This is a genomic window from Methanobrevibacter sp. UBA412 (assembly GCA_002495685.1).
Taxonomy (GTDB): domain Archaea; phylum Methanobacteriota; class Methanobacteria; order Methanobacteriales; family Methanobacteriaceae; genus Methanobrevibacter_A; species Methanobrevibacter_A acididurans.
Genome location: DAGJ01000002.1, coordinates 70,113 through 113,759, shown reverse-complemented (window position 1 = coordinate 113,759; position 43,647 = coordinate 70,113). Strand labels below are relative to the sequence as shown.

The following is a 43,647-nucleotide window of genomic DNA, read 5'->3' as shown; positions in this document are numbered from 1 at the left end:
AAAAATAGGGTTTCTACAAAGCCCTTTTTATTTAAAATATCCTTTTTTTAATTTCTTTAAGATTTTCAAAATATTTTTATTTTAAATAGTAAAATCTATTTTACTTAAAAATTTAAATAACTATTTCTTAGTTATTTAATCATGTTTTAAGTTTTTATTTGGAAAATAAGACTATTTAATGCATATATTAAATTTTATTTTTTTTAGTTTTTCTATAATTGTTTGCTATTAATAGAATATATTTATATAATAGTAATGTCATATTATCTATCATTATAAGGAGTGGAAAAAATTTTCCACAAATTACAAAAATAATTTTTATCTTAATTTGGCATGAAGGAGGTGAAAATCGTGAAAAGTGAAAACTCTAAAGTAGACAAATGGATTCCTATATGTGTTGTGCTTATATTTAGTATGGTGTGTGCTGTGGCAATGGGATCTGCTTTTGCTGCGGATGCTCCTAATACCACTAATGGGGATTTAGGGGACTCAAACACTGTTTTATCTACTAGTACTCAAATTAGCGATGTAGGGAATACATCAAGTACTGTAAATGATAATCTTAGTGATAACTCTAATTCTCAAAGTGGAAATGTCTTAGCTACAGATAATACAAATAATGCTTATTCTAATGAAGTATTATCTAGTATAGGTGATGATTAATCCAATAATGTTTATGTTGATGGATCCAATACCCAAGATGGTAATGGTACCTCAGATAATCCATATAATAATATTAATGATGCAATTAAAAATGCTCAATCTGGTTCTACTATAATAATTTCTAGTGGAAATTATGTTCTTAATGGAAAAACTACCATTGATAAAGATTTAACTTTAACAGCAGCACCTGATGCTACTGTAACTATTAGTCAAAGTAATGGTGGATATTTCAGTATTAGTGAAGATATTAGTTTAACCCTTGAAAATCTTCAATTTACTAATTTTAATGGAAGAGATAAAGGTGGATTAGCATGGAACAATGGATTACTTAATATAATTAATTGTACTTTTACTAACATTAATGCAGGTAATTATGGTGGAGTAATATATAATAGTAAAACTGGTGTATTAACTATATCTGGTTCTACATTCACCAATAATAAAGCTAATAATGGTGGTGTAATTTACAATTTAGGTAGTTTAACTATTACTGATTCTACATTTGATAGTAACAATGGAAACAATGGTGGTGTGATCAATAATCAAAAAGATGCAGATGCAACTATCACTGGTTCAACTTTTAAAAATACTATTAATGGTGGAGCAATCAATAATAATGGTGTATTAAGTATCATTGATTCAACTTTTACTAATAATAATGGAGAAGCAGTTTACAACACTGGTAAAGCAACTATTGAAAGTTCAACTTTTACTAATAATAAAGTAAACAGTAATGGTGGAGCAATCTATAATAATAATGAGTTAACCATTACAGATTCAACTTTTACAGGTAACACTGCAAATAATGGTGGTGCAATTTATAATGCTGGTAGTTTAACTATTACAGGTTCTGAATTTAATACCAACACTGCTAAAGTTGGTGGAGGAGCTATATACTCTATTAATCCTGTAACTATTGATTCTACTACATTCTACAAAAACAGTGTAACTAATACTAATAAACAAGCACAAGGTGGAGCAATCTATCTTTCAAATGCTAAAGGTATGAGTAGTATTACAAATTCAAAATTTAAATATAATAGTGCTTATTCCTATGGTGGTGCTATAAGAGCTTACAATTCAGACTTAACCATTTCAGATTCTGATTTCTTCGGAAACACTTTATCTAATGCTAATAATATTGGAGCAAGTGATGGTCTTTCTCGTGGTGGAGCTATAAATAGTGCAGATGCAACTTTACTTATATATAACAGTAATTTTGAAAATAATATGGCTGGTGATGCAGGAGCTGCTATACGTACTAATGGTACTGTAGTTGTTGATAACTGTAATTTTACTAACAATGGATTATACGAAACCTCTACTGGTATGGGTAGTGCAATATTCTGTAATAATGGTGACAGTGTCACTATAAGTAACAGTAATTTTGACAATACCAAATACACTAATGGGTTTGTATATGCAATTGGTACAGAACAATTATACATATCAAATTCTAACTTCAAATCAAGTAAAAAAATTCTTAACCAAGCAGTATATGCTGATAATGTTATAAATTCCAAGTTTAATAATGTAATCATTAATGGAATGTTCAAAAATGGACTTGAAATTATTGGAGGATCAGCTAATATTGATAATGTAGATATTGATGTTACTAAAGGTAATGCTATTTACTTAGCTAATGTTAAAGATTCAAGTATTACAAACAGTAACCTTAAAGCTTCTAATTATGGAATATACATTTACTCTAATGATGAAAGTAGTAAAACTATATCTACTAGTTCTAACATTAAAGTTGATAATTGTAATATAAGTGCTACTTACTCTGCTGTTAGATTAGAAGCAAAAGGTAATGATAAAATAAGTGATGTAACCTTATCTAATTTAAAACTTGCATCTACTGGTGACAGTGGAATATATGCAATTGCAGATAATAGTGGAAACATTAACAATTTAAATATTGAAAATGTGGAAATTAATAAAGTACCTTACTATGCAATATACTTAAAGAATGTAAATGACTTCAATATACTTAACTCTATTATAACAAATAATGGTAAATTAGTTTCATCTAATGCTATTTACCTTGCAAATTGTAAAGATGGAAACATTAAATATAATAATATTAGTAATAATAAAGGTACTGGTATTAACTCATTTGGTTCTAATAATGTTAACATAATTGGTAATACAATTACTAATAATGGATATTATGGAATTGAATTAGATGGTTCCAACAATATTACTATTAATAATAATAGAATTTACAATAATGTAAAAGGTGGATTATTCGTTAACGGTGGATCTGATAATAATGCAGATTCTAACTGGTGGGGTAATAATTCAGTAACTGATAGTGATGTTACTGGTATAACTATAAACAATTATCTTACTGTTGAAGTTGTTAATGAATCTGGTGTATTTACTGTTGTATTTAGTTTAGGAAATGATACTGTAACTCCTGATTTCTCCCTTGACTTTGGTATGAATGCTACAGATAATGAATCTGGTAATAGTACTCAAGGAAATGTTTCTAATGGTATGCCTAAAGCAAGTTTACCTTTCGGTAATATTTACTTTATGTTAGATTCTTATGTTTCTAGTTTAATTGTAAATGAAGCTGAAGAAGTACCTGATCCTGATGAACCTGAAACTCCTACTGGACCTACAATTCCTACTGAACCTGGTGAAAGTGAGGGTGATAAGGATGATTCTACAACTCCTAGTGAACCTACAACTCCTACTGAACCTGAAACTCCTGTTACTCCTACTGAACCTGTAGTTCCTGAAACTCCAGTTACACCTGATGTACCTGTAGATGATGGTTCTGATAATGTTATTGGTGATGATAATACTAATACTCCTGTAGATGATGATAGTGTTCCTATTATAGAAACACCAGCTTCAGATGCAAGTGATGATACTACTACTGATGTGGATGATAATACACCTACTGATGATAGTGATGTTGTTATTGATTCTGGAGTAAGTGATACTGTTAATAATGATGGTGTTACTGATTCTACTGTAAATACCGATAGTACCAATAATGTTTTAGATAGTAATGGATTTGATAGTAATGGTTATGATGCAAATGGATTCAATGCTGCTGGATATAATGCAGCAGGTTATGATGCAAATGGTTTAGATCGTAATGGTTTAACTGTTGCTCAAAATGCTGCTAACGCTGCTACTGCTAATGCTCAAACAAATAATGTTGCATCTAGTAATGCAGAATCTTCTAGTGCAAATTCTGAATCTACTAGCAACACTCCAAATACATCTAATGTTCAAGCAACCACTACTTCTACTTCTGTTATGAGAAGAAGAAGATATGAGGAAGAATATGAAACAAATAAAAATGGAGATTTAGAAGATATTAATGATGATGATGAAAGTTAAGGATTTTTTGTCCTTAATTTTTGTTTAAATTATTTTCTTCTTTTTCTTTTTCTTTTTTTTAAAATATTTTTAATACTTTTTTCAATATTTTTATTAAAATAAATTATAACAATAGTTAAGTTTATATAATAGTTTGCTCTTATACTAACTATAATTAAGTTAAAAAAATTAAAATCATAAACTTAAATACATAAAAAATAAAAAAATAAACAAAAGTAAAAGAAAAAAAATTAAAATTAATAAAAAAATGGGGATAATGATACTTATGGAAACAAAAAAACCAAACCAAGGAAAAAAAATAGAAGAAGGAAAACACAATGGATCAAAATTTGCACATCTAACTAGAGCACACCCTTGTTTTAATGAAAAAATACATGATAAAGTAGGAAGAGCACATGTACCAATAGCACCAAAATGTAATATAGCATGTAACTTCTGTACAAGATCACTCAACACAGAAGAAAACAGACCCGGAGTAGCATCATGTGTAATGAAACCTGATGAAGCATTAGAACATGTAAAAGAAGTTACAAAAGAAGGACCAATAGCAGTTGTAGGAGTAGCAGGTCCAGGAGATGCACTAGCAAACGATGAAACATTCGAATTCTTTGAAAAAATAGGAAAAGAAAAACCGGACCTAATCAAATGTATGAGTACAAATGGATTACTACTACCAAAATATGCAGATAGAATAGCAGAATTAGGAGTAAACTCAGTAACAGTAACAGTTAATGCAGTTGATCCGGAAATAGGAAAAGATATTTACTCCTTTGTAGTATATGAAGGACAAGTATACAAAGGAAAAGAAGCAGCAGAAATATTACTCAAAAACCAATTAGAAGGTATAGAAAAAGTCACCAATGATGGAGTAGTTGTTAAAGTAAACACAGTACTAATACCTGGATTAAACGATGAACACATAGTAGACATAGCAAAAGAAGTTAAAGCACGAGGAGCATCTATAATGAATATCTTACCTTTAATTCCATTAAACAAAATGAAAGATTATGAAAGACCTGGATGCGAAATGATGGAAAAAGTAAGAGATGAAGTAGAAGAAATAATGCCAGTATTCCGTGCATGTACTCAATGTCGTGCTGATGCCTATGGAATTCCTGGAAAACATGGCTCAGATAGATACCTTGGAAGAACACCACAAAGTCATTACTAAATAATTAAAATTTTTTTTTAATCTTTTTTTAAAATACTTAATTTACAATAATTTTTTTTTAACTTAAACTGTGATTAATATGAAAACATTAGAATGGGAAAATAATAAATTAAAACTTATAGATCAAACTAAATTACCTGATGAATTAACTTATGTTTATTGTAATACTTACCAAGATGTTATACAAGCAATAAAAAACATGACAGTTAGAGGAGCACCAGCTATTGGTGTTGCAGCAGCATTTGGTATGGTACTTGCAGATAAAGAAGGTGTTGATCTTAATCTTGCTGCAAAAGAAATTAAAGCTTCAAGACCAACTGCAATTAACTTATTTTGGGCAGTAAATCGTGTTCTTAAATCAGATAATCCTTTAACAGAAGCAATACAAATGTATGATGAAGATATAGAAACCAATTTAAGTATTGGGAAATATGGTTCAGAAATCATTGATGAGGGAGATACAATTTTAACTCATTGTAATGCTGGAGCATTAGCATGTGTAGATTATGGGACCGCTTTAGGAGTTATTAGATCTGCTCATAATCAAGGTAAAAAAATAGATGTTATATGTGATGAAACACGTCCACGAGGTCAAGGAGCAAGATTAAGTGTATGGGAAATGCAAGAAGAAAACATTCCAGTTAAATTAATTCCTGATGTGGCATCTGGTTACTTAATGAGTCAAAAAATGATTGATAAAGTTGTTATAGGTGCAGACCGTATAGCTAATGGTGGAGTTATAAATAAAATTGGTTCTCTTATGGTTGCTCTTGCAGCTAAACGTTTCAATGTTCCATTTTATGTTGCAGCTCCTTTAAGTACCTTTGATAAAGAATCAAATATTTTTGATACTACTATAGAAGAACGTGATGGTGATGAAGTACGTTACTATGGTAAATGTAGAATATGTCCGAAAGGAACAGAAGTAATTAATCCTGCTTTTGATATTATTCCATCAGATTTAATTACAGGAATTATAACTGAAGAAGGAATAATTAAACCATTATAAACCTTTTTTTTATTCTTTTTCAGTTATTTTAGCATCAATACCAACATGCCACATTCCAGGACTACTACTTTTCACTTTCCGATTTTCTAATATTTCAACATTTTTATTTTGTTTATGTGCTGCTTTTTGTATACGTTCTATTCCTTGTCCAAAATTGTCACTAAATTCATAATAATTTATTATTCCTTCATTTTCAACATGTTTTATTGCTAAATCTAAGAATTGATATGCTAATCCAGGTAAATTCATTATTATACGATCAAATTTTTGGTTTGTTAAATTATTTTCGGATACTTCAATAATGTCTCCACATATAGGGTTTATACTTCCTTTTAATTTGTTTAACTTAATATTTTCTTTTAAATATTTTATAGCATATTCATTTATATCTACAGCTGTTATTTGGCATTTTTTATTATGAGCTATAACTATGGGGAATGGTCCAATTCCACAGAACATGTCTAATATTTTTTCATCTTCTTTCACGTTATCGGATACTCTTTTACGTTCTGTTGCTAGTCTTGGTGAAAAGTATACATTAGTAACATCTAATTTTAATCTAGTACCATGTTCTTTATGTATGGTTATAGGATTATTTTCTCCGGCAATAAGTTCTAATTGTCTTGTTCGGGTTACTCCTTCTATTGGACTTTTTTTCATATATACACTTGTTCTTTTTGTGAAGTTTAATGTTGCTTCTCCAATGGTTTTTTTATATTTTTCCAATTCTTTGGGTATTTCTAGTATTACAATGTTTCCTATAGTGTCGAAACTTTTTTTTAGTTCTTCAATTTCTGTTGGGTTTAGTTTTCCTTTTAATGCTTCAGTTATACTTTTAGGGTAATGTTTTGTAGCTACTAATTCGGTTTCATAATTGCTGATGTTTAATTCTGGTAGTTGTAAAGTGTTTTTTATTTCTTCTATTAATGTTGGGGTGGCTATTTCTTTTATAGGTATGTAACCGTAATCTTTATCTGTTTTGATTTTATAGTTCATATTCATTAATTCTTTTTCTGCAATAATTTTACGCACATCATTTAGATGATGTAACTCTACTTTTAAACTTTTCATCATATCACTTAATAATTTAATTACAAGCATTAATTAAACAAGGTATTATATTAAAAAACATAGATTTAAACATTCATTCTAATGTTTATTTGTATTTGAATTTCTATTAGAAAATTACTATAAAAATAAATCTAATAATATAAATCCATTATATAAATATTAAATATAAACAATACTTATATTATTAATAGTAAGTTAATTTAACTAATTTTATTTTCATAATAATTACTTAAAAAAAATCATAAAAAAATAATAATAATTGGGAGAATAAGAAATAATGTTTTATTTAATAGGATTAGGATTATTCAATGTAGAAGACATCAGTCTTAAAGGATTAAATGCACTGAAAAAAGTAGATAAAATATATGCAGAATTTTTCACCAGTAAATTAATAGGTTCCAATCTTAAAGATATTGAAAAAATCATAGGTAAAAAAATAATAATACTTAACCGTAACCAAGTAGAAGAAGAAAACATTTTCTTAAAAGAAGCTGAAACATTAAATGTAGCATTAATAACAGGAGGAGATCCTTTAATTGCAACAACCCACTCTGACTTCTTAGTAGAAGTTCATAAAAAGAAAATACCTTATACTGTGATACATGGATCTTCAATTCTTTCAAGTGCTCCAGGAATTAGTGGTCTTCAAGCATATAAATTCGGAAAAGTAACAACAATCCCATTCCCTGATGAAAACTTCTTCCCTAAATCACCATACAAAGCAATTGAAAATAATCTTAAAATGGATTTCCACACCTTAGTATTATTAGATATTCAAGCACACAAAGATAGATACATGACAGTTAATCAAGGATTAGAATATTTAATGGAAATTTATAATGAGCAAGGTGAGGGCTTAATAAATCCTGATACTTTAGCTATTGGTATAGCACGTGTAGGATCTGAAGATAATATAGTTAAAGCTGATTATATTAAAAACTTAATAGATTATGATTTTGGTGGACCTTTACATTGTATTGTTATCCCTTCAAAATTACATATAGTAGAAGCAGAATATCTTGTTGAAATAGCAGATGCACCATCTGAAGTCTTAGATAATGTTTAAGAAAAAGTAAGTTTTTTTTTAAAAAAAATTAAAAAAGAAAGAACAATATTATTTTTTTTTAAATAATTTATTTTAACAGTGGTTAGTTCCTAATAATTTTTTATAGTTATAATCAAAAAATTTCTTTTAAAAAAATTTTCTAATTATTACTCATTTCATTAATAAGTAAAGTTAAAATATATTTTTCTTTTAAAATTTATATTATTCTTTCTTTTTTTGTAATGAAATTTAGTAAACAGTTTGCTTAATCCTATAGATTACTCAATGGTTTTATTTCATTAAATCATCAAATGGATTTTAATCCATGATTAATATTACTCTTGTTATTATTTATATATTTTATTATTATTATCCTAAAAATTTAGAAAATTTTTGCTGTATACAATTTTTCTCTTTTAAAATAGTATGTTAAGAATAAGGATAATTTTTTTTTAAGCTTAATAAATTATCAATTTAAATTTTTAGATAATCTTTTAATAGTTAAAGGACGGGTAAAAAGTTTTTGTTCTTATTGTTTGAGGTAATTTAAGTTCATCTTTTGTGATCCCTTAATATTTTTTTATCTAAAAATTTATTTTTTTGATAATTTTGTTTTTTTAGGGTTTAATAAATGTTTTTTTCCATTTTTTATATTATTTGGAGATTATAAAATGGTTGTTTTATTTTTATTAACCCAAGACATGAAGTTTAATTCACATCGTTTTTTATTATTAATCTTATCATTTATAAAATTTTTGCTTTATACTTATAATGTAATTTTTAAAAAAATAATTTTTGTTCAATAGATAAATTTTTAAAATTAGAAAATTATCACATTATCTTAAAAAAATCCATAATAAGGTAAGAAAAAATAATTTAAAAGAAGGCAGGGTATAACTATTTTTATTTTTTATAACTATTTTAGGAGTAATTAAACTTTTTAATTTATTTTTGTTATTATTTTTATATTTAGGTAATTGTTTATAGGATTTATTATGTAAATAAATTAATTTAATAATTATACCCGTGATTTAATAAAATATTGGTTTCCATTCTAATTTTGGAGATTATAAAATGGTTGTTTTTTAAAATTTACCAATAGACATGAAGTTTAATTTACATCGTTTTTATTATTTAAAAAAACTCATATATAAACCTTCCCACTTAAACAAACCAAACATCCAATACACTTTTATAAAAAAAACAACTAATACTTTATCACTAGCAAAAAAATTTTAAAATATTTTTTTTGTAAAAATAAATACTATATAAAAATAAATAGGATTTAAGATATTAATGAAAACCGAAAATTTAATTATATTAGTATTAGCGATTATAATATTAATAGTAGGTGTAGGTGCTGCTGCAATGATGTTCAGTGGATCAATAGACCAAAATGTCACAGCTACTAATAATACCACTAATATTACTAATGCTACAAATAATACAACCACCGCAGATAGTGGTTCTAGTGGATCAAGTTCTAGTGGATCTAGTTCTGGTTCTAGCTCATCTGGAACTACTCACCATTCTAGTTCTGATTCTAGTGGAACAAGTTCATCTGGAGGTTCTAGTTCTGGTGGATCCAGTTCTGGAGGTTCATCTTCAGGTTCAGGTTCTAGTTCTGGTGGATCCAGTTCTGGAGGTTCATCTTCAGGTTCAGGTTCTAACCCTGGTGAAAGCGTTCCTCCTGATGAAGAAGGATAAAACATAAAAAATTTTTTTTTAAACATAAATAAAAGGAGATAAATTAAATATTTTTCATATATCTCCTTTTTTATAAATCTTTTTTTAAATACCAATTATCTAAATATATAAAAAACTCTTTTTTTAAATAAAATATTTTATTAAATAAAAAAATAATAAATATAAAATAATTAAAAATAGGTATCATACTCTCTCTTTTTTTTAATTTAATATAAAAAAAATAACATATTATGGGGTTGTGTTTAAGGTAATGAAAACAAATAATAGATTAAATGCTTTAATTTTAAGTGTTGGAGGAACAAGTGAACCTCTAATAACTTGTATAAAAGAATTAAAACCTGATTGTGTATACTTCCTACATTCTAAAGGTACACTAAAAATTGCTAAAGAAGTTCTTAAAAAAACAAAATTTAATGGAGAAGTATTATATAAAGAAATTGTTAATCCCGAAAGTTTAGAAGAATCTTATTTTAAAGCACATCATGCTATAAAAGAATTAAAACATAATAATTTTGAAGTAGTTATGGATTTTACTGGAGGAACTAAACCTATGGTTTCAGGTTTAGTCTTAGCAGCAGTAGGAGAAAACATTGAATATTCTTATGTAGGAACTTTTTCTGAAAATGGACGAGATAAAAATGGTTTAGGAATAGTTAAAAATGGTTTTGAAAAAATTAAAAAACAAAAAAATCCCCTAGATTTATATGCAGTAAATGAATTTGAAAGAGGTAAAGAATTTTTTAATAATTATCAATTTCAAGCTGCAAGAAGAAATTTAAAAACCGCAGAATCTAAACTCACAGAACCTTTTTTAAAGAAACTATCCAGTTTATATATTAAAATTATTGATATTTATGATTCCTGGGATAAATTCAATATAAAATTAACTTGTGATAATTCACAAATAAACCTTGATAAATGTTTGAAGGATTTATTAAACTTAATCTATGAGGATAAAGCAGTTGTTACTAGTTTTGAAAAGGATCATAATGGATTTTTAAGTCAGTTGAAAAACAATCAAATGTTTTTAGAACGTAAAATTTCCCAAAAAAACAATCTTAATAATGATAATATTTATTTTTATCTTCCAGATTTATTGAATAATGCTTATCGTCGTATTAAGGAAGGTAAATATGATGATGCAGTTGCAAGATTATATCGTGTTATGGAGTTAGTTGCTCAATTAAAACTTAACAAATTAGGTATTGTTGATAATGATTCAATTAGAAATTTTAAATTTGATATTAATAAAAATTCATTTAAAAATTATGCAAGTGAAAATTATCAAGATATTTTAACTAAGTTAAATATTAAAAATTTCACAAGTTCTAAATCTACTTTTACCCTTGCAATGTATAATGATTTTAACATGTTAAGATACTTAAATGATGAAATAGGAAATTATTATATTAAAGATAATAAAGTCCAACGTGAACTTGAAAAACGTAACAATAGTGTTTTAGCCCATGGTTTACGTCCAATTAACAAGATTAATGCTATAAAATTATATGATTACTCTGTTAATTATGCTAAACTTTTATGTTCTGATGTTGAAGTTTATATGAAATTAGGAAGTTTTCCCAAATTCCAAATTTAATTTAACACTTTTTCTATTTGAATCTTTTAGTAAAATTTAAATATTATTATTTTTATAATATGAGTGATGAATTAATGGGTGTCTTATATATTATTATATATAGGAGGTTAATTATTATACTGTGCTAAAAAGATTTTTTTAAACAAATTAATCTATTAAAGAAAAATTTAGGAATAAGCATAGTTAATCTTTTTTTTAAACAAAATTTTAAGGTAAATATTTTATAAAAAAAATAATTTAATATGGGTTGAAAATTTTTTTCATTTAAGCTAAAATATTCAATGTCCCCACATATGTATAAAAGAAAATATTAAATCAATTTAATTTAGAAAATATGAGAAGTTTTTTTTATTTAACACAAATATAGGAAAATATTTTTTTATCATCTCACTAAAAAAAAACGAATTTAAACTTTTCATAAAATTAATAAAAGGGGTTAAAAAAAAATTAAGTATTGATTTTTTATTAAAATATGTATAAAAACAGGGAATGATATATTTTTAGAAGGTTTAATCTTTTAAGAGAAATGTTTTCACATTAAAATTTAAGAGAATCCTAAAAATTATATTAAAAAAAAGATAAAAGGGGTAACTTGTATTTATTCCCTCTTAATTTTTTATTAAAAATTTAATCACAGAAAAAAATGATTCAGATTTTAAATAGATAAAAATATATGTCCATTAAAAAAAAATAAGGGAACTATAAACTTTTAATTCAAAAAAAAAGAAAGGTTTAATAAATTAAGAATATGATAATTGAGAATGCTTTTATTTAATGAAGGGGATGGAAGGATTTTCAATTTATATTAAAACCTTTTTTTGGATTTAAAAGATATGTGTTAAAAAAAGTATTGAAGCGGGAATGAAATTTTATAAAACTTAAATTAGGATTTAAGAAAAAAATTTCATTATTAAATACTAATCAGATCCTTAAAGAAATCATATTTCATTGAAGGGGTTAATGAAGAAATTATATAAAAGATAAAAATTATTATATAAAAAAAATAGGATTTGAGTAGTATAAATTCTATAAATTTAACATAAAAATTAATAATTAATATTTTAACCATTAATAAAATATAATTTTTTTTAAAGCAGGAAAAATTATATTTTTGTTTCACCATAATATTCTGCTTTTTCACCATCATCTAATAATTTTTTTATACCTTCACGGATATTTCCAGAATTATAAGTGGAATCTGTTAATTTTTCCAGGTAATCTTCACTTACTACTCCAGGATAGAATCCTAATTCAATTCTCTGTTTTAATATATCCTTTATTTGAGATCTGGTATATGTGGGGAAGTAAATATTCATTGGTAAAAATATTGTACTAATATTTAAATTAAGTATGATATGTTTTTGAGGTTTTGTTATTGTTATAATGCTTATTTTAACTTCATGATATGTTTCATGGGCTCTAAGTAACGTGTATAATACTTTATTAAGTTCATTATTATTTTTTATAGCGTCATAATCATCTAAAGCTACAATTAGCACTTTTTTATGCTTGGTGAGGTAAGTCATTATTTCATCGTAAATATTAATTGTGTTTAAAGTGTTGGTTTGTGTTTTTTTCTTGAAAATTTTTTTATAAATTTCACTAAGTATAGTGTATTCTGTTCTATGCATTTGACAATTTATTATTAAAGATATAACATTAGGGCATGCTTCTTCTATTAATTGTATATATTTAGTAACTGTGCTTGTTTTTCCAGTTGCATTGAGTCCTTTTATTTCCATATTACTTGGAGCATATCCTCTTTTAATCTTTCTTGAATAAAATACCATAGTTTCTATTTGTTGTGTTCTATACTTCAATATTTCAGGCATATAATTATTTTGAAAAACTTCCCGGTCGCGAAATATGGTGCTTTCTTCTTCTATTATGTCAAATAATGTTTTTTGCATTTGCATTTTTATACTTACACCCTCCCTTTTTTCATATTTAAAAAAATTAATTTATCTATATACTATTATTTTTTCATATTACCTATTTTATAAAAAAAGTCCGAGAGCAATTGAAAAATAATAAATTTTCATAAAAAAAATGGTATGTATATTATTTAAGTACAATGAATAAATATAATCAAACAGGGGAAAGGTTTTTTTAAAACATTAAGAAAATATTTTTATTAAAAAAATGAATTTTAATAGATTTTAATATATCTATAAATTATTTCTTTTTTTATAAAAAAAATATTTTTTATACATTCTCACCCAAGAAAAAGAAAGGAAAAAAATTATAATGGAATATTATTTTCCCTTTAAAATTTTTTCATAATTTAAAATAATTTTTTAATTAAATAAAAAGGAGCCTTTCCCCTATTTCTAATTTTTACATTATTTACTATTATTATATTCAATATATTCATAAAAAAAGAGATAATGATATGAATATTTACTCAGTTTAAAAAAATAGATTCTTAAAAAAAAGATGGAGAAAATAGGAAAAAATGGAATTTGAAAATAATGAATTAAAATTAACTTACCCTTCATTTTGGGAATTAAAAGAACATGATATTGATAATTGTATACTAATATTAGATCATGAACATAAAAAAAGTCGGATAATGCTTTTAAAATATCCTGAAGATGGTATAAACTTAAATTATCTTAAGTCTGCTGTAGAAACAATACCAAGAAGTGAAACTTTAAAAATTATAGATTCACGTTTAACCAGTATTAAAGATTTTGATGTTCATAAATTTCAAGCAATAGACATGACACATGAACCACCACTTAAAACTCGTTCTATTGGTTTAATCCATAATAAAGATGCATACCTTTTTGATTATTTCACTTTTGGATTAAATAATCCTGAAGATAGTGATCTTGATGAAATTATTAAAAGTTTAACTTTTAAATAAAACAGGTTATAAATTAACAAGTTTTATAAAAGATAAAAAAAGATATTTTTAACAATTATTAAATTAAGAATAATTTTTCTTTAATAAAATAAAAAATTTTGTATATGGAAGTAATAAATTTATGATAAAGAATGTTGAAGGGCTTTGTCCTCAATGTGGAAGCAATACAATAGTACTAGCAGTAGAAGATGAAAAGATTGTTGAAAAATATTGTCCAGATTGTGGATATAGGGGCATAGGAATAGAAATTTATCAATACTTCATTTAAAAGTAGAAAAAAATATAATAATCTTTTTTTTTATTCTATACTACCTTTTTTTTACACTTAAATATATCATTTAATGTATTAATATTAAATTTTGGTATGTAATGAGGATTATATGAAAGATTATGTTGGAGTTGATTATTAATGGCAAGATTAGGTAAAATATATCAAAATGAAAACATTTCATTTAATTATTCTGATATGTGGAAAGAACAAGATCCTAAAACAAGAGGTCCCTCATGTGTTAAAGCATTAGTTAAAGTAGTTAATAAAATACCAAGCATTATAACAATTTACAATTATCCAGAAAAAACTGATAAATCTACAAATGAACTTTTAAAAGAATTAAATAATAGTTTTATTAATCAGGGTTGGAACATTATACATTCAGATATTGGGTCAATTGATGGTGCAAATTCAATTGAAATAGTAGCTAATGCTAAAATGGATGATCGAATGTTACAATTACATACAACATTTATTTTTCATAAGGAATCTATGTATGTTTTTGAATTAACTAGTTGTCCCGATTCAGCAGAAGAAATAGAAGATTATAATAGGATAATTAATACAATAATTTTCTTACAATAAAAGAAAATTAGAATTCTTTTTTTTATTTTATGAAATTTTTTTTTAGAAAGATATATTATTAAGTATAATAAAACAATTTATTATATAAAAATTTTTTAAACTTTTTATGGAGGCAAAAAGAATATGGACTATAAAAAACTTAAAGGAACAGAAACTGAAAAAAATTTAGAAATTGCATTTGCTGGAGAATCTCAAGCTAGAAATAAATATACTTATTATGCTAGCAAAGCAAAAAAAGACGGTTATGTTCAAATTAAAAACATATTTGAAGAAACTGCAGGTAATGAAAAAGAACATGCTGAATTATGGTTTAAATATTTGCATGAAGGCCAAGTACCTGATACTGCAACTAACCTTGAAGATGCAGCTGATGGTGAACATTACGAATGGACTGAAATGTATAAAGGAATGGCAGAAACTGCAGAAAAAGAAGGCTTTGATGAACTTGCATACAAATTCAGTGCAGTAGCTGACATAGAAAAAGAACATGAAGAAAGATACAGAACTCTTTTAAATAATGTTAAAGAAGAAAAAGTATTTGCAAAAGATGAAGAAGTAGAATGGCAATGCAGTAACTGTGGCCATATATTTGTTGGAAAAGAAGCTCCAACTGTATGCCCAGTATGTGACCATCCAAGATCTTACTTCCAAGTAAGACCAAAAAATTATGAATAAAAAAAATATTTTAATTTTATTTAAAAAAATTTGATTTATTATAAATAAAAAAGGGGAAAAATAATTCATTTTTTTTAATTTTTACTTTTTTACTTTTATTTCACTTTTCCCCTTTAAAATTTATTTAATTTTTTTTTAGAAGTTTATTATGAAAGAAGAAGACAAAAAAACATGTTCTAAAGGCACATGTGCACCTATACCTATAAACACCAAAGAAGGTATATTGGTTCTTATTTTATTACTATTTTTAATAATTTTATTAGTGTTAAAAGGATCAAAAATTATCTAAAAAAAATATATTAAGGAGATTTTGAGAAAAAATGGCGAGATTTAAATGTAGTGTATGTGGATTTATTTATGATGAAGAGGAAGCAGGTAAAAAAATAACTGAAATTGATGTCTGTCCATTCTGTAAACAACCATCTTATAAGTTTGAAGAAATATTAGAAGAAGAAGAGGAACAAATTGAGGAAGAGGAAACTCCATTAGATTATCCTCCTGAAACTATCCGAACAGATGCAAAGATGCCAAAAATGACTGATATACATCGTATGGCTGTTCATGGTGAAAGTATAATTGATGGTATGGGAACACAATTACCAATGCCTTCATGGGATGATATTCTTGTTATAGCTAATCAATTAAACCCTGCACCTTTAGATGAGGATGCGGAGGTAAATTCAACTACAATAATTGGTAAGAATGCTAAAAAACCAATGGTTCTTGAAAGTCCAGTTTATATTTCACACATGTCTTTTGGTGCATTATCTAGAGAGACTAAGGTTTCTTTATCTAAGGGAAGTGCTCTTGCAAAAACTGCAATGTGTAGTGGTGAAGGTGGAATACTTCCTGAAGAAAAAAGTTCAGCTTATAAATACATTTTTGAATATGTTCCGAATAAGTACAGTGTAACTAGTGAAAATCTTAAAACTAGTGATGCTATTGAGATTAAGATTGGTCAGGGAACTAAACCTGGAATGGGTGGGCATTTACCTGGTGCTAAAGTCACATCTGAGATAGCTGAAATACGGGGTAAGAATCCTAATGAAGATATTATAAGTCCTTCTAATTTCCCTGAAATTGAGGGTAAGGAAGATTTAAAAACTATGGTTTGTATGCTTCGTGAAAAATCTGAAGGTCGTCCTATTGGTGTTAAAATTGCTGCTGGTCGAATTGAAGAAGATTTAGAGTATTGTTTATATTCTGAACCTGATTTTATAACTATTGATGGTCGGGGTGGTGCTACTGGTGCAAGTCCTAAATTGATTCGTGACTCTACTAGTGTTCCTACAATTTATGCTCTCTATCGTGCTCGTAAATACTTAGATGAACATCATAGTGATGTTAGTCTTGTAATTACTGGAGGTTTAAGAGTTTCTGGTGATTTTGCTAAGGCTTTATCCTTAGGTGCTGATGCTGTGGCTGTTGCCTCAGCTGCTCTTATTGCTGCTGCTTGTCAACAGTACCATATTTGTGGAACTGGGAACTGTCCTGTAGGTGTAGCTACTCAGGATCCTGAGTTACGCGCAAGATTTCAGGAAGATGCAGCAGTTAAACGTGTTGCAAATTTCTTAAATGTTTCATGTGAAGAAATTAAAACATTTGCAAGAATAACTGGTAATAATGATGTTCATGGTTTAAGTGTGGAAAATCTTGCAACATTTAACTCTGAAATTAGTGATTATACAAATATTCGCCACGTATAAAAAAATAAGGTAGTTTTGGTTTAATTTAAATTTTTAAACCATTTTTTTAATTTTTTTTTAACTTTTTATATAGATTTTTGATTGGGAACTTACAATCATATTAATTTTACAATCATGTTTTAACATAGGAATTTTATTTTTAATTTGTAATGGATGGATTGTTGTTGCAATTGGAGTTTTATTGTTTATAACTTTTTTATTATATAAATCACTTATTTCTCTATCACCGTAGCCTCCACCTTTTCCAAGCCGGTTTCCTTTAAGATCTACACCTACACATCCTTCTATAACTAAATCAACTTTACTTAATTTATCTATTTTTGCACCGTATTTGAATGCTCCTTCTTTAGTGCTTGCTTCTTGTGGATGATTTTTTGCTTCTTTATTTAATTTTAAATAACCATTTTCTAATTTAGGGGTGGCCATAATGAGGGTTTTATTGTCGATTATGCAATTGTATCTTACAGGGATTTGTGCTGAATCAGGGGATACGAATATGGTTTTTGCATCTTGATACTCAGATGTTTTTCTTAAAATATTTGCTGCTTTTTCTTTTCCTTTAAAATCTGGTATTTTATTATAATCCCCTTGGGGTCTGTGACTTAATTTTTTTTGGTATAGTTCGTCCCATATTTCTAATCTTAATTTTTGTTTTTTATCTTCAATTTTCATGTTTTTATTTCACCTCTTATTAAAATTTTAGATTCTTTTTCTTGTATTAGTATTTTTGTTTATATTTTTTTATAAATTTTTCATGGATTTAAAAAATCTTTATTGATTGGTAGTTTTCCTTTTTACTGTTTTATTATATCATTTTTGGACTTTTAATAGATTTTATAAGGTTTTTGGGTTTTTCATATAAAAATGTTTTCTTGTCTTGTTTTTCTTGATTTTTGCTTTGTTTTTGTTTGATTTCCTTGTTTTACTCTCTTTTAGCTTTTTAAAGAGTTAATTTTTGGTTTTCTTTTTTATTGGTTTTGTGTTTATGTTTGTGTTTTTTATTATAATTGCTTTGTTTTCTTTTATTTTTTTCATGTTTAATGGTTTTTTTATTAATCTAATCATTATTACTCTATGTTCTTTCTTTATTTGTTTGATTGCTTAGTTTTTATTTATTTTTGTTTTTAAAAGTTCTTAGAATCTTGTTTTTCTTTAAATTCTTATTATTTGTCTTATTTTTTCCTTAAAAATTAATGTATGTCTTATTTTTAGTATAATTAACTTATTTAACATGTTTTTTACTGTATTACCTCTTATATTTTGGTTTTTAGGTTTTAGTAGTGGTTATGTTATAAGATGTTATATTATGGTTTTCTTCTTATTATTAATTTAATCGATTGATTAATAGTTTTTGATAAGATTTATTAAGATTTTTTCGTGTTTTTAAATGTTTAAAGCCGTTTTTATGCCTATTTTTAGGTTTTAACTTATTATTTCCTTTAGTTTTTTATCATTTTTTATGTATTTAAATATATTTTATTTTAAAAAACATATTTTTATATTCAGTTTTTTATTAATTTACTTGTATATTATTATAAAATTTTCATAAATTTTTTATCATTTTTATAATAAAAAAGACAAACCTTTATATACTTAATCAACTTTAACTATAAACACGGTTCGACATGAATTAAGTCATGTTAAACTAAAATATTTTAAAGATTAAAAAAAAATTATTTACAAATTTTTTTTGATCTTTTAAAAAAATCCCAAAAAAATAAAAAAAATAAATAAAGAGAAAAAACGGTTTAAAACAAAGAATTTGAGGAAATATTAAATAAAAAAAATATAGGAGGTATGGTAAAACATATTCTCTAAAAAAACAATTAAATATTTTTAAAAATTCCACCCCAAAATTTATTATAAAAACAATCCTTTATCACCCCCCATAAAAAATATTTTATAAAAGGAATAATTTATAATAGAAAATATATTATCTCTAATAAAAAAGAGGTATATGTCTAAAAAGGAAAAAATTTAGATTAAAAAATAAAAAAATTTCTTAAAAAAAAATTAAGGAGAATTGTTTTTATTCTTTTCCATCTTATCTAAAAAAATAATTAAAATAAACCACTGATTATTTAAAAAAAGATTTGATGTTGGAGGATAAAAATTTATATTCTCCACTCCATTTTTAAAGAATTCATATAAAAAAAATTTTTTTATACATAATATAAAAATAACATTTTTTTTCTCCATAAAAAAAAGTATTAAAAAAAAATAAAAAACACATTTAAGAGTATATAACGGATAAAAAAACATTTTTTTTTAATCTTAATTTTTTCCATTTTTTCCCTAAAAAAAGATGAACACTCATTTTTTAACTATTTTTAAAAGAAATTCTTATACTTTTTATTTCTAAAGCCTTTTTACTATTTTTAATATACACTTCACAGATTAAATTCAACTATATAATACTTAAATACCATGAATTTAATAATAGTAATTAATTATATTAAATGTTTTATATGAAACTTTAATAAAATAATAAGGGAACGTGAATATAATGACAAGTGTTTACAATTTAGATAAATGGAAACAATGGGCAGAAAATAACACCCGAATATTAGGTAAAATAAAACCTAATGGAAAAATAGGAATAATCAATGGAATAAGTTCTAATGAAATTTTAATAATCACCATAATAGATGCAGACAATGTTAAATTAGAACTAACAGAAAACACTAATTCATATAATAATCCAATTGTTGATTTATTATTTGACATACCTGAAGAATACTATGAAAATATTTTTGAAGATGGAAAATTTAAAGAAATCAGTAAACATATTAGTGATGGAACCATATCTGGTTATAATATGTACAGTGAAGATGAATTATTTGAAAAAGGATTCACATTCTTTATGAGTTTCATTGGTTTAAGTTTTTCAGGTGCAAGACCTTGTAAAACTAATGGGGCCTGCTAAAATATAGTATTTGTTAATTAAAAAAAGTATTATATATTTATTTATTAATTTTTTTTAGTTACAACATCCAAAAAAGAAATTAAAAACTTTTTTTAGATATTTTTTAGAATTAATTTTCATATTTTCTTTTAAGTGAGGGTAAATAAAATCTTTATCTCCAATATTTTTTTATTGATTCAAAATTTTACCTTATTTTTTTAATATTTTTCTTGATCCAGAATTAATCACTCCTTTTTTACTTGAAATCTTACTTTCCTCTCTGGTTGACAACTTAAATATTATAAATAACACAGTATTAATTACAAAAGCTGAAAGGAGGAACATTATAATGGGTGATAAATTTGAGATTATTGAATCAATATTATATAAAAGTAATGAGGGGGCTGTAAGTTCTGAATTCTTAGTAGATAAAAATAATCAAACTTTTTGGGCAAGTCAAAAAGCAGTAGCAGATATTTTTGAAACAACTCCTTCAAATATTAGTATGCATATGCAAAATATCTTTCAAGAAGGCGAATTAAATGAGAATAAAGTATGTATTACTTCTAAAAAGTTATTTAAAGACCAAACAGAATTTATTAAGGATTCCTTAATAAACCCTATGAAGGGCGGAAGACCTTCTAAATGGTATAATTTAGATGGAATAATTGCTGTAGGATACAGAGTGAATAGTAAAAAAGCAACCCAATTCAGACAATGGGCTGATAGTGTTTTAAAAGAATATATGATTAAAGGTTTTGTAATAGATGATGAATTATTAATAAATGGTACTAGAATAGATAAAGACTATTTTGATGAATTATTAGAACGTATACAAAGAATAAGAGCAAGTGAAAGAAGATTTTATCAAAAAGTAACGGACCTCTTTGCAGAATGTAGTTATGACTATGAAAAAGATTCTGAAATCGCTAGAACTTTTTATGCTACTGTTCAAAATAAACTTCATTTTGCCATTACTGGAGAAACTGCTGCTGAATTAATTAATACTAGACATTGAAAAAAATAATTAATTAAAAAAAGAAACTAGAAGAATTAATAGAATAAAAATTTAATAATGGAACTATATCTAGTTATAATATGTACAGTGAAGATGAATTATTTGAAAAAGGATTCACATTCTTTATGAGTTTCATTGGTTTAAGTTTTTCAGGTGCAAGACATTGTAAAACTAATGGGGCCTGCTAAAATATAGTATTTGTTAATTAAAAAAAGTATTATATATTTATTTATTAATTTTTTTTTAGTTACAACATCCAAAAAAGAAATTAAAAACTTTTTTTAGATATTTTTTAGAATTAATTTTCATATTTCATGATTTATTTTAAGTTAGGGTAAATAAAATCATCCCTCCAATATTTTTTTTATTCTCTTTTAATTTTTTCTTTTAATTTTTCAATGAAACCAAACTCGGTTTCAAATGATGGATCATTTCCATATCCACACTTGGGGCATATAAGTAAGTTACAATTACATTTACTACAACCTTGTGTTTTCTGACAACTACTTTTAGCTTCCTTTTCTGTAAATTCATATCCACATAATCTGCATTGCATTTTTATAAAATCCTCCAAAATTTATTCTTTTTCACTATCTTTTTTATCATCTTTATTTTCTTTTTCTTTTTTAGGTTCTAATTTTTTAACTCCAAATATTCCACTTCTACTTAACATATTATTCACCTCCTTTTTGTTTTTATATTTTTTTAAAAAATTTTATTTATATAAAAATAAAGGATAAAGATTTAATCTTTTAAATTTTATCCTAATCCTAAAAGCATACCACCTTGATAAATTATGAATGATACAATGTATGCTACACTACAACATAACACCATGGAAACTATTGGCCATTTCCAACTATTAGTTTCACGTTTTATTGTTGCTACAGTTGCAAAACATGGCATATATAATAATACAAATGCTAAGAATGAATATGCTGCAAGTGGAGTGAACATTCCTTGTAATGCTAATGTTATACCTGCACCTGCTTCAGCAACTCCGAAAAGTGAACTGAATGTTGATACAACTACTTCTTTAGCTAGTACTCCAAATAATATAGCTACAGATGGTTGCCATTGGCCCCAACCTAAAGGACTGAATATTGGCGCTATAAATGATCCAATTTGTCCAGTCAAACTAAACTCAGATCCATAACTTACACCAACAGGTAAACTACTTAATATCCATACAATGATAGATAATGCAAGTATTATAGTTCCTGCTTTTTTAAGGAAAACTGCTCCTCTTTCCCAAGTATGTATAAGTACACCTTTTAATGTTGGAACTTTATATGTGGGTAATTCCATAACAAATGGGGTTGATAATCCTTTAAATAATGTTTTCTTAAATATTAATGCTACAATAATAGCCACAATAATACCTAAAAGATATAAACTGAATATTATTTCTCCTTGGTATGCTGTAAATAATGCTGCTGTAAATAATGCATATACTGGTAATCTTGCACTACAACTCATAAAAGGCACAACTAACATTGTTGTTAAACGATCTTGATTACTGTCTAATGTCCGTGTTGCCATTACACCAGGAACACAACATCCAAATCCTAAAACCATTGGGATGAAAGATTTCCCATGTAGGCCTACTAGTTTATGCATTACTTTATCCATTACAAATGCTGCACGAGCTAAGTATCCTGAATCTTCTAATATACTTAATACAAAGAATAGTAAGAAAATTATTGGTAAAAAAGTAAGTACTCCACCTACTCCTCCTATTATTCCATCAACAAGAAAACTACTTAAAAATGATTCTCCAAGAACTCCAAGTATAAGATTTCCAAGCATTCCAAAACCAGTATCTATTAAATCTTGTATTGGTGTTCCAATTGCAAATGTTACTTGAAAAGTTAAATACATTATAATTAAAAATATTGGTATTCCAAGTATACGATTAGTTACAATTTTATCAATTTTATCAGTAGTTGTTTCCTTATCTATTTGTGGTTTTAGGACAGCTTCTTTTATAAGTCCATCAATAAAACCGTATCTTGCATTAGCTAGAATTTCTTCTGTGTCTTCGTTAAAAACTTCTTGTAAATGTTTTTTTACTTTCTCTGTTTTTTTTATTATTTGCTTTCCATCTCTTGAGTTTTTAACTTTTTGTGTTATGATTTCATCATTTTCTAATAATTTAATTGAAGTCCAAGAATCTGGAACATCTAATAATTCTGGATCTTTAGTTATTTCTTTACTTATTTCTTTTAAGTGCTCTTTTAATTCATATCCATAAACTAATTTTTCACTGGAATCTTTAGGGTTTTCTTTAGCTTTTATTATTTCTTCAACTAACTGATTTACTCCTTGTCCATTACTTGCTTCTATTTTTATCACTGGAATTCCAAGTAGCTCGGATATTTTTTTCTCATTTATCTTGTATCCTTCTTTTTCAGCTAATTTATTCATATTTAAAGCTATTACCATATTTGCCTTTAATTCCATTAATTGTACTGTTAGGTACATGTTTCTTTCAATATTAGCAGCATCTATAATGTTTAGGATTACATCATTCTCTTTATCTACAATGAAGTCAATGGATACTTGTTCTTCTATTGTTTTTGCACTTAAATTATAATTTCCTGGAAGATCAATTATGTTAAATTCAAATTTGTTATTATTTTTTTGGAATTTATAAGTTCCTTCCATTTTTTCAACGGTTTTTCCTGGCCAGTTTCCTACGTGTTGGTGCATACCTGTTAGGTAATTAAAAAGAGTACTTTTACCAACATTTGGGTTTCCAGCAAAACCTATTTTAATTGTTTTCATCTTGGGTATTCTCCGTTTTTATCATTGATGAACTCTCCGTTTGTGGTCCTTTTTAAAAATTTAATAAAGGAAAAACCTTTCTTTATATAGTGGGGGGAGTCATTGGTCATTTTACCGGTTTATTAATATTTTTTTTTAGTTTATTTTTACTTCAATGTTTTTTGCTTCTTCTTTTCTGAGTGCTAAGTCGTATCCTTTAATCCTTACTTTGCAAGGGTCGCCTAGTGGTGCTTTTTTAATAAATTTTATTTCTGCACCTTCCACGAATCCCATACTCATTAAATGTCTTCTGAGTTCTTTTTGTTCTTGTTTTTGTTGGTTTTGGTTTTCAATATGTTTGTAGGAAACTATTTTGCCGTATTCTCCGTCGTGGAGGTTGTTTAATTTATGTTTTTCTCCTTTCTTTTTTGGTTTTTATTTTTCATCCTTTTTTTTAACCTCTTTATTTATGTTTTTTCTATTTTTTTGTTTTTAAAAAAATTATAAATTTAGGTTTACCTAAATCTGTTTTTATTTTAGTTCAAAAGAACTATATAAATGTTTAGGTATGCCTAAACTTTGTTCTTATTTATAAAAAAATCTTACAAAAAACACATTTGTTAATATAAAAACAGTTTAACAATAAATAGAAAAATAAAGGAAAACTTTAAATAAGACTTACCAGTTATTATTAAGCACAGAAACTGTAAAAAACACCATTTAAAAAATTTTTTTTACAGTTTTTAAATAAATAAAATGAAAAGTTTTTTTTTAGAAATAAAATCTTCTAATAATAAAATTTCAAAAAACAAAAAAAATAATTTAAAAGGGTTTTATTCCTCAATCATTTAATTCTAAAAAAAAGGAAAATAAAATTAGATTAAAAGGAGGAAAAATTAATATGAAAGCTAAAAAAGCATTAATATTCTCTTTATTATTTGTTTCCATAATTGCTTTAATTTCCCTACCTCTAGCATTTGCCTCAGATACGAATACAACACCCGTAACATCTGAATCAACAAACATTTCAGATTAGGCAAATACTGGAAATATTTTAACTGATAATGGAAATACCACTCCACCTGAGATACCTAATGGTACTGGTAATGGTACTCCGCCTGATATGCCTAATGGTACTAGTCCTAATGGTACCGGACCAAGTCCTATAGAAAATATAACAGGTCCAACAACCACATTAACTGGAAATAATATTACAGTAACTTATGGTGCTGGTGAAAATTACACAGTAACATTAACAACAATTAACGGAACACCTATCAGCGGACAACATATTGCATTAAATCTTACTCGTTTAAGTGATGGTGCAAGTAAAGTTTATTGGGCAACAACAGATACAAAAGGTATAGCAGAACTAGAAATCAATTTATACTCAGGTTATTATACTTCCTCATCAAGTTATGAAGGAAACGATACATTAAATTACACTTCCAGTAGTTGTTTTAATACAATAATCGTTGTAACAAATTCAACAACAAATAAATCAAGTACTGTATTAATCGTACAACCATTTACAGAAGTTTATGGTGCTGGTGAAAACTTCACAGCAACTCTTAAAAATGCTAACGGAACTGCTATAATAGGAAATCATATAGCATTAAATCTTACTCGTTTAAGTGATGGTGCAAGTAAAGTTTATTGGGCAACAACAGATACAAATGGTATAGCAGACCTACAAATAAACTTATATCCAGGATCTTATACTGTAAGTGCAAGTTTCTCAGGTGAGGATAATTACACTAATTCTTCTGCAGCAACAACTATAACTGTAACTAGTAATGGTACAAGTAATAATACTACTAGTAAAGGTAAACTTGTTGTGAATGGAGAAACAGTCACTGCATCTAATGGTGCTTATTCAACAAGTTCTTCTGATACAAATGTAATTCTTGTAAAGAATGGTGGAAACTTAAATTTAACAGATTCAACTATTACAAAAACTGGTGATGTATCAAGTTCTAACTCTGAAAATTCTGATTTCTATGGAACCAATGCAGCAGTACTAGTATTAGCTAAAAGTACTTTAAATATTAGTGATTGTTCTATTATTACTAATGCTACTGGTGCAAATGCTATATTTGTAACTAATAGTGCTAGTTCTAATTTTGGAGCTATAGCTTATGTTAATAATGTGAATATTTCAACATATAAAGATAAATCTCGTGGTTTAGATGCAACTTATGGTGGAACAATCATAGCAGATAATGTTATTATTAATACTCGTGGTGGAAGCTGTGCTGCTCTTGCTACTGATCGTGGTGAAGGTACAGTAAATGCAACTAATTGTGTTTTAAATACTGGTGTTGGACAAACTAGTGGATCAGGTTCTCCATGTATATATTCAACAGGTTCTATAAGTGCTACTAATTGTACAGGTACTTCTTATGTTGCAGAAATCGGATGTATTGAAGGTAAAAACAGTATAATATTAAATAATTGTAATTTAACAGGTTATGCTAAAGGTAATCGTGCAAATAGTAGTGGATATGTGGATTCATGTGGATTCTTCATTTATCAAAGTATGAGTGGAGATGCTGCTGTAGGTACTTCTACATTAAATGCATATTAAAAGTTAGTAGTCAAAGTGAATGGGGAACTAGTGGTTCTAATGGTGGAACCTTAACATTCAATGCTCTTAGTGAAGATTTAACTGGTAATATTATAGTTGATTCAATTAGTAGTCTTAGTTATACTTTAAGTTCAAGTACATATACTGGTGCTATTAATCCATCAGGTTCTTATGGAACTACTAGTGTAACTATTGGATCTGGATCTACTTGGACTTTAACTGGAAACAGTTATGTGTCTAGTTTAACTAATCTTGGAACTATTAATTATGGTTCTTATACTTTATATGTTAATGGTGTAGCTTATAGTGCATCTAATCCATATAAATCTTAAATTTTTTACTTTTTTTTACTTTTTTTTAGTATAATTGTGTATATTTTTGTAAGTAATCTGAATGGTCCTTATCTAAGATACGTAATGCTGCAGTATTTTGTGGGCTGGTATTTGTACGTTCCTCTACTAAGTTTCTAAGTGAATTATTATGCATATGTTCACGTACTTCACGTAATACAAGGTCTAATGTTTTTTTATTATAATTGATTAATCCTTGAGGTGTGAAATTGTAGATTGGATAAGTTTCTAAGTCATAATTTTTTGTTGGACTTATTAAAACATTTAAAGCTGCATAATATTCTGCAGTTTCAATGTTAAATGCATCTATTCCTAAGTATGAGAGTAAAGGTATGAATGATGCTTCTGCAAATGGGAATATTAAATAAGTTGTTGGTTTTAAGGTTTCTCGTAGTTTTATGATTAAGTTTATTAAGTCTTGTGGGTGTAGGAGTAAATCATCAGAGTTTGCAATTATTAAATTATCAAAGCCTAAGTTTTCTAATTCTTCTGCACATTTACATCTTAAGTCGATATATTTACTTCCTTGAATTACTGCTATCTTGACGTTGGTTTCTTTTTGTGCTTGTTCTAATGTTTTTCTAACCCCATATTCGGCTATTTCTTTTTCAACATTGTATGCTGTTTCGGTGTCTTTTGTTATATGGTGTTTTTTTAAGTCTATTAAGTTTGGTGTTAGTTTATTGTTTTTTTTGGTTAGTCTTCCAGGTCCGTCGTGGCTTTTTATTTCGAATTTTTTTGTCATGTTTTCTTATTTTGTTTTAACTATTTTTTATAGGTTTTCTTAAATCATTATTTTTTATGTATAAGATAATAATTGTCACCTTTAAGGTGACACTTTAAATTTTTTTAGTAAGCTTTATATATCAAATTTAAGTAATTATAATTAAGGATTTGAGGTAATGACCAGTGATTATCCAAGGTGTGTTTATAAATGTCTGTATTAAAAAAATTAAAAGATATGGTTAAAGAAGCTAAAGATGATATTGAAAGAAGCCAAGCAGAATATGAGGCTCAACATCAAAGTCAAGACATCGAACAACCTTCCCAACCAGAACAGACATCTTCTGAAGACAAAGTTGAAAAAATAAAACAATATCGAAAATCTGCTTCTAACGAAAACTCTGTCAAATCAAATTCAACAGAAACAAAAACTTTAAAAGTTTCAAAAACTAAAGTCACAAGTTCAAAAAATGCAGAAAAACCAAAAGTTCAAAAAGAAGTTAAAATTGAAGTTTCAACAAAACCCGAAGTTTCTAAAGAACCTGAAGATGAAGTTAATGTAATAACTCCAGAACCAGAATCTCCTGAAGCACCAGAAGTTAATGTAGTAACTCCTGAAGATGAAGGAAAAGTTGAAATTGAAAAACCAACTCCAAAAGAACCAGAATCTGTAAAAATTGAAATTCCTGACGAAGAAGAAACTCCAAAAGAAGAAATTGATGAATTAGATCTTGATGAAGTAATCAGCCAAGAAGAAGAACTTGATAAAGAAGTTGTTAAAAACAACATTTCTGAAGAAGAAATTATTGAAGAAAAACCTTCTAAAGAAGAAACTAAAAAAGATAAAAAGAGCGATAAAATGACTTTATTAGACGATAACGAAGTATATGGTATGGATGCAATGGATGAAGAATTCCATCAAAAATTCATCGATGCAGGTGTAGAAAGTGTGGATCTTTGTTTCCAATGTGGTACATGTGGAGGAACATGCCCATCAGGAAGAAAAACCCCATACAGAGTAAGAAAATTAGTTAGAAACTGTTTACTTGGATTAAAAGAAACAGTTATAACCGATGACGCATTATGGATGTGTACTACTTGTTACACTTGCCAAGAAAGATGTCCTAGAGGAGTAAAAATTGTAGATGTTGTAAAACAAGCACGTAGAGAAGCTTCTCATGCAGGATACATGGCAAAAGCACACAAAATGACTGGAGTATTCGTAATGAACACTGGTCACGGAGTACCAATTAATGATGCAACTAAAGCAATGAGAAAACGAATTGGTCTTCCAGAATTACCACCTACAACTCATTCATTCCCTGAATCTTTAAAAGAAGTACAAAACATTTGTAAAAAATGTGATTTCGATGAATTAATCGGATATGATGAAAGTACTGGCGGATTAAAAGAATAAAAAATTAAAATTTATAATGATTATACGGAGTTAATAAAATGGAAATTGCATATTTTTTAGGATGTATCATGGAAAATCGTTATCCTGGTATAGAAAAATCAACAAGATTATTATTTGATAAATTAGGCGTAGAACTTAAAGATATGGAAGGAGCTTCCTGTTGTCCTGCTCCTGGAGTATTCGGTTCTTTCGATGAAAACACTTGGGCAAGTATTGCAGCACGTAACCTTTCTATTGCAGAAGGTATGGGTGATGATGTTTTAACCGAATGTAATGGTTGTTTCGGTTCCTTATCTGATTGTAACAGATTATTAAAAGATAACGCTGCTAAAAAAGAAGAAATTAATGGTATTTTAGCTGAAACTACTGATAAACAATTTGAAGGAACAACTAATGTTAGACATTTAGCTGAATTCTTATACAATGATATAGGTTTAGATAAACTTCAATCTATGTTTACCAAATCTTTAAACTTAAACGTTGCTGTACACTACGGTTGCCACTTCCTTAAACCAACAGCTGAACTTCATATTGAAGAAAGCGCAGAAAACCCAACTATTCTTGATGAATTAGTTGAAGTAACTGGTGCTAAATCTGTCCCTTATGCTGAAAAAATGATGTGCTGTGGTTCAGGTGGAGGTTTAAGATCCCGTGATAAAGATGTAACAACTAGTTACACTTATGAAAAACTCCAAAACATGGATGCAGCTGGAGTAGACTGTATTATTGATATTTGCCCATTCTGTCATTTACAATTTGATGTAGGTCAAAAAGAAGTAAATGAAAAATACGGTACTAACTTTGATATACCTGTTTTCCATTTAGCTCAACTTTACGGTTTAGCTATGGGTTTAAGTGCTGAAGAATTAACTTTTGATGCTCAAGTAATTTCTGCTGATAAAGTTCTCGCAAAACTCGGAGAATAAAATTTTTAATAGTTTCTTTAATTAATTAAAGGGATTTTGGATAAAAAGTTTTTTTTATCTTTTCCCTTTTTTTTATTCAAAAAAAATTTAGTTTTATATTATACAAACATTTTTATAGTTCTTTATAAATAATAACAATAAAATATATTTAACATAAAATAGTAAATATAGAAAATGATTAAAATCTTAAACAAAGAAAAAAAATTTAAAAAAAAATTTTAAAGGAGTTTAAAAACAATGTTTATAGCAACACTAGGCGGAATATTTAGATACAAAGATGTACCAGAAGACATGGCACCATACGTACAATTCAAATCAACAATCGAAGGAAAAGAACTCGTACCAGAAACAGAAATCGCAATATTAGATATTACAGGAACAACAAGTCACCATGTTCTCTTCTTAGAAAATTATGATAATATTGAACAAATCAAAGAAGAATTAAAAGAAGAAGATGCAAAAATAAACAATTCAACTATTAAAATATTAGAAGGACACTTATGAACCCATTACCAATAGAACAATCTTGGATGATAACTGTGGATTTACTATCCGACTTACAAAAAAAAGGATATGAAATACCACACACTATTAACACAGAATTAGGACTAGTAAGATCCCAAATAGGATTTTACAAAAGAGACAAAACAGCACCAGAAATGATGAAAGAATACATGAATGCTGAAATGAGCCTAACTCGAATCCAAGAATCTCTAATAAGTTTAGCTAAAAAAGTAGGACCCACATATGTGGAAAAATGGGAAATCGCACTTAAAAAAGCAAATAAAGGTGAAAAAGTAGTTGAAGTTCCACAATTAGGTTCACATTTCGTAATAAACACACCTCCCGGATTTTCAAGTGGAAGAATCACTCTCACCAAACCCATATCAGAAGAAAGAGTCCAAGACATAGCTGAATATTTTAATTTAATAATTGAATTTGAAGACGACGTAACATTATCATTTTATGGTGATAAAGAAAACGTTCAAAAAGGCCTTCGTGAAATGGCCCCATTCTTCAATGAAGAATAAAAAAGAGACTATTAAATAAACTTAATATTTTCTTTAATCCTCTCTTTTCATATAAAATTTCATAAAATACAACTTTTTTTAAATAAAACATTTTTTTACAAGGTATACCTTATTTTTTTTAAAATTTTCAAGTATAAACTTTTTTATTATAGTTCTTATACACTTTAATATAGTAATAAAAAAATTTGTATAATACTGAGTGATAGTTTATGAAAATTTTAACAATAAGTGATATTCATGGAAAATCTAATCCTAATTTAGATAAATACTTAGAAAATAATGATATTGATTTAGTTTTAGTCAGTGGAGATTTAACTGATTTCGGACCATTAGATTTCGTCCCAGAATTTATAGATAACATAGCAAGTAAAGATGTAGATGTTATATGTATTCCAGGAAATTGTGATCCTGAAGGAATATGTAATGCTATAAATGATACTGAATCAGTTTGTATCCATAATAATTTAGTAGCATATGAAGATGTTATATTATTTGGTTTTGGTGGTAGTAATCCAACACCATTTGACACTCCAGGTGAATTCCAAGATCCTGATTTATATGATGCTTTAAAAGAATTATTTGCAGAATTTGACTTTGTTTATAAAGATGATGCTAAAGTAATTAAAATTTTACTTACTCATGCTCCCCCATTTGATACAGAGGTAGATAAAATTCCTGATGGTAATCATGTTGGAAGTATTAGTTTACGTAAAATCATTGAAGAATTCCAACCTGACATAAATCTTTGTGGTCATGTACATGAAGCAATAGGTGAAGATAAAATTGGAGACACTATCATTTTTAATCCAGGAACATTAGAAGAAAACCATGCAATCCTCATTGATGTGGATGATAACATGGACTTCACTGCAAATATAATAGACTTAACTGAATAAGAAAATTTTCCATAAAAATTATATTTTAAAAAATATAAAAATTTGGAGGTTTAAAATAACGATAAATTATGAATGTTGATAAATCAATGCAAAAATATGTAATATTTGCATGTGCCTTAGGATCATTTCTAACAGCATTCCTAAGTAATGCAACTGTAATTGCATCACCAACAATAGCCCTAGAATTTGGGATGAGTAATATTCAACAAAACTGGATAGCAACAATCTTCTTTTTAATAATAGCAGCAGCTAGTATACCTGCAGGTAAACTAGTTGGTAAAAAAGGATTGAAAAAATCATTAATCATTGGAGTGTTCATATTCCTATTAGCATCAATAGGCTGTGCATTATCATTTAACACAGCAACAATACTAGGATTTAGAGCATTACAAGGTATCGGTGGAGCATTATTAAATGTTTGTGGAACAGCATTAGTAGTATCAGCACTACCACCACAAGAACGTGGAAAAGGAATAGGAATCACAGTAACCGGAGTATACATCGGATTATCACTTGCCCCAATTATTGGAGGAATATTAAACTATAACCTTGGATGGAGAAGTATATTCTATATTGTAATACCATTCTTAATCTTACTATTATATTTAATACCTAAAAAAATCAAATCAGAATGGAAAGTTGGAGAAAATGATCCAATAGACATTCCAGGTTCTGTAATTTACAGTATTGCTATAATATGTGCTGTTTATGGTTTCACTATAATCAACACTACTCTTGGATTAATCCTAACTGTGATTGGTTTAATAGGTTTAATCGGTTTTACTGCATTTGAATTACGTCAAAAGTATCCAATATTTGAACTGAGACTATTTAAAAATCATAAATTCTTATCCTCAAATATTGCATCACTTATAAGTTATCTTGCAACATTTGTCATAACATTCGTAATCAATTACCACTTACAATACATAATGGGTATGAATTCACAAAGTGCCGGGTTTATATTAATCATAACACCTGTAATGATGGCAGTACTTGCACCATTTGCAGGTAAACTTTCAGATAAAATAAATCCACAAAAACTTGCAGCAATAGGTATGGGTCTTGTAGCAATAGCAATATTTATACTTGTATTCATAACAGACACTACACCATTGTATGTAATTGGATTTGCAATGTTCTTACAAGGGGTAGGTTATGGTTTATTCAGTTCACCTAATACTAATAGTATAATGAGTAGTGTGCCACGAAAACAAACACCTTCAGCATCATCAGCAGTTGCTACAATGCGTGTTATAGGTCAAACATTAAGTAGTGGTATGCTAACAGTACTATTTGCAATTATTATGGGCAGTGTTCCAATAATACCTAAATATTATGGATTATTAATGTACAGTAGTAAAATTGCTTGTATAATAAGTGTAATATTATGTGTAATAGCTGTATTAACCTGTCTTGTAGGTATACACTCTAAAGACAAATACAATACTGAAGAAGATTTAACAGTTTAAAAACTAAAAAAAATTTTTTTATTTTATTCATTTTTTAGGAGGAGTTTTTAATAATAAAACCCCCTCCACTTTTTTATTTTATTTTAATTTTCATACACTAATTTATAATTTAATTTCTAAAAATCAAAAGAAAAATATTAATTATTCAAGGAGTTTAATTTTTTGTCTAAAAATGATAAATCAATGAATTTTTATTTAATAATTGCAGTATCATTAGCATCTTTTATAACAGCATACACATCTAATGTATCAGTTATAGCTTTACCTCAAATTGCGAATTATTTCAATTTAAGCATTATCTTACAGAATTGGGTTGTAAATATTTTCCTTTTAACAATTGCAGTTTTAAGTATACCCTTCGGTAAACTTTGCAGTAAATGGGGTTTGAAAAAATCATTTTTAATCTCAGAGGCCATGTTTGCAGTAGGAGCAATCGGTACAATATTATCAATCAATGCAGCAATCTTATTCTTTTTCAGGGTTTTTCAAGCAACCGCTTCTTCAGCTATTTTTGTAACTGCTGTTGCTATGCTTGTTAAAGCCATACCAGAAGAACATCGTGGTAAAGCTTTAGGTATAAATATTGGTGCTGTTTATATTGGATTATCACTTTCACCATTTCTTGGAGGTAGTTTAACCTATAATTTAGGTTGGCAAAGTATATTCCTAATCACAATACCAATTGTTTTATTAATAATTGCCATAATCTTAGTTAAAGTTCCAAACGAATGGAGGGAAGGGGAAAATGATCCAATAGATTATAAAGGCTCAATATTTTACACTATAGGTATAATTTGTTTTATGTATGGTTTTACCATACTTAACGAATTAAATGGATTGTTTATAACCATTATGGGTATAATATTTCTCTTGTGTTTTGCTTTGTATGAATTAAAAGTGGAATACCCAATTTTTGATGTTAAATTATTTAAAAATCATAAATTTTTATCCTCAAATATTGCCTCTCTTATAAGTTATGTTGCAATTTATGGGGTTACTACAATTCTTAATTATCATTTTCAATATATATGTGGATATACAAGTCAAATGACAGGTATAATATTAGTAGCCACACCTTTAACTCAATCAATTATAACTCCACAATCAGGTAAACTATCAGATAAGGTTAATCCTCAAAAACTTGCAGCATTTGGTATGGGACTTGTAACATTAGCATTATTCATATTAACTTTCCTCAATAAAAATACTCCATTATGGATTGTTATAATTGCAATGCTATTACAAGGGGCAGGTTTCGGAATATTCAGCTCACCAAATACTAATACTATAATGAGTAGTGTACCAATTGAAAGTACTGGTATGGCTTCTGCAAGTGTTTCTACAATGCGTGTTATAGGTCAAACAATGGCTATGGGATTATTAACTGTAATATTTGCATTTGTAATTGGGGATGTTGTAATAAGTCCAAAAGTCTATTCTGGTTTAGGGTTAAGCTGTCATTATGCACTAGTAATTGCATGTATCTTAGCAGGTATAAGTGTTTTAATATCATTAGTAGGTATGAAATCTAATGATAAATTAAAATACTAAAAAAAGTATAAGTTAAAATTAATCTTTTATGGGATGTTTATTAAAATGGAAAAAGATAAAAAAATAGGAATATATGCACTTTTAGCTTCTTGTTTAGGTGTGTTTTATGGATCATACAGTGCTAATGTTGCAAGTGTAGCATTACCTAAAATGGCATTAGCTTTCGGATTAAATAACATCCTCCAAAATTGGGTATCTTTATCATTTATCTTAACAATGGCAGTATTTACAGTACCATTAGGAAAAATTTGTGGAAAATATGGTGTTAAAAAAACATTCATCTACTCCTGCATACTCTTCCTTGTTGGTACAATAGGAACAGCATTATCTAATTCAGCAATACTCTTATTTGCTTTTCGGATACTATCAGGAATTGGTGCTGCAGGCTTATCAGTTGACACACCATTAATAATTGCAGAGGTAGTATCACCTGAAAACAGGGGTAAAGCTTTCGGTATTAATCTTGCATGTGTATATTTAGGAATTGCCTTAGCACCATTTTTAGGTGGGGTTTTAATTTATGATTTTGGTTGGCAAAGCATTTTCTGGGTAATGGTACCATTTGTATTACTCAATATCATAGTCCTCTTATTAATTCCAAATGATTGGTATGAAGGAGTAAATGATATATTTGATTGGAAAGGATCCATAGTCTTCGCCATGGGAATAATAATGTTTATATATGGATTTTCAAATATCACTTCACCAATAGGTTTAATACTAGCAATTATAGGTGTAGTTTTACTAATTTTGTTTATAAAAACTGAATTAAAAGTACCTGATCCTATCCTTAAAATGAGTTTATACAAGAATAAAAGATTCCTATCAAGTAATCTAGCTTCCCTATTAAGTTATGTAGCAACTTTTGCTGTTACAACAATTTTATCTTATTATCTTCAATATATTATGGGTTGGAATACAGCACAAACTGGTTTGCTTGTTGCAATCTCACCAGTACTTATGGCGGTCTCATCACCACTTGCAGGTTACTTGTCAGATAAAGTGGATCCTCAAAAATTAACAACTTTAGGTATGGGACTTGTTACAATTGGATTATTTATTTTAATATTCTTAAATAAAAATATTCCAGTACCAGTTTTAGTATTATCATTATGTTTCCAAGGTATAGGTTATGGAATCTTTGCATCACCTAATAATAATACTATAATGAGCAGTGTTCCAGCAGAAGATACTCCTATGGCTTCATCTTCCCTTGCTACAATGTGTGTTATGGGTGAAACTATTAGTATGACAGTTTTCACTGTTATTTGCGCAATTATTATGGGAGATGTTGTTATTGCAGTTGCTAATTTCCCAGAATTAATTTTCTCTATCAAAATCACATTTATAATTGTTACAATTATTAGTATACTAGCTGCTTATGCTTCTTATATTGGTGTTAAATCTAAAGATAAATTAATACAATCATAAACTTTTAAGGCTTTATACTTTTGTTTATATAAATGAAACAAATTTTCTTTTTAAAAATGGAAAAATATTATGGAAAATCAATTAAAACAAGATATAATAATAATAGCAGCAGCATCACTTGCTGCACTACACGGAGCATACATTGGAAATGTAACACCTATAGCATTACCTCAAATGGCAACTGTATTTGGTTTAAGTAATATAATGCAAAATTGGGTAACAAACATATTCCTTTTAACAATGGCAATTTTCGCCATACCATTTGGAAAACTATGTGGAAAATATGGAATTAAAAAAACATTCCTATGGTCATTAATCTTAATGCTAATCGGAACAATAGGAACACCACTATCAAATACTATACCCTTATTATTTTTATTTAGAATAATTCAAGGAATAGGTGGGGCGGGATTATGTGTAGACACAATACTTATGATAACTGAAGCAATAACAACAACAAATAGGGGACAAGCATTAGGAATAAATGTTAGTTGTGTTTATATTGGAATAGCATTAGCACCAGTAATAGGAGGAATATTAACCTACCACTATGGATGGGCAAGTATTTTTTGGATAATGGTACCTGTAATGATTATAAACATAATACTATTACTATTTATTAAAGACGAATGGATTAAAGGAGCAAATGAAAAATTTGACTGGAAAGGATCAACAATATTTGCAGTAGGAATACTACTCTTAATTTATGGATTCTCAACACTTAACACAATCCAAGGATTAATAATTACACTAATTGGTATAATACTCTTAATACTATTTGCTAAAATGGAAATAAACACCAATCAACCAGCATTTGATATTAATTTATACAAAAACAAGAAATTCTTATCATCAAATCTAGCTAGTATACTAAGTTATATTGCAACATTTGTAGTATCAACTATACTTAACTATAACTTACAATACATTAGAGGATTCAACACAGAAATAACTGGATTATTATTAATAGTAACACCATTAATGATGGCAATTGTATCACCATTCTCTGGAAAACTCTCAGATAAATTTGATCCACAAAAAATATCAGCAATTGGAATGGGAATAGTTACAATAGGATTATTATTAATAATACCATTAAATAAAACAACCCCATTATATGTTATTATAATTTCAATGTTTTTACAAGGGATAGGTTATGGATTATTCGCATCACCTAATGTTAACACAATAATGAGTAGTGTGCCTCCAAAAGATACGCCTATGGCATCATCAGCTGTAGCAACAATGAGAATAATAGGGCAAACTGCAAGTGTAGGTATTTTAACAACAATATTTGCATTAATTATGGGTAATGTTATTATAAAACCATCAAATTTTCCAGGTTTAATCTTTAGTTCCCAAATAACCTTACTAATTACTACAATAATAAGTATTTTATGTGTATTAATGTGTTTAATAGGTTATAAATCTGGGGATAAATTATTTACAGATTCTAAAAGAATTGATAAATAAAATTATTATTTTAATCCTTTTTTACTAATTTTTTCTGTTAAGATTAAATAGAAAAACTTATTAATATTTTTTTTTAGATACTAAATTATAATAATATGAAAAACTGTTATTTAATGTTCTTAAGTATTAAAACAATTATAATAAATTGGATTTTTTAAATTTAAAAACATTAGAAGCCTTTAAAAAAAGGATTAATAAACTATATTTAATATAAAAGGATTTGATTAAACTATGATTTTAGTTGAAGGAACCGTTAATGGGAAAAAATATACAGAACCCTTCTCAAAAGGAGTATTATCCCGTTCATTAACTCGTGCAGAAGTAGGGCCTAACCGAGCATATGCTATGGCTGCAATAATAGAATCCAAGTTAAAAGAAAATAATATAACTAAAATATCTGTTGATGAATTAGTTGAATATATAGTTACAGAATTAAAGAAAGAAAATCCTTTAATAGCAGAGAAATATATAAACTGGAGACGAATAAGACAAAGCCAAGAACCATTAATAATCCTAATTGGTGGAGCATCAGGTGTAGGGACATCATCAATAGCATTTGAAATAGCAAACCGTTTAGGGATAAAAAATATGGTTAGTACAGATATGATACGTGAAGTAATGCGTAAAATAGTCTCCAAAGAATTAAGTCCTGTAATACATGAATCTAGTTACACAGCATGTAATGTGCTACGTGTACCCCCACCACCAGAATATGATGCAATAATCGTAGGATATAAAAGTCACGTGGAAACCGTAAGTGTAGGAGTAGAAGCTGTAATAGAGCGAGCACTTAAAGAAGGAATTAGTATAATTATAGAAGGAGTACATATTGTTCCAGGTTTCATACGAGAAGACTTAATGGAAAAAGATAATGTTGTAATGTTCACATTATCCTTAAGTAATGAAAAAATGCACAAAGGAAGATTCTACTCTAGATGTAGGCAAACATGGGCTAGAAGACCATTACAAAGATATTTAGAACATTTCAATGCAATTCGTAAAACTCAAAATTATATTGTATCACAAGCTAAAACCTATGATGTTCCTGTAATTGAGAACATTGATGTAATCACAACAATTGATTCAATAATAAAGTATATTACTAAAACATATGGAGGAGAAAAAAATGTTGGAAAACAAGAAAGTTAAGGATTTAATGACAAGGGATGTGTTTACAACCACACCTGATGAGGAGGTTGTATTTGCATTTGAAAAACTGATGAAAATGAAGATCAGTGCAATGCCTGTAGTTGAAGATGATAAAATGGTAGGAATTGTATCTGCAACTGATTTAGGACACAATCTTATTTTAGATAACTATCAATTAGGAACCCTTGTTAATGAGGTTATGGTAACTGATGTTGCTTTTGTCTCACCTGATGATGATTTAGTAGAGGCAATTTGTTTAATGAATGATAAAGCCCCTCATAGTGATATTATTAATCAGTTACCTGTTATGGAAAATGAGAAAATTGTTGGTATTATATCTGATGGTGATATAATTAAAGCAATTAAAGAAGATTTATAATATAAAATCATTTGTTTAAATGGTTTAAATTTTTTTTAATTTTATTTTCAATTAATATTTCCTTTTTTTACTAACATTTATATATGATTAAAGACTTAAATTAGTATTGGCTAGACTGGAGGGTTAGGGGTCCTTTGTAAGCACAAATCCCCTTGGGTGCGGTCGAAGTTCAAAAGGCGGCATTTGGATGCTATGCTGGCCTTAGAAGCTAATATAGAAGTCTCGTCCTGCAGGATCAGTGGTTATGGGATTTATGCTGGAGGGCATAAGTTAATCATATTTATTGTGGGAATGTGTCAGGCCTGGAAAGGAGCAGCTCTACTGTTGACATCTGATGCTTGTAGAACCGCGAGGTGGAGTTAGCTTTTAAGATAACCAACATCGTTGAATTATGTCCACTTTTGAACATGCCATTTTTTTATAAAAAAATAGTAAAAATGTAAAACTTTATATATATTCAAATACAAAATACAAATTGTATGAATATCTAATTTAATAAAACATGTTTTTATTAAATAAAAAGATTAACTTTTTTTAAAATACAAATGTCGGGATGGCCCAGCTTGGTACGGCGTCGGACTGCTAATCCGATGATCCCATGGATCACACGGGTTCAAATCCCGTTCCCGGCGTTTCTTTACTTATTCTAAAATTATAACTTAATACAAAATAAACACTAATTCTAACTAAATTTTTCTTAAAAATTAATTAAACAAAAAATGAGAAAAAAAATAAGGAAAGATTTAATTTTTTTTATTCATCAATAGGTTGCTCATGATCATATTCTAAACCTAAAGGACAAGTATGACAAGTAACACCTTCAATAAGATCCACCTTATCATCTACTTTATTTTGAACAAGATGCGCAATCTTATGAGCCTCATTTAAACTTAAATCAGGATCAAGTGAAACATGTAAAGTAGCAGTTGCATAAGCACCTAAATAATTCACACGAATATCATGAACACCATAAACACCAGGAACACTTTCAGCAGTATCATGAATCTCTTGAATTAACTCTTCTGAAGGAACTTTACCCATAATATTATTAATATTATCCCTACCTACTTTAAATGCAGTGTAAAGAATTATAACACCAATAATTAAACCAACCACTGGATCAATAATAGGGTAACCTAAATTAGCAACAATAACACCAATTAATATTGCAAGACTGTTAAAAAGATCAGTTCTTTGATGATGACCATCTGCAACTATAGCTGGACTATTAATACTTGTACCAATCTTAATTATTTGATGACTAATAAGAAGATTAATAATTAAACCAACTATTGCCATTCCTGCAGCTAAAAGTGTAGGGGTTGTAATTTCCCCTCCAAAGAATAATTTAATAATTGCAGATCGTAATATTTCAAATGAAACCAAACAAAGGAATATAACAATTACAAGTCCACTAATAGCTTCAGCTCGACCATGACCAAGAGGATGCTCTGCATCTGCAGGTTTTTGACCTACCTCAAATCCGAGAAAAGCTATTATACTAGTTGCAACATCAGATAATGTATGTGCTCCTTCAGTTATTAAAGCAAAACTTCCACTATTTACCCCTACAAGTATATTGAATATAGTTAAGAAAACATTCCCTATTATAGCTATAAATACAGCTTTTCTTCCTTCTTTATGTCTTAATATATTTGCCATTTTCTAAAAAACACCAACCCATAACCAATTTTTTTTATATTGTTTCTAATATGTCCATTGCTTTTTCAATATTCTCATAACTATTAGCATAACTCATCCGAACATGTTTTTTGCCAGTTGGTCCAAATGCTTTACCTAATACACAGATTACTCCTTTATCCATTGCAGTTTTAACAAACTCTTCTGGCTTATTAATTCTTGGGAAAGCATAAAATGCTCCTTCACAATCAGGTGTTTCATAACCCATATCATTTAAACGTTTAACAATAAGATTTTTACGTCTTTCAAACTCCTTAACCATACTTTTAACAGAGTTTTGTGGTCCAGTTAAAGCTTCATATGCACCTTTCTGTGCAATACTACTAGCACATGCAATATTATATTGATGAACTTTTAATAATTCCTCAGTAATATCTGAGGGTGAGCTCATGTATCCAATTCTTAAACCTGTCATTGCATAAGTTTTACTAAAACCATTAAGTGTTATAACATTATCAGTGTAAGCTCCTGGAGAATAATGTTTATTGTCTCCGTAAATGATTTTTTCATAAATTTCATCACTTATAATCATGAAATCATGATCTTCTGCAAGTTCACAAATACCTTTAATATCTTTTTTATCTATAACTGCTCCTGTTGGATTACATGGACTATTAATTATTATAGCCTTAGTATTTGGACTTATTAATTCATTTACACTGTCTGCTTTTAATTTAAAATCATCCTCTAATGGTGTGCTTACGGGTATGGGATTTGCCTCAGCAAGTCTTATAATTGCATCGTAAGATAAGAATCCAGGGTCTTGTATTAATACATTGTCACCTTTTTCAAATAATGCTTGTGCACAATCATATAATGCTTCACTAGCTCCACTAGTTACTATAACATTATCAGGTGTAGTGGTGATTTTATTGTCTTTTTGGAATTTTTCACAAATCTTTAAACGTAAATCCTCAAAACCTTTATTTGGAGTGTAATGTGTATAATCCTTATTTATGGCTTGTTTCATTGATTCTTTAATATTTCTTGGTACTGGAAAGTCAGGTTCACCTATTCCAAGATTTATTGCATCTGGATTTGTTGCTTCAAACATTTTACGTATTTGACTTAATTCTATTGATTCTACTCTTTTTGCAGGTTTAACCATAAATTTAATACACTCCTTTAGTTTTTTTAATTTTCCTTAATTCTGGTTTGCATGGTCCACAATTATAGCAACCGTCTTGTTCACACCATGGTGTTAATTCATTATTTAATATTTTATTATATTCCTCTTTTAAGAATTCTTTATTTGCACGTACATTTATATTATCCCATGGTAAGTTATCATTTAATTCATAGGATGGTATATTGTTTAACCAATCTTGGGTACTGAGTTTCACGATTAATGATTGTTCTAGGAGTTTGCCTGTGTTATGGTCTCCGCATGCTAAGATGTATTGGATTAAACCCATTCGTGCACTGCTAAATTTAATATTAAGGTGTCCTAACTCTTTTTTTAAGTGTTTTATTTTTTTCTTATTGGATTTCATATCATAAGGATACCATTGAAGTGGTGTGTGAGGTTTTGGAATTACAGGGTTAATACTGAAACTCATCCTACCTGTAGAATTATCACTTCCAGATGTGATATTATCACTACTTACTGTTTTATTTTTAATTTTCTTAGGCAAGTTATTGATTTTTTTAATGTATCCTATTAACTCTTCAATATCTTCATCAGTTTCTGTAGGTAAACCTATTAAAAAATAGAATTTTAAGTTAAAACCTAAACTAAGAGCATCACTAACAAGATTAAAAATCTCCTCATCACTAATATCCTTATTCATCCTGACTCTCAGTCGATAAATACTCTCAGGCGCAATAGTCAAAGTCTTTAAACCACTACGCTTCAAACTAACAAGAATATTATGAGTAATAGATTCAATACGCATACTAGGAACACTAATCTCAAAACCCCTACTTTCTAACTCTCCTATTAAATCTTCAATATGAGAATAATCACTAACAGCTGCACCAATAAAAGCAACCCGATTTAAACCATACTGATTCTTAACATTTTCACAATACTCAACAAGACTCTTAACACTACGCTCCCTTTGAGGCCTATACAAGTAACTACTCATACAAAACCTACAACCACGACTACAACCACGACTAATATTTAAAAGTATAGCCT

General features: G+C 27.7%; 38 protein-coding genes, 1 tRNA gene, 1 other RNA gene and 1 pseudogene (1 of these 41 cut by a window edge). 30 read left to right on the top strand and 11 right to left on the bottom strand.

Annotated features, from left to right (window positions below; translation table 11 throughout):
* The first annotated feature begins 351 nt into the window (after nt 1-351).
* The 4 genes from BP997_RS00585 to mtnA all read left to right on the top strand — a co-directional run bounded on the left by BP997_RS00585 (nt 352) and on the right by mtnA (nt 6,206).
* Complete coding sequence (locus BP997_RS00585; RefSeq protein ID WP_413828629.1) at nt 352-663, top strand: hypothetical protein; 312 nt, start codon at nt 352-354, stop codon at nt 661-663.
* A gap of 531 nt (nt 664-1,194) precedes the next feature.
* Complete coding sequence (locus tag BP997_RS00580) at nt 1,195-4,026, top strand: beta strand repeat-containing protein (protein ID WP_413828627.1); 2,832 nt, start codon at nt 1,195-1,197, stop codon at nt 4,024-4,026.
* Nucleotides 4,027-4,291: 265 nt separating this feature from the next.
* Nucleotides 4,292-5,197: a radical SAM protein gene (locus tag BP997_RS00575; protein WP_413823587.1), complete on the top strand. Its 906-nt coding sequence runs from the start codon at nt 4,292-4,294 to the stop codon at nt 5,195-5,197.
* Nucleotides 5,198-5,276: 79 nt separating this feature from the next.
* Nucleotides 5,277-6,206, top strand: a complete 930-nt coding sequence (gene mtnA, locus BP997_RS00570) for an S-methyl-5-thioribose-1-phosphate isomerase (protein WP_413828625.1) — start codon at nt 5,277-5,279, stop codon at nt 6,204-6,206.
* Between the two features lie 9 nt (nt 6,207-6,215).
* Here mtnA and BP997_RS00565 read toward each other — a convergent pair whose 3' ends face one another.
* Complete coding sequence (locus BP997_RS00565; RefSeq protein ID WP_413823637.1) at nt 6,216-7,277, bottom strand: class I SAM-dependent methyltransferase; 1,062 nt, start codon at nt 7,275-7,277, stop codon at nt 6,216-6,218.
* Between the two features lie 277 nt (nt 7,278-7,554).
* On the opposite strand from BP997_RS00565, the gene dph5 reads away from it, so the two are divergent.
* From dph5 to BP997_RS00550, 3 genes are all read left to right on the top strand, one after another.
* Nucleotides 7,555-8,343 (top strand): diphthine synthase, encoded by a 789-nt coding sequence (dph5, locus tag BP997_RS00560; RefSeq protein WP_413823593.1) that lies wholly within the window; start codon nt 7,555-7,557, stop codon nt 8,341-8,343.
* A 1,275-nt stretch (nt 8,344-9,618) separates the two neighbouring features.
* Nucleotides 9,619-10,029 carry a hypothetical protein gene (locus BP997_RS00555; protein WP_409197888.1) on the top strand — a complete coding sequence of 137 codons (411 nt, stop codon included), beginning with the start codon at nt 9,619-9,621 and terminating at the stop codon, nt 10,027-10,029.
* 250 nt (nt 10,030-10,279) lie between these two features.
* On the top strand, nt 10,280-11,626 hold the full coding sequence (locus tag BP997_RS00550; RefSeq protein ID WP_409197887.1) for a TIGR02710 family CRISPR-associated CARF protein: 1,347 nt from the start codon (nt 10,280-10,282) through the stop codon (nt 11,624-11,626).
* A 1,103-nt stretch (nt 11,627-12,729) separates the two neighbouring features.
* On the opposite strand, the gene BP997_RS00545 is transcribed toward BP997_RS00550, so the two are convergent.
* The gene (locus tag BP997_RS00545) at nt 12,730-13,542 is read right to left on the bottom strand and encodes an AAA family ATPase (RefSeq protein WP_409197886.1); all 813 of its coding nucleotides are present in this window, start codon (nt 13,540-13,542) and stop codon (nt 12,730-12,732) included.
* Nucleotides 13,543-14,081: 539 nt separating this feature from the next.
* Between BP997_RS00545 and BP997_RS00540 the strand changes: the two genes are divergently transcribed.
* The 6 genes from BP997_RS00540 to BP997_RS00515 all read left to right on the top strand — a co-directional run bounded on the left by BP997_RS00540 (nt 14,082) and on the right by BP997_RS00515 (nt 17,732).
* Nucleotides 14,082-14,495: a hypothetical protein gene (locus BP997_RS00540; RefSeq protein ID WP_409197885.1), complete on the top strand. Its 414-nt coding sequence runs from the start codon at nt 14,082-14,084 to the stop codon at nt 14,493-14,495.
* Nucleotides 14,496-14,616: 121 nt separating this feature from the next.
* Complete coding sequence (locus tag BP997_RS00535) at nt 14,617-14,763, top strand: hypothetical protein (protein WP_409197884.1); 147 nt, start codon at nt 14,617-14,619, stop codon at nt 14,761-14,763.
* A 141-nt stretch (nt 14,764-14,904) separates the two neighbouring features.
* Nucleotides 14,905-15,351, top strand: a complete 447-nt coding sequence (locus BP997_RS00530; RefSeq protein ID WP_409197883.1) for a PsbP-related protein — start codon at nt 14,905-14,907, stop codon at nt 15,349-15,351.
* Between the two features lie 123 nt (nt 15,352-15,474).
* Nucleotides 15,475-16,026, top strand: coding sequence for a rubrerythrin (gene rbr, locus BP997_RS00525; protein ID WP_409197882.1), 552 nt, complete (start codon nt 15,475-15,477; stop codon nt 16,024-16,026).
* Between the two features lie 148 nt (nt 16,027-16,174).
* Entirely contained in the window at nt 16,175-16,315 is a 141-nt protein-coding gene (locus tag BP997_RS00520; RefSeq protein ID WP_409197881.1) for a hypothetical protein, read from the top strand.
* A gap of 31 nt (nt 16,316-16,346) precedes the next feature.
* Entirely contained in the window at nt 16,347-17,732 is a 1,386-nt protein-coding gene (locus BP997_RS00515; RefSeq protein WP_413823599.1) for a glutamate synthase-related protein, read from the top strand.
* Between the two features lie 57 nt (nt 17,733-17,789).
* Here the strand turns inward: BP997_RS00515 and BP997_RS00510 are convergent, their stop codons facing one another.
* Nucleotides 17,790-18,404, bottom strand: coding sequence for a 5-formyltetrahydrofolate cyclo-ligase (locus BP997_RS00510; protein ID WP_413823601.1), 615 nt, complete (start codon nt 18,402-18,404; stop codon nt 17,790-17,792).
* Nucleotides 18,405-20,238: 1,834 nt separating this feature from the next.
* Between BP997_RS00510 and BP997_RS00505 the strand changes: the two genes are divergently transcribed.
* Together BP997_RS00505 and rhuM are read left to right on the top strand one after the other, a co-directional pair.
* Nucleotides 20,239-20,658: a hypothetical protein gene (locus BP997_RS00505; protein ID WP_413823604.1), complete on the top strand. Its 420-nt coding sequence runs from the start codon at nt 20,239-20,241 to the stop codon at nt 20,656-20,658.
* Nucleotides 20,659-20,986: 328 nt separating this feature from the next.
* Nucleotides 20,987-21,655 carry a RhuM family protein gene (gene rhuM / locus BP997_RS00500; protein ID WP_413828302.1) on the top strand — a complete coding sequence of 223 codons (669 nt, stop codon included), beginning with the start codon at nt 20,987-20,989 and terminating at the stop codon, nt 21,653-21,655.
* A gap of 364 nt (nt 21,656-22,019) precedes the next feature.
* Here the strand turns inward: rhuM and BP997_RS00495 are convergent, their stop codons facing one another.
* From BP997_RS00495 to BP997_RS00480, 4 genes and pseudogenes are all read right to left on the bottom strand, one after another.
* Nucleotides 22,020-22,211, bottom strand: a complete 192-nt coding sequence (locus tag BP997_RS00495; RefSeq protein WP_413823606.1) for a hypothetical protein — start codon at nt 22,209-22,211, stop codon at nt 22,020-22,022.
* 203 nt (nt 22,212-22,414) lie between these two features.
* On the bottom strand, nt 22,415-24,442 hold the full coding sequence (gene feoB, locus BP997_RS00490; protein ID WP_413823609.1) for a ferrous iron transport protein B: 2,028 nt from the start codon (nt 24,440-24,442) through the stop codon (nt 22,415-22,417).
* 135 nt (nt 24,443-24,577) lie between these two features.
* A pseudogene (locus BP997_RS00485) lies at nt 24,578-24,817 on the bottom strand (FeoA family protein); the annotation flags it as partial.
* A 444-nt stretch (nt 24,818-25,261) separates the two neighbouring features.
* Nucleotides 25,262-25,447, bottom strand: coding sequence for a hypothetical protein (locus BP997_RS00480; RefSeq protein WP_413823611.1), 186 nt, complete (start codon nt 25,445-25,447; stop codon nt 25,262-25,264).
* A gap of 97 nt (nt 25,448-25,544) precedes the next feature.
* Here BP997_RS00480 and BP997_RS00475 point away from each other — a divergent pair, with 97 nt between their 5' ends.
* Both BP997_RS00475 and BP997_RS00470 read left to right on the top strand, forming a co-directional pair.
* On the top strand, nt 25,545-27,008 hold the full coding sequence (locus BP997_RS00475; protein ID WP_413828624.1) for an Ig-like domain repeat protein: 1,464 nt from the start codon (nt 25,545-25,547) through the stop codon (nt 27,006-27,008).
* Nucleotides 26,936-27,340, top strand: a complete 405-nt coding sequence (locus tag BP997_RS00470) for a hypothetical protein (protein WP_409197872.1) — start codon at nt 26,936-26,938, stop codon at nt 27,338-27,340. The genes BP997_RS00475 and BP997_RS00470 overlap by 73 nt, the downstream gene beginning before the upstream one ends.
* A 25-nt stretch (nt 27,341-27,365) precedes the next feature.
* Here BP997_RS00470 and BP997_RS00465 read toward each other — a convergent pair whose 3' ends face one another.
* Nucleotides 27,366-28,103, bottom strand: a complete 738-nt coding sequence (locus tag BP997_RS00465) for an archaeosine tRNA-ribosyltransferase (RefSeq protein WP_413828305.1) — start codon at nt 28,101-28,103, stop codon at nt 27,366-27,368.
* A gap of 540 nt (nt 28,104-28,643) precedes the next feature.
* Between BP997_RS00465 and hdrC the strand changes: the two genes are divergently transcribed.
* From hdrC to BP997_RS00400, 13 genes are all read left to right on the top strand, one after another.
* Complete coding sequence (hdrC, locus tag BP997_RS00460; protein WP_413828631.1) at nt 28,644-29,498, top strand: CoB--CoM heterodisulfide reductase subunit C; 855 nt, start codon at nt 28,644-28,646, stop codon at nt 29,496-29,498.
* A 38-nt stretch (nt 29,499-29,536) separates the two neighbouring features.
* Nucleotides 29,537-30,424: a CoB--CoM heterodisulfide reductase subunit B gene (gene hdrB, locus BP997_RS00455; RefSeq protein WP_409197869.1), complete on the top strand. Its 888-nt coding sequence runs from the start codon at nt 29,537-29,539 to the stop codon at nt 30,422-30,424.
* Nucleotides 30,425-30,661: 237 nt separating this feature from the next.
* On the top strand, nt 30,662-30,928 hold the full coding sequence (locus BP997_RS00450) for a DUF749 domain-containing protein (protein WP_409197868.1): 267 nt from the start codon (nt 30,662-30,664) through the stop codon (nt 30,926-30,928).
* On the top strand, nt 30,925-31,455 hold the full coding sequence (locus BP997_RS00445; RefSeq protein ID WP_409197867.1) for a DUF2096 domain-containing protein: 531 nt from the start codon (nt 30,925-30,927) through the stop codon (nt 31,453-31,455). Before BP997_RS00450 ends, BP997_RS00445 begins: the two co-directional genes overlap by 4 nt.
* 209 nt (nt 31,456-31,664) lie before the next feature.
* Nucleotides 31,665-32,351: a metallophosphoesterase family protein gene (locus BP997_RS00440; protein ID WP_409197866.1), complete on the top strand. Its 687-nt coding sequence runs from the start codon at nt 31,665-31,667 to the stop codon at nt 32,349-32,351.
* Nucleotides 32,352-32,419: 68 nt separating this feature from the next.
* Nucleotides 32,420-33,823 (top strand): MFS transporter, encoded by a 1,404-nt coding sequence (locus tag BP997_RS00435; RefSeq protein WP_409197865.1) that lies wholly within the window; start codon nt 32,420-32,422, stop codon nt 33,821-33,823.
* A 162-nt stretch (nt 33,824-33,985) separates the two neighbouring features.
* Nucleotides 33,986-35,374 carry an MFS transporter gene (locus tag BP997_RS00430; RefSeq protein ID WP_409197864.1) on the top strand — a complete coding sequence of 463 codons (1,389 nt, stop codon included), beginning with the start codon at nt 33,986-33,988 and terminating at the stop codon, nt 35,372-35,374.
* Nucleotides 35,375-35,419: 45 nt separating this feature from the next.
* Complete coding sequence (locus BP997_RS00425; RefSeq protein ID WP_409197863.1) at nt 35,420-36,805, top strand: MFS transporter; 1,386 nt, start codon at nt 35,420-35,422, stop codon at nt 36,803-36,805.
* 69 nt (nt 36,806-36,874) lie between these two features.
* The gene (locus BP997_RS00420) at nt 36,875-38,278 is read left to right on the top strand and encodes an MFS transporter (RefSeq protein ID WP_413828622.1); all 1,404 of its coding nucleotides are present in this window, start codon (nt 36,875-36,877) and stop codon (nt 38,276-38,278) included.
* A 231-nt stretch (nt 38,279-38,509) separates the two neighbouring features.
* Complete coding sequence (locus BP997_RS00415) at nt 38,510-39,427, top strand: 2-phosphoglycerate kinase (RefSeq protein ID WP_413823620.1); 918 nt, start codon at nt 38,510-38,512, stop codon at nt 39,425-39,427.
* The gene (locus BP997_RS00410) at nt 39,405-39,806 is read left to right on the top strand and encodes a CBS domain-containing protein (RefSeq protein WP_409197860.1); all 402 of its coding nucleotides are present in this window, start codon (nt 39,405-39,407) and stop codon (nt 39,804-39,806) included. Before BP997_RS00415 ends, BP997_RS00410 begins: the two co-directional genes overlap by 23 nt.
* A gap of 103 nt (nt 39,807-39,909) precedes the next feature.
* Nucleotides 39,910-40,223, top strand: an RNA gene (gene ffs / locus BP997_RS00405) — signal recognition particle sRNA.
* A gap of 130 nt (nt 40,224-40,353) precedes the next feature.
* Nucleotides 40,354-40,438 (top strand) — tRNA-Ser (locus tag BP997_RS00400).
* 121 nt (nt 40,439-40,559) lie between these two features.
* Here BP997_RS00400 and BP997_RS00395 read toward each other — a convergent pair.
* The 3 genes in view from BP997_RS00395 to BP997_RS00385 are tightly spaced (at most 34 nt apart) and all read right to left on the bottom strand, a layout consistent with a single transcriptional unit that may run on beyond the window.
* Entirely contained in the window at nt 40,560-41,468 is a 909-nt protein-coding gene (locus BP997_RS00395; protein ID WP_413823622.1) for a cation diffusion facilitator family transporter, read from the bottom strand.
* 34 nt (nt 41,469-41,502) lie between these two features.
* Nucleotides 41,503-42,615, bottom strand: a complete 1,113-nt coding sequence (locus BP997_RS00390; RefSeq protein WP_413827295.1) for a pyridoxal phosphate-dependent aminotransferase — start codon at nt 42,613-42,615, stop codon at nt 41,503-41,505.
* A gap of 4 nt (nt 42,616-42,619) precedes the next feature.
* Nucleotides 42,620-43,647: the 3' portion of a radical SAM protein gene (locus tag BP997_RS00385; protein WP_413827292.1), read on the bottom strand. Its footprint extends 625 nt past the window's final position; the window shows 1,028 of its 1,653 coding nt (coding positions 626-1,653); its start codon lies off the right edge, out of view — the gene reads right to left on this strand; it ends in the stop codon at nt 42,620-42,622.

Bases quoted from the DNA above. Each gene is read 5' to 3' on its own strand.
- BP997_RS00535 (WP_409197884.1), top strand. From the start codon at position 14,617: ATGATAAAGAATGTTGAAGGGCTTTGTCCTCAATGTGGAAGCAATACA.
- BP997_RS00420 (WP_413828622.1), top strand. From the start codon at position 36,875: ATGGAAAATCAATTAAAACAAGATATAATAATAATAGCAGCAGCATCA.
- BP997_RS00465 (WP_413828305.1), bottom strand. From the start codon at position 28,103: ATGACAAAAAAATTCGAAATAAAAAGCCACGACGGACCTGGAAGACTA.
- BP997_RS00395 (WP_413823622.1), bottom strand. From the start codon at position 41,468: ATGGCAAATATATTAAGACATAAAGAAGGAAGAAAAGCTGTATTTATA.
- BP997_RS00495 (WP_413823606.1), bottom strand. From the start codon at position 22,211: ATGCAATGCAGATTATGTGGATATGAATTTACAGAAAAGGAAGCTAAA.
- BP997_RS00510 (WP_413823601.1), bottom strand. From the start codon at position 18,404: ATGAAAATTGAAGATAAAAAACAAAAATTAAGATTAGAAATATGGGAC.
- hdrB (WP_409197869.1), top strand. From the start codon at position 29,537: ATGGAAATTGCATATTTTTTAGGATGTATCATGGAAAATCGTTATCCT.
- dph5 (WP_413823593.1), top strand. From the start codon at position 7,555: ATGTTTTATTTAATAGGATTAGGATTATTCAATGTAGAAGACATCAGT.
- BP997_RS00445 (WP_409197867.1), top strand. From the start codon at position 30,925: ATGAACCCATTACCAATAGAACAATCTTGGATGATAACTGTGGATTTA.
- BP997_RS00565 (WP_413823637.1), bottom strand. From the start codon at position 7,277: ATGAAAAGTTTAAAAGTAGAGTTACATCATCTAAATGATGTGCGTAAA.
- BP997_RS00410 (WP_409197860.1), top strand. From the start codon at position 39,405: ATGTTGGAAAACAAGAAAGTTAAGGATTTAATGACAAGGGATGTGTTT.
- BP997_RS00425 (WP_409197863.1), top strand. From the start codon at position 35,420: ATGGAAAAAGATAAAAAAATAGGAATATATGCACTTTTAGCTTCTTGT.
- BP997_RS00475 (WP_413828624.1), top strand. From the start codon at position 25,545: ATGCCTAATGGTACTAGTCCTAATGGTACCGGACCAAGTCCTATAGAA.
- BP997_RS00520 (WP_409197881.1), top strand. From the start codon at position 16,175: ATGAAAGAAGAAGACAAAAAAACATGTTCTAAAGGCACATGTGCACCT.
- BP997_RS00415 (WP_413823620.1), top strand. From the start codon at position 38,510: ATGATTTTAGTTGAAGGAACCGTTAATGGGAAAAAATATACAGAACCC.
- BP997_RS00550 (WP_409197887.1), top strand. From the start codon at position 10,280: ATGAAAACAAATAATAGATTAAATGCTTTAATTTTAAGTGTTGGAGGA.
- BP997_RS00540 (WP_409197885.1), top strand. From the start codon at position 14,082: ATGGAATTTGAAAATAATGAATTAAAATTAACTTACCCTTCATTTTGG.
- BP997_RS00545 (WP_409197886.1), bottom strand. From the start codon at position 13,542: ATGCAAATGCAAAAAACATTATTTGACATAATAGAAGAAGAAAGCACC.
- BP997_RS00440 (WP_409197866.1), top strand. From the start codon at position 31,665: ATGAAAATTTTAACAATAAGTGATATTCATGGAAAATCTAATCCTAAT.
- BP997_RS00470 (WP_409197872.1), top strand. From the start codon at position 26,936: ATGTGGATTCTTCATTTATCAAAGTATGAGTGGAGATGCTGCTGTAGG.
- mtnA (WP_413828625.1), top strand. From the start codon at position 5,277: ATGAAAACATTAGAATGGGAAAATAATAAATTAAAACTTATAGATCAA.
- BP997_RS00480 (WP_413823611.1), bottom strand. From the start codon at position 25,447: ATGTTTGTTGATTCAGATGTTACGGGTGTTGTATTCGTATCTGAGGCA.
- BP997_RS00435 (WP_409197865.1), top strand. From the start codon at position 32,420: ATGAATGTTGATAAATCAATGCAAAAATATGTAATATTTGCATGTGCC.
- rbr (WP_409197882.1), top strand. From the start codon at position 15,475: ATGGACTATAAAAAACTTAAAGGAACAGAAACTGAAAAAAATTTAGAA.
- rhuM (WP_413828302.1), top strand. From the start codon at position 20,987: ATGGGTGATAAATTTGAGATTATTGAATCAATATTATATAAAAGTAAT.
- BP997_RS00505 (WP_413823604.1), top strand. From the start codon at position 20,239: ATGACAAGTGTTTACAATTTAGATAAATGGAAACAATGGGCAGAAAAT.
- feoB (WP_413823609.1), bottom strand. From the start codon at position 24,442: ATGAAAACAATTAAAATAGGTTTTGCTGGAAACCCAAATGTTGGTAAA.
- BP997_RS00390 (WP_413827295.1), bottom strand. From the start codon at position 42,615: ATGGTTAAACCTGCAAAAAGAGTAGAATCAATAGAATTAAGTCAAATA.
- BP997_RS00555 (WP_409197888.1), top strand. From the start codon at position 9,619: ATGAAAACCGAAAATTTAATTATATTAGTATTAGCGATTATAATATTA.
- BP997_RS00515 (WP_413823599.1), top strand. From the start codon at position 16,347: ATGGCGAGATTTAAATGTAGTGTATGTGGATTTATTTATGATGAAGAG.
- BP997_RS00530 (WP_409197883.1), top strand. From the start codon at position 14,905: ATGGCAAGATTAGGTAAAATATATCAAAATGAAAACATTTCATTTAAT.
- BP997_RS00575 (WP_413823587.1), top strand. From the start codon at position 4,292: ATGGAAACAAAAAAACCAAACCAAGGAAAAAAAATAGAAGAAGGAAAA.
- BP997_RS00450 (WP_409197868.1), top strand. From the start codon at position 30,662: ATGTTTATAGCAACACTAGGCGGAATATTTAGATACAAAGATGTACCA.